Below are 57,671 nucleotides of genomic sequence, written 5' to 3'. Positions count from 1 at the left end.
GTCAACCACCTCAAGGATGCAGTCGGCGTGGGCGGCAACTCCCAGGGTGCTCTTGAAGGTTTCAATCAGGTTGTGGGGGAGCTTGCGGATAAATCCCACAGTGTCAGACAAAATAATGTTCTCGCCTTCCAGGAACAGTTTACGGGTCGTGCTGTCCAGTGTAGCGAAAAGCTTGTCTTCCACATAGACGTCGGCGCCGGTCAGGCGGTTGGTGAGGGTGGACTTGCCTGCATTGGTATAGCCCACGATTCCCAGATGGAAAATGTCGTTGCGGTTCTCGGCCTGCTGCTCCCGGGCGTCCTCGATCTTTTCAAGTTTCTTCTTCAGTTCCTGGATTCGCTTACGGATCATTCGGCGGTCCGTTTCCAGCTGGGTTTCGCCAGGGCCCTTCGTTCCGATACCGCCGTTATGCTGGCGGCATAGGTGAGTCCACGCACCTGTCAGGCGGGGCATCATGTACTGCAGCTGGGCCACTTCCACCATGAGGCGGCTTTCGGCAGTGACCGCATGCTTTGCAAAAATATCCAGGATAAGTCCGGTGCGGTCCAACACCTTGATGCCGGGCAAGCGTTGCTCCAGGTTACGCACCTGGGATCCGCACAAGTCGTCGTCGAAGACCACCATCTTGGCGTCGTTTTCTTCTAGCGCCCGCTTGACTTCGTTCACCTTGCCTTCGCCAATGAGGGTGGCTGCGTTGAACTGCTGAACGCGCTGCAAGAAACTTTGCACCACTTCGGCACCGGCGGTTTCTGCCAGGCGACCAAGTTCCGCCAGCTGTTCTGTAGCGAGCCAGGGACGAATTTTTGGCGTGGCTATGCCTACCAGAATGCATCGTTCTTTCTGAACCTTGTTTTCTTTAAGGCCTCGTTCGCCTCGGCTACCGGCCCCTCGGTTGAATTCCGGGTCGTTACCTCGGTTTCTCTGGTTATCTTGTCTACGCACTAGGTGTTCCTATTACATTCTTTTTCGTTCAGCACTAATATAGTATTGTGCAGGGAAAATGTTTCTGTTGCAATAATTATATTGTAGCCCATGGGTTTTATGTCGTTACATCGTGTTTTAGTGCTTTTGTTGATTTTCCCGTTCATTGCGTTCGGTGCTTCCAAGGTAGTCAAGAAAAATGAAGTCAAGGATTCCCGAGACAAGCAGGTTTATAGAACCGTAAAAATTGCCGGTAAGACTTGGCTGGGGGATAATCTGAATTACAACTCCGAAGGCTCGTTTTGCCTGAAAGATGAGGAAGACAACTGCGCCGCTTACGGAAGGCTGTACACCTGGGACGCCGCCCAGGTTGCGTGCCCCGCCGGTTTCCACTTACCGTCCCACGAGGAATTTGAATCCCTCTGGACGGCCGCCGGTGCGGACTTCAATGCCGGTTATCTGATCAAGACCACTTATGGCTGGAAAGGCAATACCAACGGTAATGACACTTTGAAGTTCGGTGCCATGGCTGCCGGTAACCGTTTCGATGACGGCACCTATGGCAATCAGGAAAAGTTTGCCTTCTTCTGGACTTCCGATGACAAGCTGGATGGCATTCCCGGTGGAAGCGCCCGTGTGTGGTATTTGACCAACAAATCCATGGCATTTAGCTATACCAGCAAGCCCAAGGATTTCGGCTTTTCTGTCCGTTGTGTCAAGTAAGGGGAAAAAACTGAATTACTATATTGCGAGACAATGAAAGTACGCCTGACCACTGAAACGAAAAATCGCCTGAAGCGCTTCCGCAAGAACAAGCGCGCTTTCTGGTCCTTGATCGTTCTGATGGTGGCTTACTTGCTGTCTCTTACCAGCCCCTGGACGGTGAATGATGAACCGCTGTACATGAATTTCAACGGTAAGTCCTATTTCCCTGCCTTCGCCCGCTATAGCGAAAAGGACTTTGGGGGCACATACGAGACGGAACCGGATTACGCCTTGTTGATTGCCGATGCAGAGGAATGCAAGGCCGATGGCTTTACCGGTTCGAACTGCGATGATATCTGGACTATCATGCCGCCTGTTCCTCACGATCCCCTGAAAGCTGATCTGGACGATGACGGAACGCCTCCCTATGCACCTAGCGGTAAGCATTGGTTGGGAACGGATAGCAATGGTCGCGATGTGCTGTCCCGACTGATTCACGGTTTTAGAATTTGCATCAGTTTTAGCTTGCTTTTGACGGTTCTGGGGACGTTTCTCGGTATTGTCATTGGCGGTATTCAGGGGTATCTTGGCAAGTTCTGGGATACGGGCATGCAGCGCATTATCGAAATTTGGTCCTCGCTGCCCATGCTTTACGTGGTGATTCTTATCGGCAGCATTTACGGCCGCAGTTTCTGGCTTCTGATTTTAATCATGGCCGCATTCAACTGGATTTCCCTGAGCTACTACATGCGTGGCGAATTCCTGAAATTGCGTAATATGACCTACGTCCAGTCGGCCAAGGTTCTGGGACTTGGACATCGTCACATTTTCTTCAAGGAAATTCTGCCAAACGCCATGACCCCAGTGGTGACGCTTTTCCCCTTTACTCTGATTGGCGGTATCGGTAGCTTGACTTCTTTGGATTTCCTGGGTTTTGGCCTGCAGCCTCCTACTCCTAGCTGGGGGGAACTCATGAGCCAGGGCTTGAACAATCTTTATGCCCCCTGGATTTCCGTCAGCACCGTCCTTGCGCTTTTCGTTACCTTGCTTTTAACCACCTTCGTGGGGGAAGGTGTCCGCGATGCCATGGACCCGAAGTCCGGAGACCGCTATGAGTAAAATGCATCGCGTTATGAACGTCGCTCCAGTCCTATCGGTGAGAAATCTTTCTGTTGCCTTTGGATTTTCTAAAGGTAAGAAGGGGACATTCGTCTGCAAGGAAGGGAGTCCCCTGCAGGTGACCGATGGTGTTTCCTTTGACATTCACAAGGGCGAGTTTTTTGCCTTGGTAGGGGAGTCTGGTTGCGGTAAGAGTGTAACCGCCATGAGCATTTTGAGACTGCTGCCTCAGCCCAGTGCCCAGATTGTCAGCGGCGAGGTGTTCTTTAACCGTTCCGTCATTCAGAGCGGCTCCTCTTCTGAGGAAGACTCCAGTGCAGTGGACTTGGTCAAACTGTCTATTGCTGAATTGCAGAAGATCCGTGGTTCTGAAATAGCCTGTATTTTCCAGGAACCCATGCAGGCTCTGAATCCTGTGCTGCCTATCAAGAAGCAACTGCTTGAAGTCTTCAAGTACAATTCCTCCGCTTCGAAGATTTCTGGTGATGCGCTCGCCACGATTCGTGAACAACTGAAGGCCGCGGGCTTTACGGATCCTGATCGCGTGCTGGATTCCTATCCCCATGAACTTTCCGGTGGTATGCTCCAGCGAGTATGCATCGTCATGGCGCTGCTGGCAAACCCTAAGCTGATTATCGCCGATGAACCGACCACTGCGTTGGATGTGACCGTCCAAGCCCAGGTGCTTGCCGTGCTGAAGGAGATGGCTTCCAGGTCTGGTACCGCAGTCCTTCTCATTACTCATAACATGGGTATCGTCTCGCAGTACGCCGACCGAGTGGCGGTCATGTACGCAGGTCGCATTGTGGAGAAGGGCGCTGTGGATGACGTCATTAACGAGCCCTTCCATCCCTATACAAGAGGCTTGCTGGCCGCCATTCCCGAAAGCCACAGCCAGATGAAAAACTTGAAGTCTATCCCCGGTTCAGTTCCCCATCCTCGGGATTTTGTATCGGGTTGTCGCTTCGCCGATCGCTGCGAATGTTGCATGCAAAGCAATCCTGAACTTCAGGCCAAATGCCGTTCAGCAGAACTTCCCCCGAAGTCAGACAAGTGCGGTCATTGCGCCTTCTGCTTTGCTTCCTTGACGGATGTGGGGGCGGGAAACTAAGAAAAGCAGGGGCTAAGAAGCAAGGACTAAGAAGAAAGGACTAAACCTCTGAAAATCAGTGTTTAGTCCTTTGGATAAACGACGACGTAAGGACTAAACTTGCGGAAATTCAGTGTTTAGTCCTTCCTCCAGCTTTCCTCGAAGGACTAAATAATCATATCCAATGTTTTAGTCCTTCCTCCGCACCATTCATCAAGGACTAAAATGTCAATTCCGGTGATTTAGTCCTTTGCTGAGCCAGATTATCCTGAAACTAGCCCTAGCCAAATTATCCTGAAACCAGACCTAGCCAGATTGTCCTGAAATAAGGTCTGAGTCGAGTATGCTACTTGAAGTTCTTGCACCATTCTGGTACGATGACGCTTGCTTTGCCCTCGATGCAGACGTCCGTATAGGGGTCGCTCAGAGGAACTTCCAGGTTCAGGCAGGTGACCTTTGCTCCGTGGGAATGTGCGTAGCTCTTGAAGCCTGCTGCCGGATAAACCACGCTGCTGGTTCCGATATAGACGAATTCCTCGCATTCGGAAAGAGCCTGCTGGATTTCTTCCATGTAGTGAGGAGTCTCTTCGAAGAATACGATGTCCGGACGGCTCATTGCTCCGCAGAAGGGGCAGATGGTATCCATGGTTTCGTCGGTATAGTAGTTAAAACGATGGATAGGATTTCTTTCGCAGCTGAGGCTCTTCAGGGAACCGTGCATATGGAGCACCTGACGGCTTCCGGCACGTTCGTGAAGATCGTCTACGTTTTGGGTCACCAGCAGGAATGCGTCCCCAAGGCGACGTTCCAGCTCCACCAGGGCGTAGTGTGCCGCATTAGGCTGATGGTCAGCCAAGCCTCTACGGAGGAAGTTGTAAAAATCCTTCACTCGCTTGCGGTCACGCTGGTAGCCGCGGGGAGTGCAAACATCTTCGATGCTTTCATGTTCCCACATGCCGTCGTTGCCGCGGAAAGTACGGAGTCCGGATTCTGCGCTAATGCCTGCGCCTGTCAGTACAACAAGTCGTTTTTTCATGGCATCCTCCTAGCAAAGACCTTCAAAGAACAGGGCTTCCGCCAGGATTCCTCGTTCAAAGTCGGGTAGGTAAAGACTTTCGTTTTCACCGTGAGCGTTGCATTCCGGATCTTCAAGACCCGTAAGTAGAATAGGAATGTCACCGAAGGTGTTGCGGAACAGTTCTGCTCCAGGAATACTTGCTCCGCACCCAATGAACTTGGTGGGGCTTTCGTAGGCGGCTGCCATGGACTCGCTCATCAGCTTGAAGAAGGGATGGCTGGTGTCCGTGACGAAGGGGTTTGCGCCGTCTTCAGTTGCAATTTCACAGGTGATTCCGTAGGGAACCAGGCTCTTGATAAAATCAACCAGCAGGTCGGTGCAGCGGTCTGCGTCCATGCCTGGCGCAAGACGGATGCCGATGCGGGCATAGGCGCTGTCCTGTAGTACATTGCCTGCGTTCTTGCGGTTGCCCACTTCCATAGCGGTAACGGTAATGGAGGGCCTACGCCAGTTGGCCAGAAGAATTTCATCTTCGGGGACCAGGAGCCTTGTTTCCGGCAGGATGCCTCCATCATTTCTGAAGATCGCTTCTGTCATGCCAAGGCTCTTGTAGGATGCCAATTCCTCTGCAGTGGGGGGGACAATTCCGTCTTCGAAGTGGGGGATAAGAATGTTGCCATTACCGTCGGTGAGACTCGCGATGATTCGACAAAGAACCTGAGCCACGTCAGGAATGGGTCCGGACCAGGATCCTGAGTGGAGTGGAGCCTTGGTGGATTTCAGTTCCACGGAAATGGCGCTCATGCCACGGAGGGTGGTGGTAATGGAGGGGGTTCCCTTGGCGAAGTTTCCGAGGTCAGCAACAATCACGGCGTCGCACTTCAGAAGAGGGGCGTATTTCTGAAGGATCTGGGCAAAACCTGCACTTCCGGATTCTTCTTCGCCTTCGATGATAAACTTCAGGTTCGGTCCCTGCTCCTTCTTGGATGCGCGGACCAGTTCGAGAGCTGCAAGATGGGTAATGATGCCGGCCTTGTCATCGGCAGTGCCGCGTCCAAAAAGACGTTCTCCATCGGCGCTGAGAGTCGCTTCAAAGGGCTTGGTGTTCCACAAGTGCTCACGCATGGGGGGCTGGACGTCGTGATGGGCGTACAGCAGGATGGTGGGCTTGGTGGGATCTGTCAAACTTTCACCATAGACGGTGTGGCGACCACTTTCAGGTGTCAGGAACTGGATGTTCTCGAGGCCTGCTTCCTCAAACATTCTCTTGACCGCTTCTGCGCTATGCTGCACGTATTTCTGGTCAAAGTTGTCAAAACTGATGGACGGGATACGAACAAGACTGGACAAGCGCTCGATATAGCTTGCCATATTATCGTGTACAGTCTTCTTAAGTTGTTGATCCATAGGACTTTTCGTTCTTAATTTACTCTATTTTTCTAAATAGAAAATAGTAAAGAAAGGGTTGAATGTATTTGTCTTTCAGATATTTTATATCTTTATAGGCAGAGTTTAGCCCCAATGGTGATTAAAGTCACTTGTCTTAAAAAAGGGATCCCTAAAATGGCTTTTAAATGCGTCAATCACGAATATTATCTGCGCTCTAGTGACCGAGTTTTGGCTTTTATCCGAAAGGTATTTCACAACAATCCGGAATTTAGACATGATTCCCTGAAGCATGCTGCCAGATTCGCACCCATTATTCCTTTCATGAGCGGTCGTCCGGACAAGAGGAAGACTTTGAAGAGGGTCATTACTTTCCCGGATCATAGCAACTCCCTGTATTTGGGTTGCCCCATTATCCTTGCCGCTGGCGCCAACAAGACTGCAAAACGTATCTGCGACTACGCCAATATGGGCTTTGGGGGGATTTCCGTTGGAACCGCTACCCGTAATTATCGCGAAGGTAACACTCATCGTCCGCGAATTGGCTTCCTGGAAGAGGATCGTGCTATCCATAACAGCATGGGCCTGAATAACGAAGGCGTGGAAGTGATTGCAAGCCGTGTGGACCAGCAGCTGACCAAGGCTCACAAGGTGGGCATGTGCGTGGGTGTTTCCGTTGCCGAAACCCCGGGCCTTACGGATGAAAACGAAAAGCTGAAGGATGTGGTGGAAAGCTTCTCCATCGCCTATAAGGCGGGCGACTATATCGAAATCAACGTGAGCTGCCCCAATACGGGCGAATCCCGCGTGGATATGGACTTGACCCTTACGGAAAAGATCTTTACCGAAATTATGAATTTCCGTAATTCCCAGACCTTGCGCAAGGCGGTGTATGCAAAGATCAGTCCGGATCTTTCTGAACGTCACTTGGTGAACATCATGGACATGCTGGTCCGTTGCGGCGTGAACGGCGTTGTTGTGGGCAACACTTATCCGACTAAGAAGATGAGTGAATTACCTGTTCAGACAAAGTTTGAAGACCTGACTCCGCTTCGTGCAGATGGTGACTGCGGTGGTATGTCTGGCCGTCCCCTTTATGAAAACATGATGTGGAACGTGAAGTACATTCGCGAACACTATCCCCAGATGAGTGTCATTGCCTGTGGTGGCATTGACCATGGCTTCAAGATCTATGACTTGATCAAGCTGGGGGTGGATGCCGTGCAGTGCTACTCCGTGGTGGCTTTCCGCTGGATGGCTGCTCATGCCATGCGTAAGGAGCTGGAAGTGGCTCTTGCTGAAGAAGGCTACAAGACTTTGCAGGAATACGATGACCGTAATCCTAAGGTCACCAAGCTTCAGTAATCTTGTCTGAGGGGCTTAGGTTGAGACTGCTGTTTGTCATTCTGGCTTTTACCGTGTCCGCCTTCGCAGGTTTTTTCCTGGAAGAGGACGTTCCCTCCAAGAAGGCCGCCAGGGAAATTCCTCCCTTGCGTTTGGGGGGCGCTTTTGACGTTGGTTTTTACCTGAACTCTCCGGATGTGGGCGTAGATCTATCCGTAGAGTACCGCCTTCACAAGAGCCATTCCCTGGATTTATATCTGGGAACGCTTTTTGGCGGTGAAATGTTCGAGGCGGGCGTCAGCTGGAGATTTTTCTTCATCAATAGTCTGGATGAAGCGGGACACGATGATTACTTGCGCCTGAGTATTTCCGACACCTATTTTGAATCCGATGGTGAAGCTGTTTTCCCTCCTAGGATATCCGTTGGTTATGGTCGGGATTTCATGCTTTTGAAGGATGCTGATTTCCTTTGCCGTCTGGAAGTAAGGGCTTCGTACCTGCTGATAGAACCTTATTCCGAGGAGGCGAACAACGGGCTATTTCGTGAAACGACCCACTTTATTTTCAATGTGTCCTTTGGGGTATTCTTCTTCTAGAGTTCTGAACTATGCTTCATAGGGTCTTCAACATGAAAAAAATTTCAGTATTGCTTTTGCTTCTTGCTTGTTCCGCTTTCGCTACCCCTTGGCTGGGGGCGACATTTAAGCGGGTGACTCACGAGAACCATCTTGCACTTCGGATTATTGGTGTTCATCCGGAATCCGGTTGCTTTACTGCAGGTGTTGTGGCGGATGACCTGGTGGTTGGTATCCAGGGGAAGGTCCTGACGGACATTTCCCAGGTTCAGGAAGCCGTTTCCAAGGGGAAGGCGGGCCAAGTGATTAAGGTTGATGTGGTTCGTGGGGATAAGAAACTCAACTTGAAGGTGAAGCTTACGGACCGCCCCGATGATATCAGCAACTTGACTGGTTCCGCGATTGGCAGCAAAATTGCCAAATTTGGAGAGAATTTCTACCAGAATGGCAATAAACGTCAGGAAAAGCCTAAGGCCACCCTTCTGGACTTCTGGGCGACCTGGTGCGGCCCTTGCCGTAAGACCCTGCCGGTCCTTGCAAGCGTTTATAACAAGCATGCCAAGGATGGACTGGAAATTATTGGAATTTCCAATGAAGATTTGAAAACCTTGAACGCTTTCTATGGTCAGCATGCCTCTCCATACCCCCTTTATAGGGATGCTTCCCAGGATTTGTGGCGCCGTTATGGGATTCGTGCTGTTCCCACTTTGATGCTTTTGGACCAAAATGGCTATATCAAGCAGGTCTGGAGTGGCGCTCCTAGCGAGGCCATGGTGGAAAAGTTGGTTCTGGAAGTGATTCAGGAGGCCCGTTAAGGCTTCGTAAAGATAAATTAAATAGACTGTTGGCCTATTAATATCTAAATTCGCTGTATGAAATTTGAATTTCTGAAAATTGCATGCGCCTTTGCTCTGACTGCTTCTTCCAGCATTTTTGCTGCAGGGGAGGCCCCGTCGGAATATTTCGACTGCTGGCTGGAACAACCTTCTAACATTGTGCCCTCTGAACGCGCCCGTATTGGTGCCGACAAGAAGGACGTTAACGTTTGCGGCTGCTACCGTGTGAGCGAAAAGGCTGGCGAACCGAGACAGGTGACCAAGGTTTATAGCATTCCCAAGCCACGCGTGACTGACTGCTCCGGAGAATCCTGCAAGAACGAAATGGCAATGAAGCAGTGTATTGACTATGTTCAGGCTGCAACTGCTACTTTGAGAGATTTCGGTGTAGGCCATAGAATGGAAGGTTCCATTGCCACAAGTTTCGATGGTGATGGCTGGATGGCTACTCCTTTCGGTGAATACTACGAAAAGCATGCCGAAAAGGCCGACGATATCGACTGTTTCTTCAATATCCATGAACGTCCCAACGCGCCTGTAGACAATCGTCTCCATCCGGAAAACTTCGCATTCTCCGGTATGCCCAAGAAGATGGTTCCTTCCGCACTGGGCCGCTTTACCGACTATAGCGATATCCGTTGCCTGGATAACGGGGAATTGACTGGCTTCTCCTTCAATGGCTACAAGGAAAACCTCCGTCATGTGGACAAGGAAGGCCGCCTTCAGGGTGAAGAAATCGGCTATCTGAACGATCCCTCCTACCCGAAGCAGCAGGATGCCAAGTGGGGCCAGGTGATCTGGACATCCAACCACAAGAATGGCATGCGTGAAGGCTTGTCTTATTTCTACAAGTCCAGCATTATGGATGGTAGCGACAAGAATTACTACTTCAAGCATCTCGAAGTTCCTTATAAGCAGGGCTATAAGGACGGTACCGCACATATTATTGCCGATAATGGCTTTGTGATGGCCGATGTCCCTCTGAAGCGTGATGGTATTCACGGCCGTATGACGGTGAACAATCCCTTCAAGAAAAAGAAGATAACCCTCACCTTCAATGCCAACCAGCTGGAAGGCTTTGTTGACTTTGGGGACTTTGGTGGCGTGTACCACAATGGTCTTCCCAATGGCCTCTTTACTTTCTGGGCTATTAAGGATTCCTGCTACCAGTGGATGCCCGGTGAAACCGTCTGCTATACTGAACGTATCCGTAAGACCCAGTGGGGCTCCTACAAGATGGGTAAGTTTAATGGCAAGATGGAATGCTGGGATGGCACCAAGGGTGGTGTAGATATTCTTTGCCCGGAACTTCCCGCAGATTCCCTGATTCCTGCTTCTGTCAGGGATTCCATTGCTAAGCTGGATTCCGCTGCCACAAAGGGTGATTCCGCCGCTATTGCCGCCGTTAAGGAAGGCAAGATCAAGGAAATGAAGGAAAAGGCTGAAAAGATTCGTGCAAATGCGGCCAAGGCCCGTGAGGCCGCCATGAAGGCTGAACTTGCCGCAAAGCAGGCCGAAGAAGAAGCTGCAAAGGCCGAAGCGGAAATCCTTGAACAGGAAAAGACAAGTGCCCCTGCGGCAGCTGCTCCTGCAGGAGAAACTCCCGAGGTAGAAAAGGCTGCTGAGGAGGCGCCTGCAAAGAATAAGAAAAACAAGAAGAAGGACAAAAAGTCGAAGAAAGACAAAAAGTCCAAGAAAGACAAAAAGTCCAAGAAAAAGAAGTAGTAAATAAAGAAAGCAGGTTGATACCTGCTTTTTTTTCGTCTTGAATAGACCCGGTCATGATGGTCACGACCGGGAAACTTGATGTTAGTCGTGAATGGAATTCTTCAAGCTTTCAATCAGGCGTGCAAAGCTCGGGTCTGTTTCCATTTCCTTCTTGATGCTCTTGATGGCGTGAACCACTGTAGAGTGGTCCTTGCCGCCAAAACGGGAGCCGATGCTCTGGAGGCTGATGGGGGAGCATTCGCGCATGAGGTACATGGCAACCTGGCGAGCCTTGGAAATTTCCTTGGTGCCGCGGCCTGTTTCGATGAGTTTTGCTTCGGGAACTTCGTAATGCTTGGAAACGGCGTGGAGAACGGCGTCGAGACTTACGCGGCGACGGAGGGTAGGAGCGATTTCTGCAACCACCTTCTGGGCGATGTTCATGTCGATGTCGTGATTCATCAGGCTGGACTGAAGAGTCAGCTTGATGATGGCGCTTTCCAGACAACGGACGTTGCTTGCGATATTTTCTGCAAGATAGTGAAGGATTTCGTCGCTGATTTCCAGGTGACGTTCTTCAGCCTTCTTGTGGAGAATTGCTTCGCGGGTTTCTACGTCAGGGGGCTGAATGTCGACGGTCAGGCCCCATGCGAAACGGCTCACCAGACGGTCGGAAAGATTCTTCACTTCTGCTGCAGGGGCGTCGGAAGTAAGCACGATCTGCTTGCCTGCCTGATGGAGTGCGTTAAAGATCAGGAAGAATTCATTCTGGGTTTCGTTCTTGCCGGTCCAGTTCTGAATGTCGTCCACCAGCAGGATGTCCACTTCGTTACGGTAGAAGTCGCTCATTTCGGTGATGCGCTGTTCGCGCAGGCACTTCATGTACTGCTGGGAAAAGTCTTCGGAAGTCAGATAGCACACGCGCTTGGTGGGATCTTCTTCCAGGATGTAGTTGCCGATAGCCTGCAGCAGGTGGGTCTTGCCAAGACCGGAGGAACCGTAGATGAACAGAGGATTGTACTGGGTTCCGTCGGGATTGCGGGCTACTGCAAGAGCTGCGTTGAATGCCAGCTGGGCCTTGTCGCCAGGCACGAAGTTTTCGAAACGGAAACTGCCGGAAAGGGGGACGCTGGGCTTCACAAAATCCTTGAAGGTGTTCTGGGAAGGGGACTGCTGGACAACGGCCTCCTGCTGCTGGAAATCGAATTCCATGGCACCTTCTTCGTGGCTCACTTCCTTCCATGCCAGTCCGATCAGAGCCTTGTAGGCGTTGTAGACACCTGCGTCCAGGCCGTTGGGAATGGAAATTACGGCGTGGCCTGTGGTCTGGCTAGAGAGCTTGGTCTGGGCAAAATAGGTCTTATAGACTGTATCAGACAGCATTCCACGGAGATAATTCAAACATCTTTCCCATTCGACGGACATGGCTTCTTCCTCTTCCTAGTTCAGCAAGTCGCTGAATTCAAATCTATCAACAATAGGTCTACAAATGTAGTAAAAGTTGAGTAAATTGTTGATAAGTTCGGCCCCTGAAGGTGAAAAAAAACAATTTTTTTACACTGATAGGCTCTCGTAACTCGTTGATACAAAAGAAGTTACTAATTTGAGCACCTTTTAGTCCCTTACGAGCGCCTGGATTCCCGAATCAACATCATCCGATTTCTATATTTGGCCTCGTTATGGATATTTTGGATACTTTGACGTATTGGTTTTGGATTCCCGTCCTTTTCTGGGTGGGTCTGTATTTCTGGTTCCATAGGGTGTCTTATCCCCTGTACATGAAAAAACTTGTGAAAAAGGGCAAAAAGTGGGCTTATGTTCCTCGTGTGCGCGCCTTTTACAAGTTGTTTGACCTGATTTTCACTCTGATCATGTCCGCTGTTTCTGCGTTGCCTGCAATATGGGTCGTTTACAACTGGACCGAAATGGAATGGTTCTATGGTTTTGCCGTTTCTCCGGTATTCCTGCTGGTGGGCGTGATTCTTTGCAAGATTGCACGGAAGAGTACCGCTAACATGTTCCAGTCTGCCTATTTCCTGGAATATCGCAGAGTTCGATACGAAAGTGAAATCAAGGGCAACTTCCGTAGCGAATCGGATGTGCAGAATCGAACCATCTGGAGCTTTACCAGGAAACTGAAAGAAGCCGAGGCGAAGGGGCGGTTGTGGAAGCTGGTTCATCTCATGTCCAAAACCAAGAAGATTCCACCTGACGTCTATGCGGAGACCATGTATGGCTAATATTTTGGAACAGGCTGGAATGGGCGAGGCCGTACTTTCCGGAAAGAAGGCCTGGAACTATGCGGAAGAAATCTTGCTGCAGGTTTCCCGCACTTTTGCGTTGAATATTAACGTCCTGAAGGGCAAGCTCCATAAGAGCATCCTCCTGGCGTATCTGTATTTGCGAATTGCGGATACGGTGGAAGACGATCCGGATATGAGCGCTTCTGAAAAGGAAGTGCTGCTGGATAAATTCGCAAGCATTTTTAAGACCGCGGAACTGAAGGACGAGGCTGTAGAGGAATTTGAATCGTCCCTGCCAGAAAGTTGGCGTGCCCGTGCGACAGAACCGTACTTTGATTTGTGCCTTCATACCCATGTGGTGGTCCCGCTGTTGAAGGAACTGCCGGAGGTGTATGCGGCTCCGGTCCGTGACGTGACTATCGAGATGTGCGGCGGCATGGCGAAGTTTGCCAAGCGCCAGGAGGCGGCCCTTAGTTCCGGATGGTTCACGCTTGAATCCATAGGCGACCTGGACGAGTACTGCTACTATGTGGCTGGTATCGTAGGTAAGCTGCTCACGCATCTGTTTGCTGCTGACACCTGCTTTATCAACGAGGCCCGTAAGGCTGAAATGCAGAAACTGGACGTCAGTTTCGGTCTTGCCCTGCAGGTTGCAAACATCGTGAAGGACTGCCGCGAGGACTCCGAACGTCGTGTTTGCTTTGTGCCCGAGGTAATCTGCCGCAGGCACGGATTCGCTCACTCCTATGATATGTTCGTCGATGCAAACGTAATCGCAGGAATGGCTGCGGATGATCGTGCCGACTTCGAGAAACGTCGCGCGGCCGTCATGGGTGAACTGGTCCAGAAGGCCTGGAGTCATCTGGATGACGCCATCGCCTATACCAAGCTTATTCCCAATATCAAGATGCGCACCCGTCTCTTCTGCCTGTGGCCGCTGTTCATGGCTGCCGAGAACATGAAGCTGATTGGTGATGGTTCTTCGATTTTCGCAAGCGACAAGAAAGTGAAAATTACCCGCGATACCGTGAAGCGAATCGTGACGTCCACCATGAAGCATTTCTACAGCGACAAGTGGATCAACAAGACCTATGCAGAGGTTAAGTCCTAATGAAGTTCTATAACAAGCTCCCGTTTCATATTGCAGTCATTATTTTCAGCATCGTTTCCGATCAGCTGACAAAGCTGTGGGCTTTGGCTCGATTCTCCAACGAAACTGGTGCTCCCAATCATGACATAATCAATGTGGTGGGCGAGTTCATCCGTTTTCAGTTGGTGTTCAATAAGGGAGCAGCCTTCAGTAGCCGTCCCCAGGATTTGATGCCCTTCCTGCCGCCTTGGTTGTTCTTCCTGCTCATCTCCATTGTGGCGGCTGTAGTGCTGTTCTGGTTCTACAAGTCCATCGATAAGCGAGACTACCTGAGCCGTCTTGGTATTGTCATGATTATCGGAGGCGCCATAGGTAACTTTATTGACCGCATGCGCCTCCAGATGGTGGTGGACTTTATCGACTGCGACTTGCCCGATTTTATCATGACTCGTTTCCCCACCTTCAATGTGGCGGATTCCTTTGTGACGGTGGGCGTGGCCTTTGTCCTTCTGTCTCCTTTCATCCTGAAGAAACTGCATAAGCAAATCAAGGAAGAGGAGAAGGCGAAGAAGGAAGCGAAGGCTATCAACTAGCGAAAAACTTTAAGATCGGACAAAAGAGGACTAAACTTTGCGATTTGCTGGTTTAGTCCTTTGTTTATTGTCTGCCTAAAGGACTAAATGCTCAAATAACTCAAAATGGTCCTTTGTCCTCGGTGGCGCAAAGGACTAAACTTTGAATTTTCGAGAAATAGTCCTTTCTTTGGCTTGACGTTGAAGGACTAAAAGTTGATTTTAATCCAAATGGTCCTTTTTTCCCGAAAGACGATGCAAGAATGATTTTTTGGTAAAATTTTAGACATAATTTGTACAAATGAGTGGTTTCCAACGTTTATATAAGTGACGCAAAAAACTATGTAAGCAAGGAGTTTCCATGAAAAGAATTTTCAAGGTGAAGAAGAACGAAATTCTCATCCCCCAGGAGCTGATTTCAAAAGATAAAATCCCGGCGCAGGTGAAATCCCGCATGGAGGAGCTAACGTGTTTAATCAACGAGAAGGTTGCCGCGTTGAGAAACGCTCCCGAGGGAAGACTCAGAATTTCAATGCAGAGGAAAAGCCAGAAACCCCACTATTATCACGTGACAGATGAAAATACAAATGGAACATATATCCCGATGGAGAATATGGAGTTGATCAAGGCCTTGGCGCAAAAGGGATATGATCAAAAGGTTTTAAAGGTTGCGAAAATGCAGTTGGCTATACTGGATGATTTTAATCGTCGGTATCAATCCAATGTCATTGAAGGTGTGTGGAATGGACTGTTTCGCGGAGACCTTGTAATTCCCGCGATTCTAGATGATGAATTATACGCTAGGTGTTGGAGTTCTATTCCTTTTGATGGTTTGACGCTTGATGAAGGAACCCCTTTCTTCAAGACGTCTGATGGTCGGTGCGTTCGGTCTAAATCGGAACTGATTATTGCGGAGACTTTAATCAGGATGAATATTCCCTTCAGGTATGAATGTCCCAAAATGCTAGGTTCTGTTCGTGTCCATCCTGATTTTATATGCCTAAATGTAAGGACGCGAAAGGAAATTGTCTGGGAGCATTTTGGAATGATGGATAATCCTGATTATGCAGTTGGCATGGTAAAAAAGATGGACTCGTACCAGAAACATGGTTTTACCATCGGGGTGAATTTTATTTGTACAATGGAGACCAGCAAAAGCCCAATAAAACCTGAAATGGTAAAGCTTTACGTCGAAAAATTTTTGCTGTAATTTTTGCGACTCTTGACTTTTGCTATCTTTAGCCTCGTATGAATTATCTCGTAGACGAAAAGAAGAGTGGCGAACGCATCGATAAATTTTTGACCGGCGTTCTGGAGAATGTTTCCCGTACGGATGTGCAGAAGATGATTGCTGCAGGCGAAGTGAAGGTGGGTGGGGTTGCCACTCCCAAGAACTTCCGTGTGGAAACGGGAATGGTGGTGGTCTGTGGCGAAATTCCCGAAAAGGAAGCCTCCACTTTGGAACCTCAGGAAATTCCCCTGGATATCGTCTACGAAGATGACGACATTGTGGTGATTAACAAGCCCCGCAACTTGGTGGTTCATCCTGGCGCTGGTGTGAAGGATGGAACTCTGGCCAACGGCCTCCTGTACCATTTCAAGGAAAATCTTTCCACGATTAACGGCGCTCTCCGTCCGGGTATTGTCCATCGCTTGGACAAGGATACCCCGGGTCTTATGGTGGTTGCAAAGAACGATAACGCCCACCGTCACCTGGCTCATCAGCTGGAAACCCGCACTCTGCACCGCACTTATAACGCCTTGGTGTGGGGTAGCCCTCGTGATCTTGAAGGAACCGTTGACGCTCCCATCGGGCGTAATCCCAAGAACCGTCTGAAGATGGCTGTGGTGGATGGCGGTAAGGAAAGCCGCACCCATTTTGTTGCCAAGAAGTTCTTTGCTTTTGCAACACTTCTGGAATTGCAGCTGGAATCCGGTCGTACTCACCAGATTCGTGTCCATAGCCGCTATATGGGCCATCCCGTTGTTGGCGATCCGCTGTATGATGGTCGCGACGGATGTTTGAACCGTGTACCGCCTCTTCTCCGCGAAGTGGCTGAAAAGGTTCTGGAAATCGCTCCTGCCCAGTTATTGCAGGCGGTAAAAATTGAACTGATTCATCCTACCACTGGCAAGAAGATGAAGTTCAAGGTCCCTCTGGAAAAACCTTTCGATCAAGTTCTGAAACTTTTGAAGAAGGAATGCCCTGCTGACGCTCCTGTCTTTGATGAAGAAGAAGGCTTCCGCGATTTCGATCCGGAAATGCGCTTTGAAGGCGAACCGGATTTCATTGATGAATATGAAAGCGATGAAGTCCTTGCTTTGCTTCCTGAAGAAGCCTGCCCTTACAAGGAACGTAAGACTCGTGCCGAACGCCTGGCAGAACGTAAGGAACGTGCCGCCGCCCGTAAGGCCAAGGCTGCCGAACGTAAGCTCATCAAGCAGATGAAGGCCGCCCGCAAGAAGGGCGTCGCCAAGGAAGACTTCGTGGAACCCGGTTACGAACCCACAATTGATCCTAATTTGCTATAATGGAGAGAGACTAGAAACTAGAAATTAGAGGCTAGGGATTGTAAGTGTGAAAACTCTAGTCTCTAGCCCCTAGAACCTAGTCTCTAAGTGACTATGTATTCTTACTTTTTTATTGGTGTTGCTGGTGTTGGCATGAGTGCCATTGCCCAGTACTTGTCTGGCCGCGGTGTTGAAGTTCGTGGATCCGACCGTCAGTTTGGTGAATTCCTGGCAGGCAACTGCGAGAAGCCCCGTGTGATGGAACAGCTGGAGGAATGTGGCATCAAGTGCTTCGCCCAGGACGGCTCCGGTATTTCCGCCGACTTGTCTGCAGTTGTTGTAAGCACCGCTATCGAAGATACCAATCCGGATTTGAAGCGTGCCAAGGAACTTGGAGTTCCTGTAATGCACCGCAGCGAAATGCTGGCTAAGATTTCCAAGGAAGCTAAGACCATTGCGGTTAGCGGCACCAGTGGAAAATCTACTGTCACCGCTATGATTTACCACATTTTGCAGTACGCCGGATTGCAGCCTTCTGTAATGACTGGCGCTGGCCTTGTGAACCTGCAGAAGGAAGGCAAAATCGGTAACGCTGTCAGCGGTTCCGGCGAATGGCTGGTGGTAGAAGCGGACGAGAGCGATGGAACTCTGGTCCGCTACGAACCTGAGGTCGGCCTCATCCTGAATGTGGACAAGGACCACAAGGAAATGAGTGAACTGCAGGAAATTTTCGGCAAGTTCCGCAGCAACATTTTGAATAACGGCAAGACTTTGATTGTGAACGATGCCCACCCGCTGGCAAAGCCTTTCAGCCAGGATCGTCATAACGATTTCGGTACCGAAAGCTATGTGGGCGTCCAGGGCATTGACTTCCGCACCGAAGGCCCGTCCATCATTTTCCGCTGCCGCCACAATAATGAACTGGTGAAGTTTACGGTGCCGCTGCCGGGCCGCCACAATATGGAAAATGCCCTGGCTGCAACCGCAGCGGCGCTCCAGGCCGGCGTTTCCCTCCGCACCTGCGCCGACGCCCTTAGCACTTTCCCGGGAGTGTTCCGCCGTCATCAGATTCTTGGAACCTTCAATGGCGTGACTCTGGTGGATGACTTCGCCCATAATCCTGCAAAGATTTCTGCCAGCATCAAGAGCGCCCAGAGTTTTACTGCGGGTCGCGTACTTGCCTGGTTCCAGCCTCACGGATTTGGTCCCACACGTTTCCTGCGCAACGACCTGGTGGAATTCATCAATAAGGCGTTGCGCAACCCTGGCGTTACCCAAGCCGCCGCGGATTCTACCTGCGATAAGTCCGCGGCAGTTTCCTCTGGCAATGCGGCCTCTGGCGAACAAACCGCGGAAAACTGCGCCGCCGATTCCATGTACTTCAGCGAAATCTACTACGCTGGCGGTACCGTGGTCCGTGACATTTCTGCAGGTGACCTGGCCAACGACTTGGTTGCCCTTGGCTCCGATGCGGTCTATATTGAAAATCGAGACGAATGCGCTGCTGCAATGGTCAAGGCTGCACAGCCTGGTGACACCATCCTCCTGATGGGTGCCCGCGACCCCAGTCTGGAAAAGTTCGCCCAGAGCGTCCAGAAATTGTTGGAAGCTAAGTAAAAGACGGATAATTATTATCTTATTGTCAGGAAATTTGAAAAATGGATTTTTCGCTCACAAGTATTTATGTCGCAAACGGCCTTGGTGCTGTTTTGACTGCCGTCATCCTGGCGGGTAACTTGTGGCGCGTCCAGTCCCGTAATTCCGAGAATGTGGCAATTCTTGTGTTGCTGGTTCTTACTCTGCTGAACTGTCTGGTGGATCCCTGTGTTTTCACCAGCGACGGTCTCCTGGGGGATCTTCCTGAATACGTCAATAGACTGGGAAATGCCTGGCTTTATACTTCCAACATGTTCTGCGCGTTCCTCTGGTTATTCTTCCTGACAAAACATTCTTGCGGAGGAATTTCAAGAACGCATTTGAATGTGTTAATCGCACTCCTGGTGCTTGGTTCCGCCGGAATTGTGATCAATGCTTTCAGCCCGTTTATCTACACTTTCGATTCCAATAATGTCTATCAGAGACTTTGGGGATATTGGGTCTATACGGTCATTGATTATGGGATGACGCTGGACAGTATCGTCCTGTACTTCCTGTGCCGAAAAAAGAGTGGGGTGTTGAAGTATTTCCCCATCTGGATGTATTTGATTCCTCTGATGATTGGTACTGCCGTACAGACAATGTTCTTTGGGTTGTCCCTGATTTCTGCAAGCCTTGCAGTTTCCATGGCAGGTGTTTTCTCCAGCTTGCAGAATGAGTTGATTTTCAGGGATCGCCTGACAGGCCTTTACAACCGCGTCTATCTGGATTTCCATCTGAAGGCTTTCCTGAATCTTCGTAAGATGGCTGTGACAGGGATGATGCTGGATATGAATTCCTTCAAGAAAATCAATGATAATTTTGGACATTCCGTAGGCGATGACGCTCTGGTGAACATGGCAAAAATCCTGCAGATTTCTGTAGGCAATTCAGGTGTTGCTATTCGTTATGCCGGTGACGAATTTATCATCCTGCTGAATACTCGTGAACAGTCCGTGGTGGATTCTTGCATTAACTCCTTGAATCGTAATCTTGAAAAGTTCAATTCGTCTTCCAAGGCGCCCTATAAACTTTCCGTTTCTTACGGTCAGGGCTTGCTGGATTTGCAGGGACACACCATCGATGAATTTATTAAGACTCTAGACGATAATATGTACGAAAGCAAGAAGGCCTATTATGCCACCAATAGACCTGCTGATCGTCGTGGATTCCGCCGCTAAAAACGTCTTAGTTGGACTTGACCATAATAAATAATTAAGGATTTATTTGACAAAATGGCATGTAGTCTCCGATAAATAAATCGGAGGTTTATTTTTATGTTCAGAAAAGTCATTAAATTCAATGCTTTTGAAAAATTTGGTATAGTTGAAAAAGAACCTCGAGCGAGCGCTGTTATTGAGGAATATCCAAAACCAAATAATTTTACACGCTTGTTTTTTCAAATAGAAGGTTTTCTTAAATCGACATCTTTATCTGAATCGTTGAAAAAAATCCTAAATCAGCCTTGTCCCGAAATACTGGATTTTTTAAATGGAAAGCCTTACTTAATAGAAAAATGTTCTTTTAAAGTACAGTCCTATAGAGATGTTTTCCCGTCCGAAGCAACAGCGCGTCAAATTGCGCAAATGATGGTTCAGAATCATAGTCCGTTTATTGAAATACTTGAATTTTTTGATGATTGTGATCAACCTGATTTTGTAAGCTGTGAAATAAAGGAAAAAACATGTGGAATATCGAATTATAAAATTGATATTGACGTGACATCAAGACAGAAAGTTTGCTTTGATATCCATTTTGATTTAATCATTCAGTTGAAAAATAGAATCCAGAGTGTTCGTCCCGAATTATTTCTTACTCCAACGCCAGTTCCGTCAAACATCAAATTTTATTCATATCTGAAGACAGTGCTGGAACATCCGGGGAAACTGTACATTACCGACAAAGATTGCTTGAAAATGAAAAATCGCTGTATAGAAGATTCTGAAAATGCATTTATGCATGAGTTTAAGGAATACTTCAAAAAGGGATCCTTTGTTGAGTATTTCAGGATTGTTCAAAAGGAATGCAATGATTCAATATGGAAATCAAAATTTGATTTCTTTTCTCAGCTTGAAAATTATGGATTTGCTTACAGTAAGGACCGACTGGTTTACAGGACTTCTGTTGGCAATGAAAGTGATTTCTATTTAAGGGTGGATATGTCGCTGACAATGAATTCTTTGTTGTTAGAGGAACGGCTGATGGAGTTGGTGAGTGAACTTGATGCTAGGATCGTAAAGATCAATGAATGTTTGCTTACAAAGAAAAATTTCAATGCTGCATCCAGGAATCTGCACGTTTGCTTTCATCACCCTTCCTTAACTCCAAACGAAAAGGATTCCTCCTTCGTTCAGGAAAAGAAAAATTTTGTCGACCGAATGCAATTGTTGAAAAATGGTTTGCAATCGGCTTTGCATTATTTAAAAAGAGAAGTATGGAATGTAAGGAAATGTACACCCATTGAACATCTCGGAAATAAAATTTTAAAAACCATGAGGCTGGATCCGATAATATATACAGAAAGCGAAATCCCTGTGCTGAAAAAGTACGCCTGTCAAATCGTCAGTGGGCTTTTGCTTGAAGTATAGAGGTTATAATGGCTAGAGTTTCATTTAAATACAATGTCTTTAAAAATCAGGGGTACAAAAACCGAGAACGAAACTGTTCTGCTCCCATTCGTTTTTTAGAAAAATCCGATGGAACCCTTTTTCTTGGCACTTTTGAACATTATATGGATCTGGTGGATGCCAATCCTAATATCTTCAATTTTCCCCCTCTGGTCTTTGAAACCACAGGCTTTTTTGCATCCGACAGTTATCAAAAAGTTTGCGAAAGTCTGGCGTGTCGAAAATGTGAAGGCCTCAATGAGTTCCTGGATGGCAGACCGGTCATTTTAAGGAAGAATGTTTTTGCCATTCAAAGTTACGGTAGCCTTTTCCCGGACAAGGAATCTGCGAAACGTTGTATTGCAAGGATGATGAAGCCGGGGAGTCCCTATTTTCAAATTGAACCGCTGTTTGATGGTTTGTTTCCTCAAGAAGCTCAAATTCTTGAAGATTCCGTAAAGGTGTTGAACTTTACGAGAGATAAACGACCTGGAGATGACCTTGTCCATTTTCTGGTTCGCTTTGATATGGAAGTTCGCCTGACAGATGTGTTTGATCCTCTGGACAAGTCCTTGTTGAAAGAACCTTTTTGCATGGAAAATGATAGGAAATTTTATAACCTTGCAAGAACCTTGAACGACAACCTGGATCACTTCTACTTTGTTGAACACTTGAATGCGGTGATGTTCAAGAATGAGACTGAGGAAGAATCTGACCGAACTTTTTGTCTGGAATTCCAGCACTATTTGGCGAAATATTCTGTGGGCGAGTATGTGAAAATTCTTTACCCTCTAATAAACTCCTCTGACTGGAGAAAAAAACTGGAGTTCTGGAATGCCCCTGAAAAGTTTGACTTCAAGAAGCCGGTTTATTCTTTTGTGCATTTAGGGACAAGTCATTATTCCTATGAAGTTCCAAACCGAACTTGTCAAAATGTGCTAAACCTTCTGATAAGATGGTATATGGATGAAAACCTCATGAAAAACTTGAAAAAGTTCTGTGAGTTAATTGAAAAAAAGACGATGCAAATGATTTTTTCCCGTATGCCTTACTCGATTCAAGTTGAACAAACATCCTTTAGCGCCCATATAAGGGATGTTCGTACTATTCAGGATTTAGAAGTGCATTGCCACCATGTTTTCGATGCCATGAAAAATCTTCATGATTATTTTGAACAGGAAGTAATTGCCAAGGAGGAAACTTTCTTTGAGCATGTTTCTCGTCTTGTTCTGGAGCAAGTCAAGCTGAATCCGTTGGATTATATGGAATCGGAAAATCCGTTCATTAAAAAATTAGCTACCGCCTGTGTCAACGGTAGCTATTATGGGGAATAATATCGCCTAAGCTTTATTTGCTTTCGTGCTTGCTCATGCAGTGCAAGCTGCCGCCTTCCTCGATGACGGTACGGCAGTCAATGCCGATGACCTTCAGCTTGGGGAACACGCTTTCGAAGTACTTCTGGGCGATTGCATCCTTCGGGCTCTTGTACTTGGGGAAGATAAGAGCGCCGTTGGCGTGGATGTAGTTCATGTAGCTGGCCGGGAGAATCTGGCCGTCGTCAAGAACACGCTGGGGCGGGAGAGGCAAGGTGTCCACCTTGGCCTTCTTGCCGTAGTGAGCCTTCATGAATTCTTCGATGAGGAACTTTGCTTCGGCGAGGATGGGGGTGTTGGGACTCTTCTTGGAATCTTCCCAGCACATGACCACACGATCCTTGGCAACGAAACGGGCGACGTTATCGATATGGCCGTCGGTGTGGTCTCCGTGGAGACCGTGGGGGAGGACCAGCAAGGATTTGAGGCCGAATGCGTTGCAGATAGACTTGATGACCTTGGAAAGATCCTTGTCTGCGTTACGGTTCTTGCCGATGAGGCAGTCCAGAGTGGTAATGCCCAGACCATTGCCGTTGACTTCGATGGCGCCGCCCTCAAAGATGTAGGGAACGCTCTTGTCCATTTTGTAGCCGAAGGCTTCCGCGATGGTTTCGGGAATCTTGTCGTCGTGATTCCAGGGAGGGAACTTGGCGCCCCAGGCGTTGAACTGGGTCTGGGAAATGACAGTCTTGTCGCCCTTCTTCATGAAGAAAGGACCGTAGTCACGGATCCAGATGTCGTTGGTCTTAATGAAGATGACGCTCACCGGGAAGGGACGGTCTGCAATGGCGAACTTTTCTTCGAAGGTCAGAAAGTTCTTGCTAGGAACCAGGACGTTCACCGGCTGGAATTCGCTGATGGTGCGGATGAGGTTGATGTAGAACTTGCGAATGTTTTCACCACGTTCGCCGTACCAGTTCTTCTTATTGTGGGGAAAAGCCAGCCAAGTGGCTTCCTGTTCTTCCCATTCTGCGGGATAACGAATAGATGTTGCCATAAATGATTACTCAGAAAAAAATTAGAGGGTAGAAATTAGAGGGTGAAAATTAGAGACTAGAAATTAGAATCTAGAGATTAGGGTGTCGGGATGGTTCTGCCTGAGATATAAAGACGAAATATTCTCTAAAAAGAAAACACTTGCATCCATCTGCCCTAGCCCCTAGAACCTAGTCTCTAGCCTCTAAAAAGCCCTAGTCCCTAGAACCAAGCCCCTTGCCCCTTTTAATCCTCGCACCAGATTTTCAAGATGTCGCCGTACAGGTCAACGCGGCGGTCGCGGAAATGGGGCCACCAGCGACGATTGAATTCGGTTTCACCCAGGTCGATTTCCACAATGGATGCACCCAAAAAATCGGTGTCGCATTTCTTGATGAGGTAGCCATCCGGAGCAGCCACAAAGCTTGTGCCCCAGAAGGTCAGCTCCCCTTCGGTACCGATGCGGTTGGCGGAGAGAACGAAGGTGCGGTTTGCGATGGCGTGGCCCCGCATGACGGTGGTCCAGCTATCCTGTTGACGGGGGTAAAGTTCTGCAGGTTCAGATTTCATCCAGCCGATTGCGGTGGGGTAGATCAGAAGGTCTGCTCCCTTCAGGCTCATAATGCGGGCCGCTTCCGGGAACCACTGGTCCCAGCAAATCAGAACGCCGATCTTTCCTGCGGAAGTCTTGATGGGTTCAAAACCGGTGTCGCCGGGGATGAAGTAATACTTCTCATAGAAGGCGGGGTCGTCGGGAATGTGGCTCTTGCGATAGAGACCTGCGATGCTTCCGTCACGTTCAAAGACAAAGGCGGAATTGTGGTAGATTCCGCGGGCGCGCTTTTCAAAGAAGGGGAAAACCACTACGGCGCCTAATTCGCGAGCGATGTCTTGCCATTCCTTCACGATGACGTCGTCCTTTTCGATGGCCATGTCAAAGAAGTCTGCGTTTTCTTCAAACGGGAAGTAGGGCGTGTGGAACATTTCCGGGAGAACGAGAATATCGATTCCCTGGCCCTTCAGCTTCAAAGCTTCGGCCTTGTACCATTCATTGTTGGACTTGGTATCACCAGTCCATTTGCCTTGGAGAGTAGCGGTCTTAATTTTCTTCATGCCTTAAATGTAGAATTTTAATAAGACCGTCAAGAAATTTTATTACTGGATTGTGTCCTGAACGATACCTGTTTCGGATTCCCCGGCAAAGATATCGAATGTCATGGATCCAATCACGGCTCCATTACGGTAGGCTGTTTCTACGCGATATTTTCCCGGAGGGGCGTTCTTCTTGCGGGAATAACTACGGTATCCTTCATCGCGACCGCCCTGGAGGACCATACGTTCTGAACTTATTTTATCTACAAGTTTGAACTTTCCTGTACGAGGGTCTGCATAGTACCAGCGATATTCAATTTCTGCCTTTAGATCCGTGGGGGCGTAGACGGAAGACACAAAGTAAATCATGGAATCATCGCCCTTATGGACACTGGGGGCTACAAGTCCGACTTTTTGCCAGAATGAGGGGGCGTCCTGTTCGCAGATGTATGTCTTGACATCAAGGTTCTTACAGGCGGCCTGTTCCTTCATCACAAGAGGAACAGGGGGAACCAGGTTTGCCATGTAGGAAATGATCAATAAAATGCAGATTACTGCCGGGGCAATCAGTACGTAGAAACGGTACTTTGAGATTTTCCATACCAAGGTGCAAACGCCAAAAGAAAGCAGCGTGCTAATAAAGAACCAGATAAATCCAATTCGGTTGACTAGGTGGGGAATGGCGAAGTTCAGGAACATGGTTCCCAACAGGCAGAACTGAGCCAAGCTAATGGCGAAACTTTCGTAGCGCTTCTGCAAAAATTCGTTACAGACCAGAAGAACCGCCAGAAGGACCACTAGGATGAATGTGGTAAAAGATCCACTGCTCTTGAAATAGCAGACTACCAGGGCGCTGAACATGCTGCCGAAGCAGAATTGAATTGCCCAGGAGAATTTTTGTTTCCAGGACTCGCTCCATTCGCGGTTTAGTAAGCCATGCTTCGTTGGGACGTCTTCGTCCATCGTTGCCGCATTATGAGCGGAAAGGAGGATGGTGATAATCAAGGCACCCAGGTAATAGGCGGCCAGGAAAAGGATGTCCAATCCATCAATACTTTGACCAAGGGTAATAGAGTCCCAGCTAAAACCTCCCAAAAAGGCTATTGCCGGGAAAAATTTCTCGATTTTCTGAACAAAAGGTTTTGCGCGGAGGTTATCTACGAATTGCATAGTTGAAAAATACAAAAAATTGCTACCTTTTAGCCCGAAAAATTTGTCTTACAATCCGTCTGGATTTAAAGGATCGTTATGAAACTCTCTAAGTACTTCTACGTCACGCTCCGCGAAACGCCCAGCGACGCTACCATGCCCAGCCACATCTTCCTGATGCGTGGCGGCTACATTAAGCCTCTCTCTACCGGTATCTACTCCATGATGCCTATCGGCTACCGCGTGATCCAGAAGATCACTAACATCGTCCGTGAAGAAATGAACAAGATCGGCGGTATCGAAGTGGACCTTCCGGTGGTTCAGACTGCTGACCTTTGGAGCGAATCTGGCCGTTACCAGGCTATCGGCGAAGAACTCCTCCGCTTTAACGACCGCAACAACCACAAGATGGTTCTGGCCATGACTCACGAAGAAGCCATGACCGATATGGCCCGCTACGTCCTGAACAGCTACAAGCAGCTGCCCTTCATGCTGTACCAGTTCAAGACCAAGTACCGTGACGAAGCCCGTGCTCGCGGCGGTCTGATCCGCGTTCGCGAATTTTTGATGAAGGACGCTTACAGCTTCCATTCTTCTCAGGAAGACCTGGACAAGCATTACCAGGAAGAATATGATGCATACCTCCGTATTTACCGTCGCGTGGGTATTGAACCGGTGGTGGTGCAGAGCGATACCGGCATCATGGGCGGTAAGGTCGCCCACGAATTCATGCTGGATACTCCCAACGGCGAAGACTACCTGATCCTCTGTAAGAAGTGCGGCTACCAGGCCAACCGTGAAATTGCAAAGTTTACCCGGGAAACCTACAAGGGCGATGCAAATGCAATGCCCGAAAAGGTTGAAACTCCTCACTGCCCGTCTATCGAGGAACTGAGCGCATTCTTGAAGATCGACCCAAAGTCCACCGCCAAGTGCGTATTCTTCGATTTCGAAGGCAAGCTCATTACCGTCATGGTTCCGGGCAACCTGGACGTTTCCGAAATCAAGCTCCACAACCTGCTGAAGGCCAAGGAACTTTACCCGGCAGACGATGCTCTCATCAAGTCCTGCGGTATGGTGCCGGGCTTTGCTAGCCCCATCGGCGCCCACGACACCCGCATCATCGTGGATGAGGCTCTGGCTGACGCTTGCGATCTCGTGATGGGTGCAAACGAAGAAAACTACCATCTGATGCACTGTACCCCGAAGCGCGACTTCCCGGCATTCGAAGTGGCCGACATCGCCGAAGCTCAGGGCGGCTGCAAGTGCCCCAACTGCGGTGAAGAACTTTCCGAAACCCGCGGTATCGAACTGGGTAACATCTTCAAGCTGGGCACCAAGTTCTCTGAATCCATGGGTGCCAAGTACCTCACTGCCGAAAAGACTTCCGCTCCTGCCATCATGGGTTGCTATGGTATCGGTATTGGCCGCTTGATGGCTTCCGTTGTTGAAAACAGCCACGACGACTTCGGCCCCATCTGGCCCAAGTCCATCGCTCCCTTCCAGGTGGAAATTGTTCCCATCGGCAAGGAACCGGAACTGGTCGAACTGGCTGAAAAGTTCGAAGCAGAACTGGAAGCTAATGGCATCGACGTTCTTGTGGATGACCGTGACGAACGTCCGGGCGTTAAGTTCAAGGATGCTGACCTGTGGGGTTCCCCGGTCCGTATCGCTATCGGCAAGAAGGGTCTTGCCAACGGCGAAGTGGAATGGAAGTTCCGTAACGAAAAGGAATTCTCCATGGTCAAGGTGGAAGAAGTCGTTGCCAAGGCAAAGGCTTACTTCGCTGAATAAAATTTTTTGCTATTTTTACGCTTGTAAACTCAAAGGAGCTACTAATGCTTAAATCTACTCTGCAACAGACCGATCCGGCCATCTTTGACATCATTCAGGAAGAAGCCGAACGTCAGGAATATGGCATCGAATTGATCGCCTCCGAAAACTACACCTCCAAGGCTGTTATGGAAGCCATGGGCTCTGTGCTCACCAACAAGTACAGTGAAGGTTACGTTGGCAAGCGTTACTATGGTGGTAACGAAGTGATCGATAAGATGGAAGCTCTGGCCATCGAACGTTGCAAGCAGCTCTTTGGTTGCGAACACGCTAACATCCAGCCCCTTTCCGGTTCTCCGGCAAACGCTGCTGTCTACATGGGCGTCCTCAAGCCGGGTGACAAGGTTCTCGGCCTCAAGCTGGACCACGGTGGACACCTTTCTCACGGCCATCCGGTGAACTTCTCCGGTATGCTCTACAACTTCGTACAGTACGAAGTGGATAAGGAAACCGGCCGTATCGACATGGACAAGGTCCGTGAAATCGCTCTTAAGGAAAAGCCCCGCTTGATCCTCGCTGGCTTCTCCGCTTACAGCCGCAACCTGGACTGGAAGAAGTTCAAGGAAATCGCCGACGAAGTTGGCGCTCTCACCATGGCTGACATTTCTCACGTTGCTGGCCTCATCGCTGGTAAGGCTATCGAATCTCCGGTTCCTTACTTCGATATCGTCACCACCACCACCCATAAGACTCTCCGCGGTCCCCGTTCTGCAATCATCATGTGCAAGGACAAGATGATCAAGAAGATCGTCAAGGGGGAAGAAAAGGAAGTCTCCCTGCCCAAGGCAATCGACGCAGGTCTGTTCCCGGGTATGCAGGGTGGTCCCCATGACCACATCAACGCCGGTAAGGCAGTTGCATTCCTCGAAGCTCTCCAGCCAGAATTCCAGGCTTATGCCCAGAACATCATCAAGAACGCTAAGGCTATGGCCGACGAACTGATGAAGCTTGGCTACAAGATCATTTCCGACGGTACCGACAACCACCTCATGGTTGTGGACATGACTTCCAAGGGTATCGGTGGTAAGGATGCTGAAGTTGCCATGGAAAAGGTTGGCATCTCCTGCAGCCGTTCCACCATTCCGTTCGACACCCGCAAGCCCATGGATCCGTCCGGCGTACGTCTTGGCACCGCAGCCATCACTACCCGCGGCTTCGATGAAAACGATTCCCGCCTGGTAGCTCAGATTATCGACCGTTGCATCCAGAACAAGGACAACGAAGAAGGCCTGAAGGCTATCCGTCAGGAAATCATCGACCTCTGCAAGAAGCACCCGCTTTACGCTTAATTTTGCGTAGCAAAATTAAGCGTAATTATGAAGTATGAATTATTAATTATGAGACTTAGCTAGGCGGCTTCGCCGCGATTATAAATCTCATACATTATAATTCATAATTAAAAAAACGTTCGGCAGTAAAATTGCCGGACTTTTTTTTGTCGGGCCTTTTCTGTTTTTTTATTTATATTAAGAACATACGTTTTTAGGGGTAGGAGGTTCCCATGAAGAAATTCTGTTTACTCGGTGCAATGTCCATGCTGGCAATTCTATCCGCATGCTCTGACGATTCTTCTTCAAAGAACAGCCCTGTGGGGCCTGATGGTAATCCTTCTGGTATAGATGCGTTGTCCAGCGCTGATAACGGATTGGCTGAAAGTTCATCTTCGATCTCCACTGCCCCTGATACCGTGCGCTTTGATGCCTCTGGACTGACTGGCGAATTTACAGACTCCCGCGATGGTCATGTCTATAAGATTGTGAAAATTGGTAATCAAGTCTGGATGGCTGAAAATTTGACTTATGGTCATGATGATGTAGAATTAGCTGATTGTGGACAGTGGAGCGCGTATCCTTTAACCTGTGAACAGTATAATTCACAGATTCGTTTTGATTATTCCTGGGCCGAAATTGCAGATTCAGTGAATACCGGTTGTGGCGAAACCGATCGCGGCATTACTGTTAACGGAATACATTTGTCTAGTTGCCCGTTGGCAATGCCTTCACAAAGCGTTTGTCCTAATGGTTGGCATGTTCCTTCTGTCAAAGAATTGCAGACCCTTGTGGATTATGTTGGTGGCTCTAAAGTCGCTGGTGATGCGTTAAAATCTGCATCTGGTTGGAGTGGTGTGGCCAATGGTACAGATAAATATGGCTTCAATGTTAAGCCCTCCTATAGACCTATTGGGAAAGAAGAAACTTGCCTCTATTCTACGGAACAAAATGCTGATGGATCCTTCAAGGTTTTGTGCGTGACCGGTCAAAACGGTTATGCGGAATTTGTGGATACCAGAAGACAATGGAATGAGAAGGTGGTTCGTTGTATCCAGGGTGAGGGAAGGCATGGCCTTGATTACAAAGTGAATGTTGCCGAGAATACTTATGCGGGAATCTTTGGATCCATGACAGATCCTCGCGATGGTCAGATTTACAAGACTGTTGAAATTGGCGAACAGACTTGGATGGCTGAAAATCTCAAATACAACAATAAAGAATTTTATGAATACGAAGAAGTGATGGATGCGGAAGTCACCCACTGCTATTTGGATAGCCTTATTTGGGGGTGGGATTATGGCATGTGGAGTCCCTGTCCTGTAAAACAGCCTGTTCAGGGAATATGCCCCGAGGGGTGGCATCTGCCTACTTACGATGAATGGAGCCAATTATCAGCCTATGTTAGTGGTGTTGACTATTCTGATGATTTCGTCTCTAGTGATATTGCGGGTTACATGCTCAAGTCAACTTCTGGTTGGCCTAATGATAAAAATGGTATTGATGCATTTGGCTTTGGTGCTAATCCATCCAATGATAAATATGACGAACTCTATTTTTGGGCTGGAACCACTGGATTCACAGATTACTTCGGCAATGATTTTTTCGTAATTCAAGGAAAAGAAGCTCGAGTAGAAGCCTTATCAATAGAGGTCCCATGGAATGTCGCTGTTCGTTGTATCAAGGGAACAGGGAGCCATGAGCCTATGTCTTGGCCCTCTTATGAGGACGATGAACCTGAATCCAGTTCCAGCTCTGTCGCAGCCTATTCTGGTTCCTATGGTGAATTGAAAGATGATCGTGATGGAAATGTCTACAGGACCGTTAAAATCGGGAAGCAGACTTGGATGGCTGACAATTTAAAATTTGAAACAGCCGACGGAAAGAGTCTCTGCAATTGTGCTGATATGACATCCTGCGATAGCCGTGGTCGCCTTTATCCTTGGAAGTCTGCCCAAACCGCTTGCCCCTCCGGATGGCATTTACCTTCCTTGGAAGAAATGGAAGAACTTGTATCAGTGGCAGAAAAGGTTAAATACGATTTAGGTGGAAATATCGAAGTATCCAGTTTCCTGAAAGACACATCGGGTTGGGCGCATGTTCCAGGAAACAATTATCTTGGCTTTAGTGCGCTGCCGGCTGGATTTGGCTATTTAGATGTTGACGGAAATGCCTCTGAAGATTATTGCGGGGCAATCTTTAACTCTTCATTAAGTGAAGATCCAGAAAGTTTGGTTGATTATTGGACTTCTTCAGAGAATGCTGATGAAAAAACGCACGCTGCTCTCTTCCTTGATGAGGATAAATCTGAAAAATATGATCTTATCGCCTGGACTGATTTTACCGGTTTTGAAGGTGATGAGGCTGAATTTAACAGGCTTATGGCATTTGCAATCCGTTGCCTGAAGGACTAAAAAACATTCAAATCACTCTTGTGTGGGTTGATCTGATTTCGTTATATTAACTGCGCTGAAATTCCTCAGCGCAATTTCTATATTCAGAATCATGACAGCAATCAAGCTTGATAAAGTTTCCTTTCGCTATCCGGGCGTCAGCAAATGGGCGCTTTCTGAGGTGTCCCTAAAGATTCCTCAGGGAAGTTTCTATGCCTTGCTTGGCCCCAATGGCGCTGGGAAAACAACCATGCTACGATTGCTTTGTGGTCGTTTCTCATGCTTTCGTGGAACTGTTCAGATTGCCGATGCCTATAGGGCTAAGAATGGCTTTCTAAATCCAGAATGTTACGGCGTCCTGCTGGAAAATCCGGGCATTTATCCCAAGCTTTCTATTCAGGAATATGTGGAATACTTTCTGGGCTTTTATGGCTTTGGCGATTCTGCCTACAAAAAGAAATGCAATTCCAAGGAACGTATAGAAACCCTGGCCCAAAAACTTGAATTGCCTGATTTATCCACGAAAATGTCTGCTCTTTCTCTTGGCAATCGCCAGAAGGTGCAGCTGCTTCGCACTTTGGCGCCCTGTCCCAAATTGCTGATTCTTGATGAACCTGTGGCCAATCTGGATCCTATGTCCCGTGAGGCTGTGTGGCATCTGATTGCCCAGTGGCGTAAGCAGGAAGGCGGTACTGCCATTGTCTGCTCCCATATCCTTGCCGAAATGGAAACGGAGGCAACGGACTTTGCAATCATCGATAAAGGTACTGTCCTAAAACAGGGCCGCGTATCGGAACTTGCTAGTGATAATGGTGCGTTCCAATTGGAACTGCCCCAGAATGTCACGGAAGAGCAAGTACGAGCCGCCCTAAAACAGGCTGGACTTCTGGATGTCCACATTTCACAGGCCAAGTCTAGCCTGTCCGAATTATACCGTAATACGGTTCAATAAAGTACAGAACGAAATCTTTAGAACGTCTGTGAAAGGTCGAAGGCGAATCGTCCCCAGTGGAAGGATTCTGTATTCCAGTTCGTCAAATTCTTCTTGAAAGCATAATCCAGACGGAAGGTCAGGAATTGCCAACGGTAACGGATACCTAAGCCTAAACTTTCGTCACGCGCTTCTTTGTACTGGGGGTCTTCATCTGTGACGTAAGCCCAGTCGTAGAATTGAACAATTTGCCATTTGCGCAGACTCTTCCAGGGGAACGTCCAGCGAATTTCTTCATTAAATCTTAGATAACGCGGTGTCAGACCCGTGTTGATGATGGTTTCGCCTTCATTATCGGGATCCGGTGATTCATAACTAGCGTAAATGCTGCGGAAGCGATAGCCGCGTACAGACCTGGAACCGCCCTGGTAGAATACACGGGCGTCGTCTTCGATGGCCTTGGCGAAGAACTTGCCTACGCTTCCGCTTAAGGCTCCGTTAAATGTCCAGAATAAGGGGAAGTACACGTTTGCGGTAACTTCTCCGTACGAGTAGGGGTCTCCAATCATGCTCAACGATCCGAAATCACCATTCAGGTTGGTTCCTGCGCCAACTGTGGGGGCAATTCGGATACCCTTGGTGGGGTTGAAGTAGTCGTCCGTATAGTCGAAGGTCAAGGCGATTTCGCCCTTCAGCTTGAACATCTTGTCGGTAATCTTGTTCACGTAGCGGGTGTCCAACGTGCCACGGAAACGAATATTCTTGGTAATGCCGAAGGTAAGGTCGCCTCGGTTGATAATTTCGTAACGTTCTTCAATACTGTCGGGGTAGGCGGGCGGGTTGATCTTTTCGTGATTTAGGGTCAGACGGTCTTCGAAACGGATTGCCGTGGGGATGAAGCTGAAAGACGTACCGAAAAGTAACGGGTTGGCGTAACCGACGGATAATTCCTGCTTGTGCTGTGCCACCTGAAAATTTGTGGAGAATTCATTGAAACGCCCGAAGAAATTCTTGTGTCTAGCTTGAGCCTGTGCGCCAAATCCATAGATTTCTTCATAGAAGAATCCATAGCGGGTGTCTCCAGGAACACGTTCCGTTACCTTCACATGAACGTCGGACAGGCCATCGGCTCTCAGGGAATCCGTGAGCTTGATTTGCGTGAACAGCTGGGTAGAGAATAGCTTGGACTTGAAGGAATTGTACTGGTTACCGTCAATGACTTCACCGGGCTTGATTCTCCAGAGGGATGATAGCCAGGCGGTATCTGTAAGGCCTGCGTCGGATACGCTATCCTTGTTGCCGGGGCCTGTGGTGCGGCGGGTTTCACTGATCACACCGCCCATCATCACTTTCGGGCCAGCATCTACGGAAAATTCTACGCGGATTTTTCTGCTAGTGGTATCGATGTACTCTGTAGAGGAAACATATGCATGGAGATAACCTTCTGCACGGAAGGCGTTCTGGAGGGTTTGCAGGTCTTCTGCGATTTCTTCATGGCTGTAGTAGCGGTCCTGGGCTGTATTCAATCCAGTGGTGTCAAGTTCCACACGGCTGTCCTCGGGAACCTTCACTTCTACGCCTCCGAAACGATAACGTTCGCCATCGCGAATGTAGATGTAGTATCCGCGTTGCACCACATTGGAACTGATGAAGTCCCTTTGGATATCCAGGGTGATTTCGGAACTGAAGTATCCCATGGTGTAGTATAGTGCCCTTACGTTTTCCATGGAAAGACGCATGATGAAGTCTTGCTTGGTGGTGTCCATCTGGCCAAATTTTGCGGGGGTATCCAGCTGTTCTTCAATCTGATAGCTGGAGAATACCTTATTGCCGCTAATATGGACATACCAAGGATTCTTATCAGGTTCTTCGGCGAAAACCATAAGCACAAGGGCGAATACCAGGAAAATCAATTTCTTCATTTCTTATTCTCCTGTTCCTTGTTCTCAAGGTCAATATCTTCACAGAAACCAAGGCCAAGCAGGCAGGGATTCCAGTAACGATAAGAGTAGTTGATGCCGATGTTCTTTTCCACTCGGTTTTCGTTTCCTTCAGTACCGGTGTTGGTCAGGTACTGCTTTTCTATCAACATCGCATTTAAGGATACGGTGGGGTTCAAATGGTTCTGATGGCTGTATTCGGCTTCCTGGAAAACAGGAAGTGTGTAATTGAGGCCGAACTGCAGAGCCTGATCATAAGTGGGGTTGTCACTCTGGTCCTGGGTATAACCAAAAATCAAGCTCATGTTCTTGATCCAACGGTCCATGGAAATCGGAACTTTGAAATAGCTGGAATCCTTATCGCTGGTGGTTGTGTTATCGAAAATCATCACCTTCATGTCGATGTCACCGATGTAATCGCCACCCAGGGTCTTGTTGGCTGTTGCGGAAATGACCTTGCCGATGGCCTTGCCCGCAAGCTTGTTCCAGTCCGTAGATTCGTCTCCGCCGTCTGCAATGCAGCCGAGGAATACGTTGTAATAGATGGAAGCTGTTGTCGCTTCGGTGCCGCAATTAGAAGAAGGAACTGGCTGGGGGTTACTGATCGTTCCCTGTATGTCTAGATTGATGGGGCAGGTTTCGGCCTCGTTCTCGTTGGTCTCGGAACAGTAGTGAAGTTCTTGGCTACTGGTTACGTCGATAATGCCATTCTGCCATGCGTCATCGTTCCATGAAATCTGGAAGGAGTTCAGTTCGAATTCATACAAGTCGCGAATGCCGATGAAGCCGCTGTTGGTATTGCTGATGTCGCCACGAAGCAGGGGACGTGTAGTGCTTCCCAGAACCCAGATGTCTACGGTGAAGGGGAACGTTGCAAAAGGTGTTACCACCATGACGGAATCGTTCTGGGAATCGCTAATGTGTAGAGACAAATTAACGGGGCTTGCGGTTGAAATCTTTGCTTCCTGCTGACCCTTCTTTCGAAGCTTTGTGGTGAAGTTGTTGAACATGGTCAGATAGCGGTCGATTGATGCGGGAGTCACTTCAATGTCGATGGATTTGTGGTAAACCATCTTGTCGATGATGATGTTGCCGCCGATGGTCTTGTTCTTAACCTGACCTTCCTGGCTATGGGGAATACTGAAGTTGATGTCGCCTCGTCCGTGAGCTTCCGCCTCGCCGAACATGTCGTGAGAGAAACCGTATGTCAGCTTGGGAATGTTTGCGGTAATGAGCAATTCTTCTTCGCTATCTTCCAGATGACCATTGATGTTTTCGAACCGCACCGTGTGTTCGTCCAGGGTAATGGTGTAACTTTGTGATAGAATGTCTACGGCCTTTAACTGCATGCTGTCCAGGTCGAATTGCAAGGTGGCTGTAACGGCTTCGTCCTTGTCATTTCGTGTGGAGGCTTCTCCGATTTCAACAAGTCCGTCCTGTACGGTTCCGCGAATGAAGAAGGGGAAGGATATATCCATTTTTGCTGGCTGGAAAACGGTAGAGTCACTTCGAATTTCTGCAGTAATTCCCTTAAGTCCCTTGGTAATGTCTGCGGTAATGTCTGCGTGTAAATCTGTGTTGGTAATTTCGCTGAGGGAGCCCGGAACGTACCAGGATCCATTCACGTCGAATGTACCCTTGAATATCATGTCCTGATCGATGAAGCCTTCCATCCAGGCGGAACCGCCGTTGTCACTTCCATGGGTGATGTTTACATGACGCTGGTCGTTAAAAATGTGATCGAAAATTATCTGGGTGTTTCCGCTCCAACCCCCAAGACCAATATCCAGATAGGCGTTAATTTCCACCTTCTCGTTCTGGGCGAACATGTTCAGTTTCTTGATATTGAACATGTCCGGATTGATCTTGTTGAACTCGATGTCGAAGAAGTCTAGGTTGCCGGAAAGACCTTGCCCAGCCTGATAGGCTAGCTCACCATTCAGCATGCCCGTAGATAAGGTTGAATCGTTTAGCGGTTCAAGCAATAGAGGAATGCTGAAGTCGTGAGACGACAGGTTGGCGTATAGGACTTGGATAGGCAGTGTGGCTGTCGGCTTGAAATCTGGATTGGAGTCGTTGGGCAAGACAAATCCGCCTGACAGCTGTACCGAGTTTTTGTTGTGGTCTGCATTTGCCTGGTCAATGTAGATGGTGTCTCCGTTCTGGCGGGCGAGGATGTTTGCCTTCAGGTCGAAGGCGTCCAGGTTTCCTTCTACATTCAGTTCTGCAATACCATGGTTGCTGTCGAAATTCTGGAACCAGTGTCCGGTGACCGTTCCGTTGATTCGTTCACTGATGTTGATGTCTGCAAAGGGAATGGTTCGGATGACGGCCTGGTCAGTCTTTGCGTCAATGGTCAAGCTATCGTCAATGGTAATGTAAACGCTGCCGGAACCGCCCGTTCGCTGATAAAGATTCCAACTGGTGTGCGGATCCTTTGTCCCCCAGAATACATCACCGTCAAAGTCGAATGTTTCATCAGGTGTGTAAATCTGTCCTCTGTTGAATACGATGCCTTCTAAGGTAAGGTCCAGGTTTACATGGACTGAGTCTGCTTTCATGTGGTAGGCGTATGGGACGTCCGTGAATTTCACTTGCGCCTTCATGCTGTTCCCATCAAAGAAACCGTAAATCTTCGTGTTCTTTGTCAGGATCACGTTTCCGCGAACCCAGTCCAGCGCCCATGGTTCGTACGGAGTCAGGTCTCCTGTATACGAAATGACGATACCGTTCTCTACATCGATTGTACTGTTGATGATGGATCCCTGTCTGGTTTCCACCAGGGCTTCCATCTTACTGCCTATCTTTTCAAAGGAATGAATTTCAGCATCCAGAGGCATCATCTGGGGACCGAACTTGGCGCTCATGTGGTCCACGCGTCCCTTTGCTGTTCCGTTGAACTTGGTGTCGAAGGCTCCCTTCAGGTAAATGGATCCGCCTTCATTATTTCGCAGGGTGGTCTCAATCCGGATGGAATCCATATTGCCCTCTACGTCAATACTGGCGTTCAGGGGCATTAAGGGCCAACGCTCTCCGAGATGCGTCTTGATGTTTGCCTTGTACTTCGCCTTGCCGGTCTTGACGTCTACGTTTGCGTCTGCCGCGACTTCCAGCGCTCCTAGACTAGGGGCTCCATGGGGCCATTCCATTGGCAGCCAGGATTCAGGATCCTCTACCATTAGATTTACCTTGCTCTTGACTTGAGTCAAGTTGTTCTTTGGGGCGTCAATACTGACCTTTACTTCGTCATCTGCGGTCTGTACCAGTACACTTGCCTTCAAATTCGTGCCGCTAAAGTCTGCGTCAATGTCTACGGCAGCCTTGGATTTGACATAGTCGCCTTGTACATTGTCCGCTCTTAGGGCGATAGCCTTCTCTCCAGTATTTTCAACGGAGATGTTTGTGGCGCTCCAGTGCTTTCCGTCGGAAAGGGTAACTTTGGCTTTCTTTGCTTTTATCTTGACGGGGAGGGGAATCCTTATTTTTTCGGAGATGGATAGGTCCTGTTCCTGTTGGGATTCTTTTTTCTCGCCTTCCGTGTTGATATTCGCTTCCAGCGATTCCATGTCCAGATTGACGAGCTTGCCTTCTCCAAGCAGGGTGGCGCTGAGTTTCGGACGGACCACCTTCACGGTAGTACCGTTGGTTTCAACAAATAAGGAATCAAAGGAATGGTCCAGCAGACCATTTATCTGGTAACCGTAGGGTCTTATAGTGACACCCGACAGTTCATGTTCTGTGGAAAGGAATCTTATCAGTAGGGCGCGACCAAACCAGACACCCAGAGACAGGGCGCCTACAATGAAAGAGGCAACGATTGCCATTCCTACAAATGTCGTTTGGTTTTTCAAATCGTGGAAAAAGTTAGAAAAAGAAGGGGTAACTCTTTGATGCTCAACGAGTTACATATGCCTAAATACGCCTAAAAACGAATGTTAGTGAACTAATGTGCATGTCTATATGACGCTTCATCACCCCAAAGGGTTATTTTGTCGGAAAAATAGGATTTTTTTATATTTAGCATGTTTTGTTTTGTATATTTTTCATAATGGAAAGTTTGGAGGTGATTTCATGAAAAAGATTCTTTTTGCTCTGCTTGCTTTTGCAGCATTTTCTTTTGCTGCTGAAAAGGTTTATCTTGCTCCCATTAGCTTAGTGGGGATGCATGGCGATTATGCCTTGGTATCTTCAAAGCTTATGAAGGCATACATTGAAGATGATGGCCGTTTTGTTCTCGTTGTGGGTAATGAACAGGATTCCGTAACGGTGGATGACCAGGCTGCAGTCCGTGAAAAGGCCATTGCCAAGGGCTGTTCCAAGTATATCCTTGCCGAATTTACTCGCCTCGGTGACAACGTCCTGATGTCCTTCAAACTGTATAAAGTCGATTCCGACGCACCTATCTGGGATGACCGTTTGAAGGCTGCCAATCCGGATGACTTCGATCCGATTATCCAGCGTGTTGCCCGCAATATCGGTACCAAGCGCAAGGCTACTATGGATGATGACATCTATTCCGTAACCCAGAAGGAAACTGAGGATATTACTCGCAAATCCGTTTCTACCTATTTGGGCGTTTCCTTGGGTGGTCTCTTTGCAATGCAGCCTGACGTGGATGCTCTTGCAGGTATTTCCGTATATTTGCATTTCGACTTTGGCTATTTGCTGGCGGGTCTCGATGGCTCTTATTACGGGTTGGATAATTCTCTGGAAATGGGCTCCATTAACTTATCTGCATACTATCCATTTGGTTCCAGGGCTCTTACTCCTTACGTAGGTGGTGGTCTGGGCATTGGTTTTACTACCTATGATTCTGATATTGAAGGTGTCAAATATGCTTCTGTAGACGACCGTGCTGGCCTTAGCGGCTTCTTGGGTGGAGGTCTCCTGATTAACCGCAACAGCAAGCTTCTCTTGAACTTGAACGCTCGTTATGTCCTGAATTTCTATAAGACCAGAAATTTGGAATGGCGCAAGGCCGACAACGGTTCTAAGGAGTTGGTTGCCAAGGATCACGCTATTAACGGCTTCCTGATTAGCTTCGGTATCGCACGAGGATTCTAAGATGCAGTGCAGGCGCATTGCCTCCATAGCAATTCTGCTTCTCTTGACAATTTCTTTGAATGGCTGTTTTTTTGGCCGTTCAAAGATCGTAGTTTCTGATGGCGGATCTTATGATATTTACGCTGACGAATCTTATGTGTGTTCTACAGGTCGCGGTGATTGCTATCTTGCCAAACGAGGCACTTCCTCGCCGGTCCATCTGAAGGCCGTGCATAAGGATGTTGTTGCTGGTGAAACTCAGATTTCCAGGTCAATTACAGTGGCGTCTGTTATATGGGCTCCCTTTACTTATTATTCGTCATTGTTCCTTTACCAGGCCTATCCGGATGAAATCTACATCTACGTAGGTGAGCCGGATGAAAATGGTTCTGGAGCGAAATGGTTGTCAGAACAGGATGATGCTCCGAAGGAATCTGGAAGCGTTTGGGATAAACCCCTTCTGTAAGAATAGATAAGCGAGCCATTTGGCTCGCTTTTTATATATTTAGCCTACCATAGCTATGTATATGAAGAGGATTACAATGAAAGCTCGCCTGATTGCACTGGCTGCTAGTGTGTTTTGCGTTTCTCTGACGGGTTGTAATGGGGTCGGTCCTAAGGAAACCCTCATTGCTAAAATCAATGATGATTCTGTCTACAAGGAAGATGTCCTGTATATGCTGGATGGTGGTCGCTATGACCACGATTCCCTGCCTTTAGGAAAGATGCTGTATGACCGCTTCTATTCAGGCTACCTCATTGCAGAAAAAGCTTTGGCTGAATACCCTGGTCTGGAAAAGGAATGGAAGGAACTGAGCGAAGCGCTTGAAATCCGATGGCTCACTACTGTCTATCGTGATTATTACCTAGGGGAGTGCATGGGCTTTGCCGATGCAGAACTGCGTAAGTACTACGAAAGTAACAGGGAGAACTATCCCAATGCGGATTCCATTACGGGCTTTTATGGTGTCCGTAATGATGTGGCCAGAGATTACTATGTGCTGAAAAATAAGGACGATTTTGAAGCCTTCCTGAAGAAGGAATTGAAATTGAACAAGGAACCTTCTGCAAAGGATACTGCAGAAGCCAAGAGACGGTATTCGCTTGTTCGTGCCAAGGAAATGAAGGAAAGTATCGCAGCCAACATTCTGGAAAACGAACATTACAAGATTGTAGAATTGCCTCCTATCGATCCCAAGGCTTACTACGAGAAGTACAAGGATCAGTATAAGACCGTTCCCGGTTATGAACTTTATGACTTGCAGGGAAGTGATTCTGTAGCCCTTACTAAAGTATTGCCGGAAAACGCAGACCTTCAGACTTTCAAGAGTGTTGCTGTAAAGAATAGCGCCAATAAGCTGATTGCAGCTGATAGCGGCTACGTAGGCGTTGTGAAACAGAATTACGCAATACCTTATGGCATCGGAATGATGAATGAACTGGATCCCATCCTGGTGGGGAAGTCCGCAGGCTTTATTACTCCTGCACTTCGCAGTGCCGATGGTAACTTCCACCGTTTCTATTTGGCCGCTACAGTTCCATCCGAAGTAAAACCTTATGAACGCGTGGCTCCCGCAATCCTGAAGTCCATTGAAAATAGGGAATTGCTGGATGTGGACTCTTCTGTGGTGCTGATTACCAAGGATGGCAAACCTGTATTTACGGAAGCTGACTTGATTCGATTCAACGAACAGTTCGTGAAGCGCCCGCTGACAAAGCGTAGTCATGACTGGACTGTAAACATGCTTGCGGAGCATTACGCTTTCTCTGATGCCGCAAGACGTCTTAAGCTGGATCATGAATGGGAGTATCGCGCAATCTTTCGTAGCGCCCGACTGGAATTCCTGACGGAACGTTATATGGATAGCGTTGTAGTGAATGTGTCCGAAGACTCCGCAAGAATTTGGTTCGATAAAAACCTGGCTGCAGCAAATCCCTTGACTAAGTTTGACGAAGTGAAGTATCGTATGATGGCGATGGCTTCTTTCCCGCAGGTCCTTTCCCTCCGTGATTACTACAGAGGCTATGCAGTGATGTATAGAGGGCAGAGTTTCAACAAGGTCCTCTTGAATTTGTTTGATCGCCATTTTGGAGAATACCGTTCCGCCATGAAGAATCGTCTGGCTGCAGAAGCTTACAACAATGCCCGCATCCATCTGTACGATTCCTCGATTCCCGAATACAAGCCGACCTCCTATCTGCAGGCTCTGCTGTCTCGCGCGGATTCTCTCAATAAGGCAGGCAATAAGGATGATGCCTACCTGGAGTACCGCTCCTTGCTGTTTGCCTATGGCAGTGTGGATTCCCTGGCTAGCATGGCCATGTACGAGATGGCTGATCTTCGCAATGACCAGGGCCGTTTTGATGAAGCGGATGCGGATTACTATGCGTTCTACAAGATCTTCCCCCAGCATCCCAATGCAGAAAAGGCCATGTTCAGTCGTGGCTTTATCCTGAACGAAAATATGGGCAAGGATAGTCTGGCTCTGGAAGTCCTTACCGAATTCGTGAATCGTTATCCCAATAGCGAATTTAAGGAATCCGCAAACTGGTTGATCGATAACATCAGAAGCGGTGGTAAGTTGCAGGAAGAACTCAGTAAGAAAATTGAGGAAACTCCCTAAAAAACGCCTGAAAATTCCGTTTTTATAAAATTGTACAGGAAAATTTTAACCTATATTTAACGCACACACATAAAAAGGTGGTATACCCATGGAAATGACATTCGCTATGATCAAGCCCAACGCCGTAAAGTCCGGCTTGGTAGGTCAGATTATTGCCCGTTACGAAGCTGCAGGCCTCTCCGTCTGCGCTATCAAGATGCACCAGATGACTAAGAAGGACGCTCGCGGCTTCTACGCAGAACACGTGAAGAAGCCCTTCTTCCCGGAACTGGAAGCCTATATGACCAAGGGTCCGTCCGTGATGCTCGCTCTGGGCGGCGAAAATGCTATTGCCAAGGTTCGCGCTATTAACGGTGCTACCAATCCGGCTAAGGCAGAACCGGGTACCCTCCGCTACGATTTTGCACCTTCCATGACCGAAAACGTGGTTCACAGCTCCGATAGCCCCAAGAGCGCAAAGCGTGAACTGGACTTCTGGTTCGACAAGAAGGCTCGCTATGCTTACGAAGCTGCAAGCAAGAAGGCTTGCTGCATCCTCTAATGGTGGTTTGACTTCATCTAGAATTTCAAAAACAAACAAGACCCTCTCAAGGAGACACAAAACAATGCAATGGATCATTAAGTATCTTACTTCTTCCATTGGTAAGAAGCAGATCATGGGATGCACCGGTGCGTTCCTCGTTCTGTTCGTTACCGGCCACATGTGTGGTAACTTCCAGCTTCTGAACTTCAACCAGGAAGCGGCTCAGGCATCCTACAATGCTTACACCGAATTCCTGACTGGTTTCAATCCGCTTCACTTCCCCGTAAAGCTGATTTACCTCGTTGAACTCGTTCTCGTTGCTGCATTTGCTACTCACATCGGTCTTGCTATCAAGCTGAAGCTCGAAAACAAGGCTGCTCGTGGTAACGTCGGTTACGAAGTGAACGCTCGCAAGGGTAACAAGTCCTTCGCTACTTTCACCATGATCTGGTCCGGCCTCATCATCGTTGGCTTCCTCATCCAGCACCTCACCACCCTCAAGTTTGGTGAACATTACCTCTATGTGAACGAAGCTGGTGAAATTGTCCGCGACATGTGGCTCACCACTATCGACATGTTTGCAAACCCGATCTGGACTGTGTTCTATCTGGTTGCACTGTTCTCTGTTGGTCTGCACCTCTTCCACGCTATCGCTTCTGCTTTCCAGACCCTCGGTCTCGCTCATCAGAAGTGGACTCCGGTGATCGACAAGTTCGGTATCGTCTATAGCGCTGTGATCGCTCTGTGCTTCGCTGCTCAGGCTGCTTTCTCCTGCTATATCGCACACCAGCCGGAAACTGAAGCTCTTCGTGCAAAGTCTCACGAAATCCAGAAGCAGCTGGAACAGAAGAAGGCTGCCGCTGAAACCAAGACTTCCTTTGTTGTCGGCGACGTCATCATTTCCACCAACGTTTAATGGAGACCATAACTAATGATTCTCGATTCTAAAATTCCTGGTGGTTCCATTTCCGAAAAGTGGACCAAGCATAAGTTTGAATTGAAGCTCGTGAACCCGGCTAACAAGCGTAAGTTCACCGTTCTCGTGGTGGGTACCGGTCTTGCTGGTGCTTCCGCTGCAGCTTCTCTCGCAGAACTGGGCTACAATGTGAAGTCCTTCTGCATTCAGGACTCTCCCCGTCGTGCTCACTCCATTGCTGCCCAGGGTGGTATCAATGCTGCTAAGAGCTATAAGAACGATGGTGACTCCGTCTATCGTCTTTTCTACGATACCGTTAAGGGCGGTGACTTCCGCGCTCGTGAAGCCAACGTTCATCGTCTCGCCGAAAACTCCAACTTGATCATCGACCAGTGCGTCGCTCAGGGTGTTCCTTTCGGCCGTGAATACGGTGGCCTCCTGGACAACCGTTCCTTCGGTGGTACCCAGGTTTCCCGTACCTTCTACGCTCGCGGTCAGACCGGTCAGCAGCTCCTCCTCGGTGCATACCAGGCTCTCATGCGCCAGGTTGCAGCAGGCAAGGTTGAACTGCTTCCTCGCCGCGAAATGATGGACCTGGTCGTTGTCGACGGCAAGGCTCGCGGTATTATCGTTCGTAACCTCGTTACTGGCGAACTGGAAAGCCACGTCGGCGACGCAGTCTGCCTTTGCACCGGTGGTTACGGTAACGTTTACTACCTGTCCACCAACGCACAGGGTTCCAACGTCACTGCCGCTTTCCGCGCATACAAGAAGGGTGCTGCATTTGCTAACCCCTGCTACACTCAGATTCACCCGACTTGCTTGCCCCGTCATGGAGACCTGCAGTCCAAGCTGACTCTGATGTCTGAATCTCTCCGTAACGATGGTCGTATCTGGGTTCCCCGCAAGGCTGGCGATACCCGTTCTCCGGACCAGATCCCCGAAGAAGATCGTTACTACTACTTGGAAGAAAAGTACCCCAGCTTCGGTAACCTCGTTCCTCGTGACGTGGCTTCCCGTAATGCTAAGCAGGTTTGCGACGCTGGTCTCGGCGTTGGCAACACCAAGCTGGCTGTGTACCTGGACTTTGCAGATGCTATCAAGCGCATGGGCGTTGCTGGCGTTTCTGCTAAGTACGGCAACCTCTTCCAGATGTACGAAAAGATCGTTGACGAAGACCCGTACAAGGTTCCGATGCGCATCTTCCCGGCAATCCACTACACCATGGGTGGTCTGTGGGTTGACTACGATTTGATGTCCACCATCCCGGGCTGCTTCGTCCTCGGTGAAGCAAACTTCTCTGACCACGGTGCTAACCGTCTCGGTGCTTCTGCTTTGATGCAGGGCCTATCCGATGGTTACTTCGTGATCCCGTTCACCATCGGTGGCTACTTCGCAGGCACCAAGCTGGAAAAGGTCTCCGCATCTGATCCTGCTTTCGAAGACTGCAAGAAGCAGACTGCTGAAAAGATCCAGAAGCTCCTTTCCATCAAGGGTCACCGCACTGTTAACGATATCCATCGTCAGCTCGGTAACATCATGTGGGAATACGTTGGCATGGCCCGTAACAAGGCTGGCCTCGAAAAGGCTCTCCAGGAAATCCCCGCACTCCGCGAAGAATTCTACCAGAATGTCAACGTCGTCGGTTCCGAAGGTTCCTTCAACCAGAACCTGGAACGTGCCGGCCGTCTGGCTGACTTCCTTGAATTCGCAGAAGTCCTCACCCTCGACGCCCTCCACCGTGAAGAATCTTGCGGCGGTCACTTCCGTGAAGAAAGCCAGACCGAAGAAGGCGAAGCAAAACGTGACGACGAAAACTTCTGCTACGTCGGTGCTTGGGAATTCAAGGGCGACAATGTTAAGCCCGAACTCCACAAAGAACCTCTTACCTTTGATAACGTCCACCTCGTTACTAGGAGCTACAAATAATGAGCCACGGCAATATGAATTTGACTTTGAAGATTTGGCGTCAGAAGGACTCCAAGACCAAGGGACAGTTCGAAACTGTCAAGATCAGCGACATTTCTCCCGACATGTCCTTCCTGGAAATGTTGGACATTGTCAACGAAGAACAGATGAAGCAGGGCAAGGAAGGCTTTGCATTCGACCACGACTGCCGCGAAGGCATTTGCGGTATGTGCTCTCTGGTCATCAACGGTATGCCCCATGGTCCCGACCACGGCATCACCACTTGCCAGCTGCACATGCGTAAGTTCAAGGATGGCGATACCATCGTGATCGAACCTTGGCGCGCTGCCGCATTCCCGGTTATCCGTGACTGCGCTGTGGACCGTTCCGCTTTCGACCGCATCATCGCTGCTGGCGGCTACGTTTCCGTCAACACCGGTGCCGCTCCCGAAGCTTCCGTGATCCCCGTTCCCAAGGCTGATGCAGACCGCGCCTTCGACGCTGCTGCTTGCGTTGGTTGCGGTGCTTGCGTTGCTGCATGTAAGAACGCTTCCGCTATGCTCTTCGTCTCTGCTAAGGTTTCTCACCTCAGCTTCTTGCCCCAGGGCAAGGTCGAAGCCAAGAAGCGCGTGCTCGCAATGGTCGCTCAGATGGACAAGGAAGGCTTTGGTAACTGCACCAACCTTTACGAATGCCAGGCTGCTTGCCCGAAGGGTATCACCGTGGATTACATCGCCAAGATGAACCGCGAATACCTCATGGCAACCGCTACCTACGCTGAAAAGGTGTACGGCAAGGACTAAGAGGTCGCTCATGCCCAAGGCATTCGCTTTGAGGTCGGTCGCTTCGCTCCCTTTGAGGAGTGGGGCTTCAGGCCTTTAAGCAAGTCAAGAACTCCGTTCGGGTTAAATTCCGGGCGGGGTTCTTTTTTATGAATTGTTTTTTACTACATTTACCGTACAAAATTTTTTAAGGAGAAAATAATGAAGACGTCTTACTTGGGTGCCATTGTTCTGGCTTGTTCCATGGTGGCTGCAGCAAATGCTCAGGATGATTACGAAGATTACGCTTATGACGAAGGCGTTGCCGAAAGTGCGCCGGAATCTTATGACGAAGATGTTAGCACCGCAAAGAGCAGTTACGATTATTCCAGTGAAGTGACCAAGTCCGAGGAAGTTCCTGTTGCGATGGACCTTCCGGAAGATAAGAGTGCTTCTTCCAGGCCTAAGAATCGCTTTGGTTTCCATTTGGGAGTAGGTTTAAGTGGTACCTATGGCAATGAAGAAGCTCTTGGCTACTACTATAACCCGAACACCGAAAAGTATGATTTTGATGAAAGAGATCCTTTTGATGGATATATGGGTTTGAATTTAGATTTCGGTTTCATGTACGTCTTCTACATCAATAACAGGATTGCTATTGCTCCCGAAATAAATATTCGTCTTATAGATTACTTTAAGGAATCCGACATTTATTATGCCCGTGTTCATGATGATTGGGGACGTACCTATTATGAACCGGTGGACGAAAACATGATGTTGGTTGACATCTCTATTCCGGTGATGGGACGTTTCTATGCAACTAAGAATTTCTTTGCTGAAGCAGGTGTTCAGTTTAACCTTAATTTAGCAGGCTCCTTCACTTTGGATAACGCCGAATACGATTATAGTGAAGATGTTGGCGAATGGAACGGTGAAACCTTCGGTGTTTCCTTGAACTTTGGCGGTGGTGCAACTTTTGATGCAAAGAATGGACACGCCATTGAAATCGGCCTTCGTTTTATTCTTGACCTGACTCGTCTTGAAGCAGATGAAATGGTCAAAAATGATGCTAATGATTCCTACCGTAATCCTGTGGAAACCAAGGGCTGGCATTTGCAGTTTGTCTGCAACTTCCTTTTCTAGTCATGTAGTTTAAGGCATCTTAATGAAAATACCTCCCGGATTATTTCCGGGAGGTGTTTTTTATGGAACCTTTTGTTTCGTTCGGGACGAAATGACTCAAAAAGCTTGGGTAGGGGAGGTCTTGTTGAAAATGGATTGGAAAAAAACTAGATTTGGGTTAATCGATTCTTGTAAAATCAAAACATTATGAAAAAGCTTTTTTTGCTCTTTGTAGCCTTTTTGGGCGTTTCGGCTTTTGCTGCGTCTCCGGTTCTTGGCCCGGAAAACGTCCGTAATCTCCGCCTTCTGGAAACGTCTCCCATGCTTTTCGAATTGCATCGTGCGACGATTTCCCATGACCCCCAGTCCTTTGCTTATCCCCGTAGGGATACGACCTTCCGTGCTGCCATGAAGAAGGATGCATCTAGGGCTCTTCTGGCTTATGACAATGTTCACGGCGGTATGGTCCTTGGGAAGGGTGCTTCTGATTCGGATAAGGTTCCTAGCATCGCTTTGGCTGTTTCTCTTGTTGGCGGCCTGGACTATCGTGGCGGGGAAGCTCTCCGCGATACCATTTGGCCTGCTGTTGATGGAGGCATCTACCTTCGCGGTTATGCGGATTCCGTCGATTTTGTGCTGGATGCCCGTATTTACGATGAAGGTCATTCCTATAAGTGGCCCCAGTCTTTCGATGGAGAATTCCTGGAAGTTCAGAGAGAAGAGAACAACTCCGGTCTGGAATACACCAGCTATGCCCGCTACCGCACTCACTTTGCCTTGAACTACAACTGGCTCCGTCTGGATTTCGGCCGCGACGTGATGCACTGGGGTCCAGGTTACTATAACAACCTAACCCTGAACCAGTTTGCCCTTCCTTATAACATGCTCACTCTGGATATGCAGTTTGGCCCTCTCCGCGTGGTTTCTTTCTATGCGGACTTGCGTATCTACAGCAGCATGAGCATGAAGAACAAGGACGAGACCCGTAACTTGTTCGGCCACCGTTACGAACTGGCGGTGGGAAATGCCACCTTTGGCATTAGCGAACTGCAGATGCTGTACGACAACATGAAACCCTGGCTTTTCGTGCCTACAGCCCCGCTGTTTATGGAAAAGGGAAATTATTCTGAAAGCAGCAACAATGGGGCCCTGGCCTTTGACTTTAACTACCGCCTGTTCAATACAGTCCGTATTTATACGGAATTCTTCCTGGACGATATGGAAAGTCCTGTAAGTCTCGTGAAGAACGATAACATCGAAGCTAAGTGGGCCTGGATGGCGGGCTTGCAGGCTGCCCATAATTTTGATGTTAAGGGCCACCTGCTGGAAACGGGTACCATTGCGGAATATGCCCGTATTGAACCTTATGTGTACGGACACTTTGAACAGAATACAGCCCAGCTGGCTCACTTGGGCCGTCCCATCGGTAGTCAGCGTGGTTCCAACAGCCAGACGATTGACTGGACTCTTTATGGGCGCCTGGATGGATATCTCTTTGCGTCTCTCCGTAATACCTGGGCCTGGAAGGGGACGGATTATGGGAGCGCCATCAACGATACCACTCCGACCAGCAACCACATGAAGATCCATAAGCATTTCCTGAAGGGTGCAAAGATGGAATACTCCTTGACTCCAGCCCTCAGCTACGAAGGACAGTACGTAAGCTTTATGGGTGAGTTGACCCTCATTAATGACCGCAAGATTTATCTCCGTGCCGGTTTCAAGTTCTAACCGTTTTTATTTGGAAAATCAAGATGTTTAAGCCTGAATTGCTTGCTCCCGCTGGGGATCCGACTCGAATGAAATATGCCTTCGCCTACGGTGCGGATGCTGTATTTGCCGGGCAGCCGACCTTCTCCCTCCGCTCCCGCGAGAACGGTTTTAAGAACCTGGACGACCTGGCGGAAGGGATCGCCTACGCCCATGCCCGCGGGAAGAAGTTCTATCTCACCAGCAACATCATTCCCCGTAACGTGAAGGTGGAGGCTTTCCAGAAGGCTCTGCTTGCGGCTATTGACTTGGGCCCGGACGCTCTGATTGTGGCTGACCCTGGCTTTGTGGGGTGGATCCGTAAGGTTCGTCCTGAGGCTGAAATTCACTTGTCTGTGCAGGCCAACTGCACCAACTACTTGACGGCTCAGTTCTGGCATGACCTGGGCGTGAAGCGCGTCATCCTGAGCCGTGAATTGCGCCTGCCTGAAATTCTCGAGATGAAGAAGCTTCTTCCGAGCTTGGAACTGGAAGTGTTCGTTCATGGTGCTGTCTGTATGTCCATGTCCGGACGCTGTATGCTTTCCAACTGGGTGGTCCATCGTGACGCCAACCTGGGTGCATGCGATAATTCTTGCCGTATGCCTTACCGTCTCTATGCCAATGAAGGTCCGCAGGTGGAAGACTACCGCGAACATGAAGGCAACTTTACCCTTCAGCGTACGGACCGTCCGGAACTGGAACCTATAGCTCTGGACGAAGATACCTGGGGTACCTACTTCATGAGCAGTCGTGACCTGTGCGCAATCGAAGTGGTTCCCGAATTAATCAAGGGCGGTCTGGAATCCTTCAAGATCGAAGGCCGAACCAAGTCCGTCTACTACCTGAGCCAGGTGGTCCGTGCATACCGTATGGCAATCGATTCCTGCTTCGAACAGATCGATGCCGGAAAGGAACCCGCAATTTCAGACGAAAGTCGCCGTGCAGTCACCTATCTGGATGGTCGAGGCTTTATGCAGGGCTTCCTCAAGGGACCTCTGCCCCAGAATTACGAATCCACTCATGTGCCCGCCGATGCAGGTTGCGTTGCCGCCCAGATCCTGGACTATGATGTGGCCTCCCACTCCGTGCGAGTTAACGTGAAGAATCCCTTCACTCTGGATGACAAGCTGGAGTTGATGACCCCTGCAGGAATGGCGACCTGTGCTGTTGAATCCATGAACGACTTCCGTGGTGCAGCTGCCGATAGGCTGAATCCGGGTACGGAAGGTCGTATTTTCCTCCCGAAAGATGTAAAAATTGACGATAATAATGCGGAATTTTCCTTTTTTGTGAAGGATTTTCCCCAAAAATCCGTTTAAATACATAAATTATCGTTATGGCTGTAGATGAAGCTACAAAGAAACAGGATCAACTTGAACTTTACCAGATAGACGATTCGGCAATCTTGCCGTTCTTCGAAAGTCATGTGGAAGAGTTCCGCAAGTTTATCCAGGAAAGGGAAGCCTTGGGGCTATCCCTTCTTGAGCATCTGAAACAGTTCATTCGTTCCGTTAAGCAGCCTTTTAATATGCGCCGCTACATGGACGTCCAGTCTACCTACATCCGTCAGACTCTTCAGCACCGAAATGAGGATCGTCAGCAGGCGGTGAGTCACTGGATTCAGGAAAACGCCGGCAAGCACCGTAACCGTATGATCCAGCTCCAGTGTCTCTATCTGGACCGTATTAAGGACCGTCTACTTCCGGAAATTGAAGCCCTTCTGAATTCAAAAAAAGACCAGTAGCTAACTCCTTATAGTTCAATAAGTTATGTAAAAAGTGGCGAAATCTGCGTAAAAACGCAGGTTATTTTTTTATAATCTTTTCGGAACGGACATTTTTGCGTCGCCTCGGAATACGAAATTTTGTCAAGGGATTGTTCAAAATTTTTCCGTTGATAAGTTGTGAAATTCATAGGGTTTCTGTTTTGATTGTTTCGTGATTAATTGCGTAACTAACTTGTGTAGTAGGGGAGAAATATGGTAAATAAGAATTATTTGCCGTTTTTGGACTGAAAACGGGGATTTTCAAAAAAAATGAAAAGGTTTGTCTTTTTCTCGGAGGTCTTTACTTAACTTTAGAGCCTAAGTTTTTTTCTCCGACCTGGTTATTGTATCGTGCCCAATACGGTTTCATTATTAGATGTTGTTTCGTCGCCCTGGCAATCTGTTCTCGAGCAGGTTCGCACTCAGTGCAATGACTACTTTGGCCTGACCATTTTTGATGAAGTTGGTTTTGAAGGTGTAGTTGACGGATACGCTTCCCTTACTGTTCCCAATGAACTTTGTGAAAGTTGGGTGAATACCCACTATGGCTCCATTTTGCGAAAGGCTTTTTCTTCCGTTTATGGATCCCAGTTCAAGGATTTCCGTATTAAGATGGTGGCTCCCTCCCAGTCTATTCCGGAGATGAAGCTTACCACTCCCAAGGCACCCCTCATTCCGGTACCTGCACGTCCCAAGGCTGCTGCCCCCAGGGCTTCGCGCCGCCCCAAGCTGAAGCTCTATCCTAGTTTTACCTTCGATAACTTCGTGGAAGGTGAATGCAATTCCATCGCCCTGAAGGCCTGTAGGACCGTATCCGAAAATCCTGGCAATCCGGATTTGAATCCCCTGTTCGTTTATGGGGCATCCGGCTTGGGCAAGACTCATTTGCTCCAGTCCATTGCGGTGAATATCCAGAAGAACAACCCTTCTGTGAGGGTTCTTTACTGCGACGCTTTTGAATTCCTTCGCGACTCTACCGCCATGGCCAAGGCCTTGAAACTTAGGACGGGCAATGTCCGTGAGTTGGCTCAGGCTTATCAGGACAAGTACGAAGACTGTGATGTGCTCCTGCTGGACGACGTTCAGCTTCTGGAAAAGGGTCTTGTCTCCCAGGAACGCCTTGCTATCCTGATCCGTGAACTTCGTGCTCACGGCAAGCAGGTGGTGCTGTCTTGCGATCGTCATCCCTCTACTTTTACTGGCGTGGACAGCAAGACGGAAGTGGATGCTAACTCCAAGGCAGGCATTCCCAGCATTTCCGCAAAGCTTCTGGCTCCTCTGCAGTCCTGTGTGGCTGTAGGCCTGGAACAGCCGGATCTTCATACTAGACTGCAGCTTATTCAGGCAAAGTCTGTGAAAATTCCTTTTGTACAGCGTGATAGGGAAGAAATCTGCAGGTTCCTTTCTATTCCGCCCAGGCAGAACATTCGTATTATCGAAGGCATCCTAAATTGGTTAGGTGCGATGAACCAGTTCTGCCAGGAAAATCTTGACCTGAACGCCGTCAAGCGCCTGATGGCTCCAGCGGATTCGAATCAGCGTGTGGAACTTACCCTGAAGGGTATTGCCGAAACAGTCGCCTTCGAGTTTGGTACGGACCTGGTGGCCCTTTCTAGCCATCGTCAGGATGCCGGCGTATCCTTGCCTCGCAAGGTGGCCATGTATCTCTGTCGTGAACTGACGACAGAATCCCTGCAGAATGTGGGTGCGATTTTCAAACGTGATTATGCCACGGTAATCGCCGCCATCAAGTCACTCACAAAGCAGTTGGATGTGGACCAGGACCTTGCCCGCAAGGTTCAGGACATCCGGTATTTGCTGGAAGCCTAGTAATGCTTGCTTTGGTGACGGGTGGCGCCGGCGTCGTAGGGAAGGCGCTGTGCCGGGAGCTCTTGCAACGCGGTGTGTGTGTGCGCGTTCTGACTCTACCGGGCGATACGTTGGCAAGGTTTCTTCCTCCCGAAGTGGAGGTTTTCTATGGGGATGTGACGGATCCGTCCTCCCTGAAACCAGCCTTTGATGGTGTGGACGTTGTCTACCATCTGGCGGCCATTCTTCTATCCACGAAAAAGGGTTCCTTTGACCGCGTCAACGCTGGCGGGACCCAGAATGTGGTATACGCTGCCGTTGCTGCAGGCGTAAAACGTCTCCTTTACGTTTCCAGTATTTCCGTGACCTATCCGGTCCTGACGGAATATGGCCAGAGCAAGCTGAAGGGCGAATCCATCGTGAAGGAAGCGGGGGAAAGGTCCGGACTTCAATGGACCATCGTGCGCCCCACCCTGGTGATCGGTGACGGAGGTGGCATTGAATTCAGGATGTACGCCAACTACGTGAAGAAATTCCCCGTGTACCTGCTTCCTGGCGGGGGAAGGTCCCTCAAGAAACCGGTCCGTAGTGAGGATCTGGTGAAAGGCATTGCATCGGCTGGCCTATCCGGACATGGGGTGGGCAAGACCTATGCCCTCTGCGGATCCAGGGAGGTTTCCATGGCGCAGATGGCGGAATTCGTCCTGAAACAGGCTGGGAAGCGTCATTTGATGATCCCTCTGCCCTGGTGGATTTCCAGGAAATTGGCGGTATTGAAGAGCTGGATCGGTGGAAAACCGGTAACCGCTGAACAGGCCTTGGCCGGTTTCCTTTATGATGCGGTGCCGACTCTGGATGCTGCGTCCAGAGATTTGAACTATCAGCCAGGAACTCCTTTCGAAGAATAGTACCTCTTTGCAAATTTTTATTTATATTCCCTCTTGAAGAGGTGTTTTATGAATAAAATTTTAAAGAATTCCCTTTGGGCTTCCGCTTGTGTATCCGCAATGGTCTTAAGTGCCTGCGGCGATAGTTCCAGTACTTCCAGTAACGTTGAAAAGGGTGACGGATCTTCCAGCAGTGTGGAGAGTTCCTCCTCCGTTGCAGAAGAAGTCTCTTCTTCCTCCGTTTCCGACATTGACGTTCCTGAAGGCGGCCGCGTGGCGACTCTGGCCGACCTGGAAAAGAACATTTCCCTGGGAGAAATGTTTGGCACCAAGGCCTATCTGGCAACTGGCGCCAAGCATGATGTTTATTCCATCTGGGTTCCGGATACCGCATGGATGGGTTTCTTTAGCGAATTTAAGGATGGTACCATTACTTTTGGCGGCAACAACGGTTACTATGCCGGTATCGATGGCGACAAGGTGACGGACGCCATGGGCGAGTTCTGGAAGAAGGGTGGCACCATTAGCTTTATCGTGAATTCCGAAGACAAACTGCAGTTCTCCGTAAACGGTGGCGACTTCCAGGATGCCGTTTCCGAGAAGGTGCCTGTATCCAAGAATGCCATTTCTAATGGCGATGACCTGAAGGGACTGAAGCTAGAATGCAAGAACGGGGATGACAAGGTGACCTATACCTTCTACGAAGGTCGTTTCCTCCAGGAAAGCGAAGGGGAGGATGGTCTGGAATGGGCTGCCGGTTATTATGATATCCAGCGCAGCAAACTCCTGATGATGCAGACCTTCTTCAATACGAAGGGCTATGTGCCGCTGACCAACATGACCGTGGATAGCGATTACAACCTCACTTCTGTGACGGGTGCGACCTATAGCTGCTCCAAGTCTAACTTCAAGTTTGAATCCATCGATGCAGACAAGATTGCTGGTGAATGGGTTGCCGATGGTGATGGCCTGGACTGGACAATGAACCTGAAGAAGAATGGTGATTACTCTGTGGAAGCCAAGAAGGCCGGCAATACGGAAGAACTGAAGGCTGGCAGCTGGGATATTTACGGTGACTTGCTGGTTCTCAAGAACAAGCAGTGCCTCAATCCTTCCAAGTGCGTCAATGCAGCTAAGGGCGTTGTAAGCCACTTCGATGCCGAAAGCGGATTTGACTTTGACCATTCGGATACTGGTACTCCGGCAGTTCCCAAGACCTGGACTGTACAGCAATATGAGTAATGATGTAGGGGGCGAATCCCCCTAGACCCCCTCAAAAGGACCGCGCTGTCACAAGCATGAGGCTTGTTCGGCAGGTCCTTTTGTGTTTGAGGGGCGCTGAAGCGCCTCCTCAATGGGCTGGTTCATTGGGTGAAAAAAAAGAAGCACGGTTTATCACCGTGCTTCTTTTTTAAATGTGTTGTATCCTTCGCGTTGCTCGGACTACTTATCCTTGCACTTGCAGTCGCCTTCGCCACCGCATTTGCATTCACCTTCGCCATTGCAATCGCATTCGCCGTCGCCCTTACCGCCACAGCATTCCCCTTCACCCTTGCCGCACTTGCACTGGTGCTGCTGGAACGGAGCCAAATCCTGTTCGGTAGCTTCGCGAACTTCCACCACTTCGATAGCGAAGTTAAGGTTCTTGCCAGCCAGTTCATGGTTTGCGTCAATCACAGCCTTGTCACCGTTGACGGACTTCACGCGGATGGGCATGGGGCCTGCCGGAGTGTTTGCGTAGAACTGCATGCCGGCTTCGACCTTGTCGACGCCCTGGAAAACACTGACAGGAACTTCCTGAGTCATACGTTCGTCGTATTCACCGTAGCCTTCGGACGGAATCACCTTCACGTCGAACTTGTCGCCGACTTCGTGGTCGTACATGGCCTTTTCCAGACCAACGACGATCATGTGCATGCCCTGGATGTACTGGAGGGGGTCGCGGCCAGCGGAGGAGTCGATAACCTGACCTTCGTCGGAGGTGAGAGTGTAGTGCATCTGGACAACGGTCTTGTCAGCAATCTTCATAAATATCCTTTGGTGAAATGAGGCTTTATCGCCAGTGGGTGTTTAATTTAGCAAATTATCGTCCTGCATCACTACAGGTGTAAGGCTAATGACTCCGGTCTTTCCTTTTTTATTGGTGTCAACATCTCTTTCCTTGTCTTCCTGGATGAAGATGCGCTCCTTCCTGATTCCCTTGTCGATAAGATAATTCAGGATGGTCTCCATTCTCTGGCGGGCCAGTCGGGCGGTGTCATCAAAGTCGTCGTCTACAATACACTGGATCATAAGTCCAATGGGGTATTCGCGCATGTAGGCCACAATGTCGTTCAGTGCGGTGTAGCTGGAGTTATACAGCACGGAGTCCCTGGATTTAAAACGCACTCGCTTGGCGATGTCGTTGAAGTTCAGCTTGCTGTTCAGGGGACATCCGTTTTCGTCGGTCTTAACCGTGGGGAGGGATCCCATGCAGTGGTCCGCCCAGTCGGGAACGCCATCGCCATCGGAATCCGTGGGGCAGCCGTACTTGTCTACAGGCGCCCCTTCAGGAGTATTCGCACACTTGTCGTCTTCGTCGAAGATGCCGTCCTTATCCTGGTCAAGACGGCAACCAGTTTCATCTACGGTCATTCCCTTGGGAGTGTCCGGGCAAGAGTCCTTTGCGTCAGGAACACCGTCTTCATCCATGTCGGAGGGGCAGCCCCAGCTGTTCACTTTTTCGCCTGGTTCAGAATCCGGGCACTTGTCAAAATCGTTGGGGACACCGTCCTTGTCAAAATCTAGCGGGCAGCCTACGTCGTCGATGGATATGCCTTCGGGAGTGTCGGGACACTGGTCCTTGTCATTGGTAACGCCATCGTGGTCCGTGTCCAGGGAGCAGCCGAATTCGTCGGACTTTTCTCCGGGTCTGGAATTGGGGCACTTGTCGTTATTGTCGTCGACGCCGTCATGGTCGGAATCCTTGGTGCAGCCATCTCCATCGACGGCAAAGCCTTCGGGTGTGTCCAGGCATTTGTCCATATAATCGTAGACGCCGTCGTGGTCCAGGTCCAGCGGGCAGCCGTTGAAGTCCACAGCCAGGCCGCGCATGGTTCCAAGGCACAAGTCCACGATGTTCATGACTCCATCCTGGTCTTCGTCCACAGGGCAGCCGCGGGAGTTCACCGCCATGCCGGGAGCGGTGTTTGAGCAAAGATCCTTGCGGTCGATGACGCCATCGCCGTCACTATCGCTCCAGCTCAAGTTGAACATCTTGCTTGCAGTAACCGCAATGCTTATGTCGGGCGTTCCAGCGACCTGAAAGTGCATTTCGTTGTCGCCGGATTTCAGCAGGATGTTTCGTCCGAACTTCTTATAATCCTTGAAATAGTTAATGCCCACGTCGCTGGAAATAGTCAAGTAGGTGTAGTTGGGGAGGTTCAGTCTCATGGCTGGCGTCATGCGCAGTGGGCTGCTGCGGATGTAATCCAGAACGTCATGCATCTTGATGGGCGTTTCCCCGGAAACTTCAAGATTGATGCTCACCAGCTTGATGGGGGTAATGACCAGGCCTGCACCCCACAGGATGTAGTTCTCCAGATTGTCGTGAATCTTCAATACGCCTGCGTAGGAATTGAGGGTGAGGTACTTGTTAAGCTCTGCAGACAGGTGCAAATTTGCACCAATACCCCAGTTTCCTGCAGTATAGGCGTAGGATTCCTCGTCGAAATTGATGTGCCAGCTGTGCCTAGGTCTGAAACCCTTGTTTTTTGACCCTGTAGGCAGAAGAAATTCACCGCTTACACCGAATATGATTCGTTCGAAGGCGTTGATGGACCATTTGGCCGTCAGCTCCATATCACCCAGCGCAAAACCGTCCAACGTTGTTCCGTTGATTTCTCCGTCATAGTGTACGGGTACATCTAGACCAAATTCGAAGTTGTCCAGAGGGGAAAAGCTGACGTAGAAGTTTTCGTCATTGGAGGGCGCCTTGCTGTTCAGTTCCACCTGGTTCCCTACGTTGTCTGTATAGATGCCTCCAATGCTCAGGGGATTTCCATCGCTAATCATGGAGTAGCTGCCGGAAATGTAGAGGAATCCCTTGTCGTTGGTTTTCGCGGATGGAACGTGAATTCCGCTAATGGACTGCAGTGGAGCAACCTGTGCAAAGACAGCTGCCGCAGAAAAAAGCAGAATGGAGGGTGAAAACTTCATAAATATGCAAATAAATTATAAAAAAATTACAACTGCCTATTTGCAAAACAAA

General features: G+C 49.0%; 45 protein-coding genes (1 of these 45 only partly in view). 34 read left to right on the top strand and 11 right to left on the bottom strand.

Annotated features, from left to right (window positions below; all coding sequences use genetic code 11):
- On the bottom strand, window positions 1-942 hold the 5' portion of the coding sequence (gene hflX / locus BGX12_RS04445; RefSeq protein WP_109734883.1) for a GTPase HflX. It extends 378 nt beyond the left edge of the window; 942 of the gene's 1,320 nt are visible here — the first part of the coding sequence; the start codon lies at window positions 940-942; the stop codon falls past the left edge of the window.
- A 120-nt stretch (window positions 943-1,062) separates the two neighbouring features.
- On the opposite strand from hflX, the gene BGX12_RS04440 reads away from it, so the two are divergent.
- Genes BGX12_RS04440 through BGX12_RS04430 form a run of 3 tightly spaced genes read left to right on the top strand, consistent with a single transcriptional unit; the run spans window position 1,063 to window position 3,856 of the window.
- The gene (locus BGX12_RS04440; RefSeq protein ID WP_158278164.1) at window positions 1,063-1,644 is read left to right on the top strand and encodes a fibrobacter succinogenes major paralogous domain-containing protein; all 582 of its coding nucleotides are present in this window, start codon (window positions 1,063-1,065) and stop codon (window positions 1,642-1,644) included.
- Window positions 1,645-1,677: 33 nt separating this feature from the next.
- The gene (locus BGX12_RS04435; protein WP_109734881.1) at window positions 1,678-2,745 is read left to right on the top strand and encodes an ABC transporter permease; all 1,068 of its coding nucleotides are present in this window, start codon (window positions 1,678-1,680) and stop codon (window positions 2,743-2,745) included.
- Window positions 2,738-3,856, top strand: coding sequence for an ABC transporter ATP-binding protein (locus BGX12_RS04430; protein WP_233246251.1), 1,119 nt, complete (start codon window positions 2,738-2,740; stop codon window positions 3,854-3,856). The genes BGX12_RS04435 and BGX12_RS04430 overlap by 8 nt, the downstream gene beginning before the upstream one ends.
- A 325-nt stretch (window positions 3,857-4,181) precedes the next feature.
- Here BGX12_RS04430 and BGX12_RS04425 read toward each other — a convergent pair whose 3' ends face one another.
- Together BGX12_RS04425 and BGX12_RS04420 are read right to left on the bottom strand one after the other, a co-directional pair.
- Entirely contained in the window at window positions 4,182-4,871 is a 690-nt protein-coding gene (locus BGX12_RS04425) for an NAD-dependent deacylase (protein WP_109734879.1), read from the bottom strand.
- Window positions 4,872-4,880: 9 nt separating this feature from the next.
- On the bottom strand, window positions 4,881-6,260 hold the full coding sequence (locus BGX12_RS04420) for a M20/M25/M40 family metallo-hydrolase (RefSeq protein WP_109734878.1): 1,380 nt from the start codon (window positions 6,258-6,260) through the stop codon (window positions 4,881-4,883).
- A gap of 156 nt (window positions 6,261-6,416) precedes the next feature.
- Between BGX12_RS04420 and BGX12_RS04415 the strand changes: the two genes are divergently transcribed.
- From BGX12_RS04415 to BGX12_RS04400, 4 genes are read left to right on the top strand one after another with little or no spacing between them, the layout of a single operon-like run.
- Window positions 6,417-7,604 (top strand): dihydroorotate oxidase, encoded by a 1,188-nt coding sequence (locus BGX12_RS04415; RefSeq protein ID WP_109734877.1) that lies wholly within the window; start codon window positions 6,417-6,419, stop codon window positions 7,602-7,604.
- Window positions 7,605-7,624: 20 nt separating this feature from the next.
- Window positions 7,625-8,179, top strand: a complete 555-nt coding sequence (locus tag BGX12_RS04410; protein ID WP_109734876.1) for a hypothetical protein — start codon at window positions 7,625-7,627, stop codon at window positions 8,177-8,179.
- Between the two features lie 32 nt (window positions 8,180-8,211).
- Entirely contained in the window at window positions 8,212-8,973 is a 762-nt protein-coding gene (locus BGX12_RS04405) for a thioredoxin-like domain-containing protein (RefSeq protein ID WP_109734894.1), read from the top strand.
- Between the two features lie 57 nt (window positions 8,974-9,030).
- On the top strand, window positions 9,031-10,719 hold the full coding sequence (locus BGX12_RS04400) for a hypothetical protein (protein ID WP_109734875.1): 1,689 nt from the start codon (window positions 9,031-9,033) through the stop codon (window positions 10,717-10,719).
- Window positions 10,720-10,803: 84 nt separating this feature from the next.
- On the opposite strand, the gene dnaA is transcribed toward BGX12_RS04400, so the two are convergent.
- Window positions 10,804-12,126 carry a chromosomal replication initiator protein DnaA gene (dnaA, locus tag BGX12_RS04395; RefSeq protein WP_109734874.1) on the bottom strand — a complete coding sequence of 441 codons (1,323 nt, stop codon included), beginning with the start codon at window positions 12,124-12,126 and terminating at the stop codon, window positions 10,804-10,806.
- A gap of 254 nt (window positions 12,127-12,380) precedes the next feature.
- Here dnaA and BGX12_RS04390 point away from each other — a divergent pair, with 254 nt between their 5' ends.
- The 9 genes from BGX12_RS04390 (at window position 12,381) to BGX12_RS04350 (ending at window position 22,692) form a co-directional block, all read left to right on the top strand.
- Window positions 12,381-12,941 (top strand): hypothetical protein, encoded by a 561-nt coding sequence (locus tag BGX12_RS04390; RefSeq protein ID WP_109734873.1) that lies wholly within the window; start codon window positions 12,381-12,383, stop codon window positions 12,939-12,941.
- Window positions 12,934-14,055: a squalene/phytoene synthase family protein gene (locus BGX12_RS04385; protein WP_109734872.1), complete on the top strand. Its 1,122-nt coding sequence runs from the start codon at window positions 12,934-12,936 to the stop codon at window positions 14,053-14,055. Before BGX12_RS04390 ends, BGX12_RS04385 begins: the two co-directional genes overlap by 8 nt.
- Window positions 14,055-14,627, top strand: coding sequence for a signal peptidase II (gene lspA, locus BGX12_RS04380; RefSeq protein ID WP_109734871.1), 573 nt, complete (start codon window positions 14,055-14,057; stop codon window positions 14,625-14,627). The genes BGX12_RS04385 and lspA overlap by 1 nt, the downstream gene beginning before the upstream one ends.
- A gap of 340 nt (window positions 14,628-14,967) precedes the next feature.
- Complete coding sequence (locus BGX12_RS04375) at window positions 14,968-15,816, top strand: hypothetical protein (RefSeq protein WP_109734870.1); 849 nt, start codon at window positions 14,968-14,970, stop codon at window positions 15,814-15,816.
- Window positions 15,817-15,854: 38 nt separating this feature from the next.
- Entirely contained in the window at window positions 15,855-17,138 is a 1,284-nt protein-coding gene (locus BGX12_RS04370) for an RluA family pseudouridine synthase (protein ID WP_109734869.1), read from the top strand.
- Window positions 17,139-17,231: 93 nt separating this feature from the next.
- A complete protein-coding gene (gene murC / locus BGX12_RS04365) occupies window positions 17,232-18,734 on the top strand; it encodes a UDP-N-acetylmuramate--L-alanine ligase (RefSeq protein ID WP_109734868.1) in 1,503 nt (500 codons plus the stop codon).
- 41 nt (window positions 18,735-18,775) lie between these two features.
- Window positions 18,776-19,933 carry a diguanylate cyclase domain-containing protein gene (locus BGX12_RS16005; RefSeq protein ID WP_109734867.1) on the top strand — a complete coding sequence of 386 codons (1,158 nt, stop codon included), beginning with the start codon at window positions 18,776-18,778 and terminating at the stop codon, window positions 19,931-19,933.
- Between the two features lie 96 nt (window positions 19,934-20,029).
- Window positions 20,030-21,340, top strand: coding sequence for a hypothetical protein (locus BGX12_RS04355; protein WP_109734866.1), 1,311 nt, complete (start codon window positions 20,030-20,032; stop codon window positions 21,338-21,340).
- Window positions 21,341-21,348: 8 nt separating this feature from the next.
- Window positions 21,349-22,692, top strand: a complete 1,344-nt coding sequence (locus tag BGX12_RS04350) for a hypothetical protein (RefSeq protein ID WP_109734865.1) — start codon at window positions 21,349-21,351, stop codon at window positions 22,690-22,692.
- Between the two features lie 13 nt (window positions 22,693-22,705).
- Here the strand turns inward: BGX12_RS04350 and BGX12_RS04345 are convergent, their stop codons facing one another.
- The 3 genes from BGX12_RS04345 to BGX12_RS04335 all read right to left on the bottom strand — a co-directional run bounded on the left by BGX12_RS04345 (window position 22,706) and on the right by BGX12_RS04335 (window position 25,968).
- Window positions 22,706-23,728, bottom strand: a complete 1,023-nt coding sequence (locus BGX12_RS04345; RefSeq protein ID WP_109734864.1) for an agmatine deiminase family protein — start codon at window positions 23,726-23,728, stop codon at window positions 22,706-22,708.
- Window positions 23,729-23,952: 224 nt separating this feature from the next.
- Entirely contained in the window at window positions 23,953-24,819 is an 867-nt protein-coding gene (locus BGX12_RS04340) for a carbon-nitrogen hydrolase (protein ID WP_109734863.1), read from the bottom strand.
- A gap of 42 nt (window positions 24,820-24,861) precedes the next feature.
- Window positions 24,862-25,968 (bottom strand): DUF2914 domain-containing protein, encoded by a 1,107-nt coding sequence (locus BGX12_RS04335; RefSeq protein ID WP_109734862.1) that lies wholly within the window; start codon window positions 25,966-25,968, stop codon window positions 24,862-24,864.
- A 78-nt stretch (window positions 25,969-26,046) separates the two neighbouring features.
- On the opposite strand from BGX12_RS04335, the gene BGX12_RS04330 reads away from it, so the two are divergent.
- From BGX12_RS04330 to BGX12_RS04315, 4 genes are all read left to right on the top strand, one after another.
- On the top strand, window positions 26,047-27,741 hold the full coding sequence (locus BGX12_RS04330; protein WP_109734861.1) for a proline--tRNA ligase: 1,695 nt from the start codon (window positions 26,047-26,049) through the stop codon (window positions 27,739-27,741).
- A gap of 44 nt (window positions 27,742-27,785) precedes the next feature.
- Window positions 27,786-29,069, top strand: a complete 1,284-nt coding sequence (gene glyA, locus BGX12_RS04325; RefSeq protein ID WP_109734860.1) for a serine hydroxymethyltransferase — start codon at window positions 27,786-27,788, stop codon at window positions 29,067-29,069.
- Between the two features lie 212 nt (window positions 29,070-29,281).
- Complete coding sequence (locus tag BGX12_RS04320; RefSeq protein ID WP_109734859.1) at window positions 29,282-31,462, top strand: FISUMP domain-containing protein; 2,181 nt, start codon at window positions 29,282-29,284, stop codon at window positions 31,460-31,462.
- Between the two features lie 91 nt (window positions 31,463-31,553).
- Entirely contained in the window at window positions 31,554-32,393 is an 840-nt protein-coding gene (locus BGX12_RS04315; RefSeq protein ID WP_109734858.1) for an ABC transporter ATP-binding protein, read from the top strand.
- Between the two features lie 17 nt (window positions 32,394-32,410).
- On the opposite strand, the gene BGX12_RS04310 is transcribed toward BGX12_RS04315, so the two are convergent.
- Both BGX12_RS04310 and BGX12_RS04305 read right to left on the bottom strand, forming a co-directional pair.
- Window positions 32,411-34,294, bottom strand: coding sequence for an outer membrane protein assembly factor (locus BGX12_RS04310; RefSeq protein ID WP_233246250.1), 1,884 nt, complete (start codon window positions 34,292-34,294; stop codon window positions 32,411-32,413).
- Entirely contained in the window at window positions 34,291-38,136 is a 3,846-nt protein-coding gene (locus tag BGX12_RS04305; RefSeq protein WP_109734857.1) for a hypothetical protein, read from the bottom strand. The genes BGX12_RS04310 and BGX12_RS04305 overlap by 4 nt, the downstream gene beginning before the upstream one ends.
- 247 nt (window positions 38,137-38,383) lie before the next feature.
- On the opposite strand from BGX12_RS04305, the gene BGX12_RS04300 reads away from it, so the two are divergent.
- The 14 genes from BGX12_RS04300 (at window position 38,384) to BGX12_RS04235 (ending at window position 54,664) form a co-directional block, all read left to right on the top strand.
- Entirely contained in the window at window positions 38,384-39,376 is a 993-nt protein-coding gene (locus BGX12_RS04300) for an outer membrane protein (RefSeq protein ID WP_146196245.1), read from the top strand.
- Between the two features lies 1 nt (window position 39,377).
- Complete coding sequence (locus BGX12_RS04295) at window positions 39,378-39,821, top strand: hypothetical protein (RefSeq protein ID WP_109734855.1); 444 nt, start codon at window positions 39,378-39,380, stop codon at window positions 39,819-39,821.
- A gap of 76 nt (window positions 39,822-39,897) precedes the next feature.
- Window positions 39,898-41,979, top strand: coding sequence for a tol-pal system YbgF family protein (locus tag BGX12_RS04290; RefSeq protein ID WP_109734854.1), 2,082 nt, complete (start codon window positions 39,898-39,900; stop codon window positions 41,977-41,979).
- An 88-nt stretch (window positions 41,980-42,067) separates the two neighbouring features.
- The gene (gene ndk, locus BGX12_RS04285) at window positions 42,068-42,520 is read left to right on the top strand and encodes a nucleoside-diphosphate kinase (RefSeq protein WP_109734853.1); all 453 of its coding nucleotides are present in this window, start codon (window positions 42,068-42,070) and stop codon (window positions 42,518-42,520) included.
- Window positions 42,521-42,584: 64 nt separating this feature from the next.
- The gene (locus BGX12_RS04280) at window positions 42,585-43,418 is read left to right on the top strand and encodes a succinate dehydrogenase cytochrome b subunit (protein WP_109734852.1); all 834 of its coding nucleotides are present in this window, start codon (window positions 42,585-42,587) and stop codon (window positions 43,416-43,418) included.
- Between the two features lie 15 nt (window positions 43,419-43,433).
- Window positions 43,434-45,347, top strand: coding sequence for a fumarate reductase/succinate dehydrogenase flavoprotein subunit (locus BGX12_RS04275; RefSeq protein WP_109734851.1), 1,914 nt, complete (start codon window positions 43,434-43,436; stop codon window positions 45,345-45,347).
- Window positions 45,347-46,129, top strand: coding sequence for a succinate dehydrogenase/fumarate reductase iron-sulfur subunit (locus BGX12_RS04270; protein WP_088666178.1), 783 nt, complete (start codon window positions 45,347-45,349; stop codon window positions 46,127-46,129). The genes BGX12_RS04275 and BGX12_RS04270 overlap by 1 nt, the downstream gene beginning before the upstream one ends.
- Before the next feature lie 180 nt (window positions 46,130-46,309).
- Window positions 46,310-47,230, top strand: a complete 921-nt coding sequence (locus BGX12_RS04265; protein WP_109734850.1) for an outer membrane beta-barrel protein — start codon at window positions 46,310-46,312, stop codon at window positions 47,228-47,230.
- Window positions 47,231-47,416: 186 nt separating this feature from the next.
- Complete coding sequence (locus BGX12_RS04260; protein ID WP_109734849.1) at window positions 47,417-48,940, top strand: hypothetical protein; 1,524 nt, start codon at window positions 47,417-47,419, stop codon at window positions 48,938-48,940.
- A gap of 23 nt (window positions 48,941-48,963) precedes the next feature.
- Window positions 48,964-50,280 (top strand): U32 family peptidase C-terminal domain-containing protein, encoded by a 1,317-nt coding sequence (locus BGX12_RS04255; RefSeq protein WP_109734848.1) that lies wholly within the window; start codon window positions 48,964-48,966, stop codon window positions 50,278-50,280.
- A 17-nt stretch (window positions 50,281-50,297) separates the two neighbouring features.
- Window positions 50,298-50,705: a hypothetical protein gene (locus BGX12_RS04250; RefSeq protein WP_109734847.1), complete on the top strand. Its 408-nt coding sequence runs from the start codon at window positions 50,298-50,300 to the stop codon at window positions 50,703-50,705.
- Window positions 50,706-51,077: 372 nt separating this feature from the next.
- Window positions 51,078-52,556, top strand: a complete 1,479-nt coding sequence (locus BGX12_RS04245) for a DnaA ATPase domain-containing protein (protein WP_109734846.1) — start codon at window positions 51,078-51,080, stop codon at window positions 52,554-52,556.
- A gap of 2 nt (window positions 52,557-52,558) precedes the next feature.
- Entirely contained in the window at window positions 52,559-53,443 is an 885-nt protein-coding gene (locus BGX12_RS04240; RefSeq protein ID WP_109734845.1) for an NAD(P)-dependent oxidoreductase, read from the top strand.
- A gap of 48 nt (window positions 53,444-53,491) precedes the next feature.
- The gene (locus BGX12_RS04235; RefSeq protein WP_109734844.1) at window positions 53,492-54,664 is read left to right on the top strand and encodes a hypothetical protein; all 1,173 of its coding nucleotides are present in this window, start codon (window positions 53,492-53,494) and stop codon (window positions 54,662-54,664) included.
- Between the two features lie 201 nt (window positions 54,665-54,865).
- Here the strand turns inward: BGX12_RS04235 and slyD are convergent, their stop codons facing one another.
- A complete protein-coding gene (gene slyD / locus BGX12_RS04230; RefSeq protein WP_109734843.1) occupies window positions 54,866-55,450 on the bottom strand; it encodes a peptidylprolyl isomerase in 585 nt (194 codons plus the stop codon).
- A 42-nt stretch (window positions 55,451-55,492) separates the two neighbouring features.
- Entirely contained in the window at window positions 55,493-57,619 is a 2,127-nt protein-coding gene (locus BGX12_RS04225) for a thrombospondin type 3 repeat-containing protein (protein WP_109734842.1), read from the bottom strand.
- Window positions 57,620-57,671 lie beyond the last annotated feature (52 nt).

This window comes from Fibrobacter sp. UWR4 (assembly GCF_003149045.1).
GTDB lineage: Bacteria > Fibrobacterota > Fibrobacteria > Fibrobacterales > Fibrobacteraceae > Fibrobacter.
Note: the sequence above shows the minus strand (reverse complement) of the source record. Positions and strands in the feature narration are given on the sequence as shown.

Excerpts from the sequence above, each read along its gene's own strand:
- BGX12_RS04435 (WP_109734881.1), top strand. The coding sequence starts at position 1,678 with ATGAAAGTACGCCTGACCACTGAAACGAAAAATCGCCTGAAGCGCTTC.
- BGX12_RS04430 (WP_233246251.1), top strand. The coding sequence starts at position 2,738 with ATGAGTAAAATGCATCGCGTTATGAACGTCGCTCCAGTCCTATCGGTG.
- BGX12_RS04425 (WP_109734879.1), bottom strand. The coding sequence starts at position 4,871 with ATGAAAAAACGACTTGTTGTACTGACAGGCGCAGGCATTAGCGCAGAA.
- BGX12_RS04420 (WP_109734878.1), bottom strand. The coding sequence starts at position 6,260 with ATGGATCAACAACTTAAGAAGACTGTACACGATAATATGGCAAGCTAT.
- BGX12_RS04415 (WP_109734877.1), top strand. The coding sequence starts at position 6,417 with ATGGCTTTTAAATGCGTCAATCACGAATATTATCTGCGCTCTAGTGAC.
- BGX12_RS04405 (WP_109734894.1), top strand. The coding sequence starts at position 8,212 with ATGAAAAAAATTTCAGTATTGCTTTTGCTTCTTGCTTGTTCCGCTTTC.
- BGX12_RS04400 (WP_109734875.1), top strand. The coding sequence starts at position 9,031 with ATGAAATTTGAATTTCTGAAAATTGCATGCGCCTTTGCTCTGACTGCT.
- dnaA (WP_109734874.1), bottom strand. The coding sequence starts at position 12,126 with ATGTCCGTCGAATGGGAAAGATGTTTGAATTATCTCCGTGGAATGCTG.
- BGX12_RS04390 (WP_109734873.1), top strand. The coding sequence starts at position 12,381 with ATGGATATTTTGGATACTTTGACGTATTGGTTTTGGATTCCCGTCCTT.
- BGX12_RS04385 (WP_109734872.1), top strand. The coding sequence starts at position 12,934 with ATGGCTAATATTTTGGAACAGGCTGGAATGGGCGAGGCCGTACTTTCC.
- lspA (WP_109734871.1), top strand. The coding sequence starts at position 14,055 with ATGAAGTTCTATAACAAGCTCCCGTTTCATATTGCAGTCATTATTTTC.
- BGX12_RS04375 (WP_109734870.1), top strand. The coding sequence starts at position 14,968 with ATGAAAAGAATTTTCAAGGTGAAGAAGAACGAAATTCTCATCCCCCAG.
- BGX12_RS04370 (WP_109734869.1), top strand. The coding sequence starts at position 15,855 with ATGAATTATCTCGTAGACGAAAAGAAGAGTGGCGAACGCATCGATAAA.
- murC (WP_109734868.1), top strand. The coding sequence starts at position 17,232 with ATGTATTCTTACTTTTTTATTGGTGTTGCTGGTGTTGGCATGAGTGCC.
- BGX12_RS16005 (WP_109734867.1), top strand. The coding sequence starts at position 18,776 with ATGGATTTTTCGCTCACAAGTATTTATGTCGCAAACGGCCTTGGTGCT.
- BGX12_RS04355 (WP_109734866.1), top strand. The coding sequence starts at position 20,030 with ATGTTCAGAAAAGTCATTAAATTCAATGCTTTTGAAAAATTTGGTATA.
- BGX12_RS04350 (WP_109734865.1), top strand. The coding sequence starts at position 21,349 with ATGGCTAGAGTTTCATTTAAATACAATGTCTTTAAAAATCAGGGGTAC.
- BGX12_RS04345 (WP_109734864.1), bottom strand. The coding sequence starts at position 23,728 with ATGGCAACATCTATTCGTTATCCCGCAGAATGGGAAGAACAGGAAGCC.
- BGX12_RS04340 (WP_109734863.1), bottom strand. The coding sequence starts at position 24,819 with ATGAAGAAAATTAAGACCGCTACTCTCCAAGGCAAATGGACTGGTGAT.
- BGX12_RS04335 (WP_109734862.1), bottom strand. The coding sequence starts at position 25,968 with ATGCAATTCGTAGATAACCTCCGCGCAAAACCTTTTGTTCAGAAAATC.
- BGX12_RS04330 (WP_109734861.1), top strand. The coding sequence starts at position 26,047 with ATGAAACTCTCTAAGTACTTCTACGTCACGCTCCGCGAAACGCCCAGC.
- glyA (WP_109734860.1), top strand. The coding sequence starts at position 27,786 with ATGCTTAAATCTACTCTGCAACAGACCGATCCGGCCATCTTTGACATC.
- BGX12_RS04320 (WP_109734859.1), top strand. The coding sequence starts at position 29,282 with ATGAAGAAATTCTGTTTACTCGGTGCAATGTCCATGCTGGCAATTCTA.
- BGX12_RS04315 (WP_109734858.1), top strand. The coding sequence starts at position 31,554 with ATGACAGCAATCAAGCTTGATAAAGTTTCCTTTCGCTATCCGGGCGTC.
- BGX12_RS04310 (WP_233246250.1), bottom strand. The coding sequence starts at position 34,294 with ATGAAGAAATTGATTTTCCTGGTATTCGCCCTTGTGCTTATGGTTTTC.
- BGX12_RS04305 (WP_109734857.1), bottom strand. The coding sequence starts at position 38,136 with ATGGCAATCGTTGCCTCTTTCATTGTAGGCGCCCTGTCTCTGGGTGTC.
- BGX12_RS04300 (WP_146196245.1), top strand. The coding sequence starts at position 38,384 with ATGAAAAAGATTCTTTTTGCTCTGCTTGCTTTTGCAGCATTTTCTTTT.
- BGX12_RS04295 (WP_109734855.1), top strand. The coding sequence starts at position 39,378 with ATGCAGTGCAGGCGCATTGCCTCCATAGCAATTCTGCTTCTCTTGACA.
- BGX12_RS04290 (WP_109734854.1), top strand. The coding sequence starts at position 39,898 with ATGAAAGCTCGCCTGATTGCACTGGCTGCTAGTGTGTTTTGCGTTTCT.
- ndk (WP_109734853.1), top strand. The coding sequence starts at position 42,068 with ATGGAAATGACATTCGCTATGATCAAGCCCAACGCCGTAAAGTCCGGC.
- BGX12_RS04280 (WP_109734852.1), top strand. The coding sequence starts at position 42,585 with ATGCAATGGATCATTAAGTATCTTACTTCTTCCATTGGTAAGAAGCAG.
- BGX12_RS04275 (WP_109734851.1), top strand. The coding sequence starts at position 43,434 with ATGATTCTCGATTCTAAAATTCCTGGTGGTTCCATTTCCGAAAAGTGG.
- BGX12_RS04270 (WP_088666178.1), top strand. The coding sequence starts at position 45,347 with ATGAGCCACGGCAATATGAATTTGACTTTGAAGATTTGGCGTCAGAAG.
- BGX12_RS04265 (WP_109734850.1), top strand. The coding sequence starts at position 46,310 with ATGAAGACGTCTTACTTGGGTGCCATTGTTCTGGCTTGTTCCATGGTG.
- BGX12_RS04260 (WP_109734849.1), top strand. The coding sequence starts at position 47,417 with ATGAAAAAGCTTTTTTTGCTCTTTGTAGCCTTTTTGGGCGTTTCGGCT.
- BGX12_RS04255 (WP_109734848.1), top strand. The coding sequence starts at position 48,964 with ATGTTTAAGCCTGAATTGCTTGCTCCCGCTGGGGATCCGACTCGAATG.
- BGX12_RS04250 (WP_109734847.1), top strand. The coding sequence starts at position 50,298 with ATGGCTGTAGATGAAGCTACAAAGAAACAGGATCAACTTGAACTTTAC.
- BGX12_RS04240 (WP_109734845.1), top strand. The coding sequence starts at position 52,559 with ATGCTTGCTTTGGTGACGGGTGGCGCCGGCGTCGTAGGGAAGGCGCTG.
- BGX12_RS04235 (WP_109734844.1), top strand. The coding sequence starts at position 53,492 with ATGAATAAAATTTTAAAGAATTCCCTTTGGGCTTCCGCTTGTGTATCC.
- slyD (WP_109734843.1), bottom strand. The coding sequence starts at position 55,450 with ATGAAGATTGCTGACAAGACCGTTGTCCAGATGCACTACACTCTCACC.
- BGX12_RS04225 (WP_109734842.1), bottom strand. The coding sequence starts at position 57,619 with ATGAAGTTTTCACCCTCCATTCTGCTTTTTTCTGCGGCAGCTGTCTTT.